We start from the raw sequence: 57,212 nt of genomic DNA, 5'->3' as shown, positions 1-57,212 counted from the left end.
CGAGGGTCACGAGCGTGAACCACGCCGAGAGAACGACGAAACGGACGAAGCGAAGCCCGGAGTCGGCAGCTTCGTTCTGGGCGAAGAACGTCGGCTGGTCCGCAGTGAGGACGGGAACGAGTAAGCCAGCGACGAACAGCGAGCCGACGACGAGGCCGACGAGGACGACCGCCCGTCCGAGGTAGACGCCACCGACGTAGGCGACGCGGTTCACGTCGAAGGTTCGGAGCATATCGAGTTCACCAGTGAGTCTGTCGTCGAGGATCGACCGGTATCCGAACGCGAACGCCAACAGCGGAATCAGCAGCTCCGAAAACGTGAGCAAGTCGAGGGTCAGCGGGACGAACCCGCCACTGCCGCCCGTTCCCGCCCACGTGACACCGACGATACTCACGAGATAGACCCCAGCGAGTGCGAGGAGTGCCGGGGTTCTGACGACCGTTCGGAGTTCGCGCGTCGCGACGACGAACAGATCGTTCACGATCCCTGTCGTGTCGTCGACGGTCTCACGGACGCTCACGAGTTGGTCACCTCCGGCGATCGCCCCGATCGAACTGTCGATTCCTGTTCGTCCCCCTGCACCGTCGCGAGGAAGGCCTCGACGAGCGTCTCGCTCCCGGTCGACGCGAGCAGGTCGGTCGGTGTCCCCGAGAGGACGAGTTCACCGCGGTCGAGCAGCACCACGACGTCCGCGTACTTCTCGACAGCTTCGAGGTTGTGTGAGGTGACGACGATGCCAGTCCCGTCGTCTGCAAGCGAGCGAAGTACACCGAACAGCCGTTCGACCATGGCAGGGTCGAGCCCGCTTCCGGGTTCGTCGAGCACGAGAACCGACGGCTGACCGAGAATCGCCTGGCCGAGTCCGAGGAGGCGCGTCATCCCACCGGACAGCGACCCCACGGTTCGCTCAGCGACGTCGGCGAGTCCGACCCGTTCGAGCGTCTTCGTGACGTCGTCGTCTGCCGTCGTGTCGTCGACGAACCGCGCGTAAAACTCGAGTGTGTCGTGGGCAGAGAACCCCCTCCGAAACGACGGCCGCTGCGGCAGGTAGCCGACGGCCCGTCGATCGGTCGCTGTGTCCGACGTGGACGCGACTGTGACCGTCCCTCGATCGGGGGCGCGAACGCCAGCGAGTGCTTCCATCAGTGTCGATTTTCCGGACCCGTTCGGCCCGATGACGACCACTAACTCACCACGGCCGACCGTGAGCGAGACGCCTTCGAGGACGGATACGTCGCCGAACGACCGAGCGAGGTCAGTCGCCTGGAGAGCGACAGCTGTCTCTCCGGTGGTGGCCGACCGACCGTTCCCCAGCGACGTCGACTCCGAAGCCGAACTGGCGCTCTCCTCGGTCATGCTGCGGTACCTACTGTCGCGTTCGCTCTCGCGTCGGTGACGCGTTGTGGATGGAACGGCTCCGTCCGTGGTGCGGTGTCGATCACGCCCGACTTCCGAAGACCGGAGACGACGTCGCGGACGCGCCGCAGCGTCGCCGCTGCAGGCGACTGGGCGAGCGTCGTCCCACCCGACGTCGTGCCGAGTCGACTGTCGACCGGTCCCGTCGGTTCGTACGCCCGGTCGTAGATGCCGTTCCCGTCACCGTCGGGTATCGGAAGCGGCCCCCAGTAGTTGCCGACGTCGCGATAGGTCCACGTGCGGAGCGGGCCGAGCTGTGAGTCGACCGGTTTCGTGTTGTTGACGACGTCGTTGCGGAGGACCCAACTCGCTGGCAGGATCTCGTTGGTTCTGATACCGAGCTCGTTACCGACGATGACGTTGTCCATGAACACGTTCTGGTCGCCCGTCACTTTGAGTCCGTTCTGATTGTCTATCATGGTGTTGTTCGCGTACAAAGAGGTACTGCCGGCCGAGACGATACCGACGGCGCTGTCGCGGACGTCGTTGTGGACGACGAGGTTGTCTATCGGCCGACCCATCACGATTATCCCTGTCTGGGTATCGCGGGCGTCGTTGTGCGCGACGAGCGTCCGCGAGGTGTACATTTCGTGGACACCGTAGCGGCCGCCTCTCATTCGGTTGTGGCGGATGACGCTACCATCCGCCCGGTGTGTGTAGACGCCGTCGCGACCGTCACGGAACGTTGAGTCTTGGACGACGCTCTGACCGTTGATGAGAATCGCCCCCATGAAGCCTTCGCTCGGCGTCGGTGCACCGTCGACAGTGACGTTGTCGATGACGCTCCGGTTGCTCTCACGGACGATGATGCCACTTGCACTGGTCTCGATGTGAACGTTCGAGACCACGGCGTTGGCCGACCCGTCGAACACGACTGCTGCATCACCGTATCCGTACGCGAGTTGCACATTCGTGTCCCAATCGGCGGATCTGTTCGTCTCCCCGGGACCGCGGCTCCCGACGTCACCGACGCCCGCAATCCGGAGATTTTGAACCGCCACGTTGTCCGCACGAGCGTGAATGACACTCCCGTCTCCGTCACCTGAGAGGACGGTCTCGTTGCCCGCCCCCGCGATCGTGAGTGGTTTCGTGACGACGAGTTCGCTCGTCTCGTACCGACCGGGCGGGAGATAGACCGTCGTGTTCGGCGGTGCAGCGGCGACTGCAGCTGACACGTTCGGGGCGTCTGCGCCGACGGTGACCGAGCGTGGTCTGTCGAGGGGCGTCCGCGAAGCGGCCACGGTCTGATTTGCCCACGTCTGCTGCGATGCGGCCATCTCGTCGAAGCGAGTCAGCCGACGTTCCAGTGGCGCGTCGGCACGAGATTTCAGCGTCTCCCAGTTGACGACGTCGCCACCGTGGGCCTCAGCGAACCGCTCGGCGTCGCCGCGGTTGGAGAACGGGAGCACTGCCGGTCCGGACGGAACTCGTGCCTCGCTCCCGACGACGAAGACGGCTCTGTCGGCAGCGACCCACCCGACCGCTCGTCCCCGCTCGGGAACGACGAACCCGTCGTCGGTGAGCGTCGGCGTCACCGTCGAGAAGTCTGACACGTACACGGCCAGCGGCGACCCGAACTGTCGCTCGGTACTCGGATCGACGAGCTCTGACGCGACCATCTCAACTCCGTAGTAGCCGACGACGTACCGGTAATTGGAGTAAAACACCTCCGCTTGCGGAATGACGAACCCCTCCTGGAGGGACCGCTGAATGTCGACACCGGTTCCACCGGCGTCTACTGTGTCCTCGAACGGCACTGGTCGCAACTCTTCCCCACCGACCGGTGTCAGAAGAAAGGAGAACGCCGACACGAGCAGGACTGCCGCGAGTATCCCGCTCACCCAGCGCGTCCCAGTCGGGGTCAGCAGTGACATCTTACCGCTTACCCAGGCCGGCGATGACTTCTGGGGTGACTTCGTCGTGCGTTACTAGATTACCGCCGTATTCGGATTGGAACGACTTGGCGTCCGACTCGTCGGTGAACCCGATGAGATCCTTCCCCATCGCCCCTTCGACTGCAGATCCGGCGACGTAGGTGACGTCTTCGACGCGGGCAAACGCCTCTTTCTGAGGGTGTGTGGAGATGAGTGTACTCCCCCGTTCTTCGGCGAGGCTGTACTCGACGCTCGAGTAGTCGGTGACGTAGAACGCCGTCTTCTCCCATCCTTGGTTCTGGCGCTCGAAGTCGTACTGATACGCTTCCCACGTACTGTCGAAACGCGCAGGGTTGTCGTGTCCTTCGGGACTCTGCTCGGCGTAGAAGATCTCCGTGGTCGGCCCTGGGTGCTGACTGATAACCATCCCACAGACGTCGCACGTGGCGTCGTCTGGAAGCGTGATCGCCGCCGGAACCTCGGCGTCGCCGTTCTCACCGTTTCCGAGACATCCTGCGACGGAAGAGAGCGCAACGGTCGCCCCCGCCAGTAACGCCTGTCGCCGACTGTAATGTCCTACAGGGCATCGATCTCGCGGAGCCATATCCTGTGTAGGGCGTTTGGTAAACAAATAGCGTCTGGTTTACGCATCGAACCGATTCGAACACCGTCGGTTCGTAGGTTTGTCTCGAGATGCCACTCATCACAGAGAGTGCCGGCACGACAGTTCGGGATGGAAGGTCGCCTCCGTGGATTGATACCAGTGGACAACAAGACTAGAGACATATGGATTTCGACGAGTTCACGGGTACGATACAGCACAGACTCGAACTTCCGGGCACGGGGGAGACGGTGCGTGCGATTCGAGCAACACTGACGACACTCGGAGCACGGATTCCGAAAGACGCAGCCGAAGATCTCGCTGGGTCGCTTCCGATGGAGATCGACTGGTATCTGACCGGCGCCGTCCACGAACACGGACAGCGATTCGACTGGCAAGAGTTTCTCGCTCGCGTCAGTGAAACCGAGAAGGCGGAGCCAGCTGACGCCGCCTATCACGCACGGGTCATCGTGGACTTCGTGAGTACGTTGGTTCCACCGTCCGATTTCCAACAGCTCCGTGATCAACTTCCGGAGGGAGAAGACAGAGAGAACTGGCGCAAACTCTTCGAGATGGTCGATACTGGTGGCTGGAGCGACGCGAATGAGGCACAGACTGGCGGCGGTCCACAACCAGAGAACGAATCGGAGCAGTGAGAAACGGCGTGGAGCGACAGCTCCAAGACGCCGGGGAATCGTCGACTCCGAGGTCGACAACCGATAGTGGTGGGATGGCGGAGTGGACAAACGTGCCTGCTTGGAAAGCAGGTGGCCTCGCGGCCTCGTGGGTTCGAATCCCACTCCCACCGTGTGGCTCGTCGGCGACGACGTCGTCTCACGAGACAACGCCGGTAGTAACCATTTTCGACACTATGGCTCTGCGAGCGGAGATTTTGCGCAAATATCGGCTTCTCAGGATTCCTCACGCCGATTAGTTCGTTCCCTCTCGCGCACCCGTTGCGTGTCAATTCTGAGTTTGGGGAACTAATTCTTTCGTATCAGACACCTAACTTCACAACGTTCGAGCATCGTGTTGGTTAATCTCGGGATGGAAACAACCAAACACGAGGACGTGCCAAACAGTCGTTTCACCACGTGTTCGATCTGTGGGGCACGAGTGTGAACACGAAGTGACCCTCCAACAGCACATCCTGATTGGACACCGGAAGAGCACCGTGACGGACGAGGTGCTTTCGGCCGTGCGAGACTCCTCCCAATAGCCAATGTCGAAAACAGCCAACGGTCGATCGGCCGGACTGGACGAAGTGAGCGGCAAAGAGAGTCCCTATCCGAAAAACGAGGATGGACACTACATCTGTCACAGGGAGTGTGTCGATGGAAGTGCCTGTCAGCAAGTCGTGAATCTCCCGGGAACCGCCTGCTACGACTACTTCGGACAACCACCACTGCAGCCGGACGACGAGGAAGACGAGCCGTCGACTCCCGAGTGACCCGTCTCTCGTGGGTGGAAGTGCTCGAATCGAGGGGTTCACCCTCACGATTTATGGGGAGTTGCGACTTTTATCGTTTGGAGCGTTGCCAGACCGCTTCGGTTGATGTACGATGTACGACACGATTCTTGTGCCGACAGACGGGAGTGCGAGGGCGGAAGCAGCAGTGCAGCATGCGCTGAACCTCGCGACGACGTTCGGGAGTCGCGTACACTTCCTGAGTGTCGTTGACGAACGGTCGTACAGTACGACCTTCGCAGACGTCGACCCCGTCGCTCGAGGGCAGCGCGAACGGTTCGAACGACACGCCACCGAAGCGGTCCGAACACTCGCGACGCAGGCAACCGAACGCGGTGTGACGTACCGTACAGCGGTCGAACACGGCGTTCCCCACGAGACGATTCTCTCGTACGTCGACGAGCACGACGTCGATCTGATCGCGATGGGAACGCACGGTCGAACTGGACTCGATCATCTACTCCTCGGCAGTGTGACCGAACGAGTGGTACGAGCGAGCGACGTCCCCGTCCTCACAGCGAGACTCGAACCGGACGACGGGTCGAGCTACGACCGGGTCCTGATTCCGACAGACGGCAGCGAGGCCGCAGCGACGGCCATCGAGCACGGAATCACCGTCGCCGAACGCTACGACGCCACGGTTTACGCACTTTTCGTCGTCGACCTGGATGCCCTTCCAGGTGGCTACGGGGATCGATCTGTTCTCCCCGATGCCCGTCGCACGCTCGAACAGCGAGCAGAGCGTGCTGTCGAAACCGTCGCCGAACGTTGCGAGCGCCACGGTCTCGAGGTCGTCACGACGATTCTGCAGGGGACTCCCCATCGCGTCATCCACGACTGCGTCGACGAGACGGAGATCGACCTCGTCGCGATGAGTACCCACGGGCGGACTGGTCTCGAGCGCTATCTCCTCGGCAGCACGACCGAACGTGTCGTCCGAACGAGCGACGCGCCGGTACTGACAGTCCCGTCAGCGGGAGCGCGTTGAGGAACGTCGACTGCGAGCACGAGAGGCTACTTGGTCTTGGCCTCCGTAGATATATCCCCCCATGTACCAGAACGTTCTCGTCCCGACTGACGGTAGTCGGGGAGCCGAAGGCGCGATCGCTCGCGCGTTCGATCTCGCACGAATCGGCGACGGGACGGTCCACGTCCTCTACGTCGTCGACACCGGTTCCGAACCGAGCGGGTTAGCGACCACAGAGCGCGAGGAACTACGACAGCGTTCGGAGAAGCGCGGGCGGAAAGCAACCGCGCGAATCCAAGAACGGGCTACGGAGCTCGGACTCGACACTGTTCGTGTCGTCCGGGAAGGAGTCCCTCATCGAGGGATTCTCGACTACGTCGCCGACAACGACATCGACTTGGTCGTGATGGGAACGCACGGTCTAGCAGGAACCGAACGCTCTCGACTGGGGAGTACCACAGAGCGGGTGATCACGCTGGCAGACGTCCCTGTGATGGCTGTGCGACTCGCCGAAGACATAGATGTTCCCGAATCGGGGTACGGCATGTACGACCACGTTGTGATTCCTACCGACGGCAGCGAGGCCGCCGAACGCGCTGCTACGCAGGCGCTCGAAATCGCCGAGCGCTACGGCGCGACCGTTCACGTGATCTACGTCGTCGATACGGCGACTTACGGGTTCGAGGATGTACCCAGGAGTATCGTCGGCCTCCTCAAAGAAGGCGGTCAGAAGGCTGTCGACGAGATCGCGACCGACGCCCGCGACCGTAATCTCCCGGTGACGACCGACATCCTGCGTGGAGTTCCGCACGAAGCGGTCCTCGAGTACGCAGAGAGGGTCGATGCCGACGTGATCACGATGGGAACTCGCGGTCGGACCGGAGATATGGATCGGCTCCTCGGAAGTACGACCGCCCGAATCGTCCGCCGGTCGGATGTCCCCGTACTGGCGATAAGCTGATGACGGTCGTGAGAGATTGGTCGCTTCGTCGCGGGCGACCCGAGGATGCTCGGCAGGACAGCTCCGAGTAGATGACGACTCTTCGATAGAGGCGGCCAGTGGACGATCCGTGTCCACGTCAGTACACTGAAACACGTCTGACTATACAATCTCGATTGTCAGGCGTGGTCGACCGGTTCTCCGCTTCGGCTGTTCTACTGATCGGGGCACTCGGGGCAATCCTGTTGTTTCTGTTTGCAGTCCCGTTGTTGGGTGCGGCTACGGACGCTGTCGCGCCGGTGTTACGGCGTGTGTTTCGTCGTATCGTCGTCGAGGGAGTGACCAGTTGCACGAGCTACTACAGTTCCGTTCGACGCCGTGTTCCACTCGCCTTCGGAGCTGTCCCGGTCGGGTGTCGTCGAACAGGGGTCCCGAGATGGCGGATGTTTAACCTCATGTGTGACAAATACAAACAATGGCGCGCACAGCGTACGGGTACATCACCCCAGAGAATCTCGCACTCTTCACCGACCTGTACGAGTTGACGATGATGCAAGGGTACTACAACCAGAGTCACAACCCGACGGCGACGTTCGATCTCTTCTTCAGAGACCTTCCACCGAACCGAGGGTACATGGTCGCCGCCGGGTTAGAGCAGGCGATTCACTACATCGAGACGCTTTCGTTCGGCGAGCGGGCGATCGACTACCTGACCGAACACGGATTCGATGAAGAGTTTCTGTCCCATCTCGCAACGCTGGAGTTCACGGGCGACGTACGAGCGTTCCCGGAAGGGACACCGGTGTTCGCGAACGAACCACTACTCGAGGTGACTGCACCCATACTGCAGGGGCAACTACTGGAAACGGTCGTCATCAACCAGATCGGCTATCAGAGTCTGATCGCGACGAAAGCTGTTCGGATGCGTGATATGGTCAGACGACATGGTGATGGCCAGTCGCTCGTCGACTTCGGGTCGCGGCGTGCCCACGGGAGCGACGCCGGAGTCAAAGCCGCGCGCGCCGCCTATATCGGCGGATTCGACGGGACTTCGAACGTCGCTTCTGGGGAACTGTTCGACATCCCGATCTACGGGACGATGGCCCACTCGTGGATTCAAAGCTTCGAGACCGAGCGCGCCGCCTTCGAGACGTTCGTCGACGAGTACGGTGACGAGTCGATTCTCCTCATCGACACCTACGATACGGTCGCTGGGGCGAAAATCGCACGCGAGGTCGCTGCGGAGAAAGATGTCGACCTGTCTGGTGTGCGACTCGACTCTGGTGATCTCACGGCGCTCTCCAAGGAGGTACACGAGATTCTTGAAGAGACAGACATCTTCATTTCGTCGGGTGTCGACGAGTTCAAAATCCGTGAGTTCCTGACGAACGGAGGTATCGGTGCAGGATTCGGGCCGGGGACGGCGCTCGTGACGAGCACAGACGCCCCGAAGGTGGAGGGTGTGTACAAACTCGTCGCCGTCGAGCGAGACGGAGCGATGCAACCCAGCATGAAGCTCTCGACCGGGAAGGTAACCTACCCGGGTGCTAAGAGCGTCCGACGCGTCGAACGAGACGACGAGTATCACCACGATATCCTCGCACTCCAGTCGGAGGACTGCAACGGTGCCGAACAGTTGGTCTCGGTCGTCGAGGACGGTACGCTCGTCTACGAGTTCCCCGACCTTCAGTCGATTCAGGAGCACGCTATGCGCACCCTCTCGAAGGTCCCACCGACGGTTCGGAAACTGGAAGACCCGGACAGCTACGACGTTCGTATCAGCCCGGACCTCGATACGCAGACGAGCGTACTCCGCCGCCAACTCGAGAGACAACTGACCTAACGACCTGCTGTAGAACCGAAGTAAGACCCAAGACCATCACCCCGACTAACAAACCCATGTACGAACGAATTCTCGTCCCGACCGACGGTAGCGACGTCGCAGACGCTGCGGCCAAAGCGGCGATCGGACTCGCACAGCGGTTCGACGCCGAACTACACGTGATTCACGTTCTCGAACTTGCCGAACTCCCACCCGGTGTCGAAGACGAAGCCGCAGGTGAACTCGCACACAGCGGTGAACAGGCGACGTTGGCAGTCGCCGAGCTGGCGAGAGACGCGGACGTCGACGTGACACCGCTGGTCGTCGAAGACGGACAGCCGACGTATCGCGCCATTCTCGGATACGCCGAGAAGCACGACGTGGACTGTATCGTGATGGGGACCCACGGTCGGAGTGGAATCGACCGATTCGTTCTCGGAAGTGTCACCGAACAGACGTTGCGCGAGTCACCAGTGCCCGTCATGACGGTTCACGAGGAGACGGTGTTCGATCCGGCGTTCGACGCAATCGTGGTGCCGACGGACGGGAGTGCGTGCGCCCAGGCCGCCGCAGACTACGCTATCGACCTGGCGCAGGTGACCGGTGCGACGCTCCACGTGATCCACGTCGTCGATACTGGTCTCGTCTGGGGGGATCTGGACCCTGGTACTGTGTTGGAGGCGCTCGAGGATGCGGGCAGACGAGCGCTCGAGCAGGTCATCGACCGGGCCGAGAAAGCAGATATCTCGACGATCGAGAGCTCGGTGCTGAGCGGGACGCCGTACCACGCTATCGTCGACTACGCCGATACGGCCGATATCGGTTGTGTCGTGATGGGGACGCACGGTCGAACCGGCTGGAACCGATATCTGCTCGGCAGCGTGACCGAACGTGTCGTTCGCCTCACCGACGTTCCGGTAGTCGCGATCAAAGCGTCCGACGAGATGAACTGATAGTGCCTATCATAGCCGACTGCAGTTCCAACTGTTTCTGAAGGACGGGTCAGGAGGTGGATGGGAGAACGAATCTGTCTCCGCTGCAATTCGAACTGATGGGTACGACCGATGGAGTTAATCCGTGTGTCGTGGTGTCTAGTGTCACAGATGGGAGTGAGAATCGCGAGCGCAGCGAGCACCAAGTACGACAAACAGCCAGCGTCCTCGTCGCGGGAACTGTTTAGTGAGGCTGCCCGCGAAGCGTTCGACGAGACGAGCATCACGCCGGCCGACCTCGATGCTGTCTACGTCGGGAACTTCATGGGTGATCTCATCGAGGACCAGGGTCACATGGGTGCGCTCTTGGCGGACTATGTGGGTGCCCGTGACGCAGCGTCGGTTCGCATGGAGAGTGCGTGTGCGTCTGGTGGGGCGACGTTCCGACAAGCAGTACTCGCGGTCGAAGCGGGGGCGGCGGACGTCGTGCTCGCAGGCGGCGTCGAACAGATGTCGACCGCCGACATCGAACACGTCACCGACGCCCTCGCCAACGCGGCAGACAACGTGTTCGAGAACGAGCAGGGTCTGACGTTCCCCGGAATCTACGCGCTCATGGCGCGACGGTACATGCACGAGTTCGACGCGACACGCGAAGAGTTAGCCGCCGTCTCGGTCAAGAACCACAACAACGCCGTCGACAACCCGCTTGCACAGTTTCAGCGAGAACTTACCGTCGAGGAGGTGGTGGAGTCGAAGTCGATCGCGACTCCTCTCGCTCTCTACGACGCGTGTCCCGTCTCGGACGGTGCCAGCGCCGTCATCGTCGTCAGCGACGAGTTCGCAGCGGACCACGGCCTCGATATGTCGGTGACAGTGCTCGGGACCGGTCAGTCGAGTGATGCCCTCGCGCTTCAGGACCGTGCGGCCATCACCCGGACACCGGCTGCCGAACGCGCAGCACGAGCGGCGTACCGGGATGCAGGTATCACGGCTGACGACGTCGACGTGGCCGAAGTTCACGACTGTTTCACTATCGCAGAGATACTGGCGCTCGAGGCACTGGGCTTCTACGAGCAGGGAGAGGGAGTACGGGGTGCAGTCGACGGTGAGACGTCACTCGAGGGGGAGATTCCGGTCAATCCGTCGGGTGGCCTCCTCGGGAAAGGCCACCCGGTCGGCGTCACTGGCATCGGCCAACTCGTCGAACTGACGAAGCAACTGCAGGGGCGACATCCGAACCAGATCCCCGACGCCGACGTCGCACTCGCACACAACGTCGGTGGGAGCGGTGCGAGTACGACGGTAACCGTCCTCGGAGGTGAGTGACCGTGCCTGCATGGTTCGAGACGTTCACGGACGAGGTCGAGTCGGGTGAACCACAGGCACTCGCGTGTGAGGCATGTGGATCCGCGACACTGCCACCCCGGCAGGTCTGTCCCGAGTGTGGTTCACCCGAGTTGACCCAAACATCGCTCTCCGACCGGGGCCGAATCGTGTCGTTCACCGAGATCTCTGTCACGATTCCGAAGTTCCATGGCGAGACGCCGTACACAGTCGTTCTCGCCGAACTGAACAAGGGAGTCGTCCTGACAGGGCAACTCCGAGAAGTGACTGCCGACGACGTCGCCATCGGCGACGAGGTCCAACTCGGTGTCGAAGCACGCGACGACGGGACGTCGCTCCTCACGTTCCGTCCGGTAAACGAGTGATATGGATATCGAACATCCGTCCAGGCGAACCATAGTTACACTGGTCGCCGTCGCACTCCTGTCGTTAGCGCTCGATCTCGTGTTCGGCGTGTTCAGAACCGTCCGTCCCGGTGATAGCGACAGTTTGCACGCAGTCGAGTCCGTTCCCTTACCTCCACCGAACGAAGCGGGTGATGTTTCGGTCGAAGCGGCGATCAGTGACCGGCGTTCCCGACGTCAGTACGAGATCGAACCCCTCGAACGCCACGAGCTCGGACAACTACTCTGGGCAGCACAGGGTGTGACGAGTCGAACCTCTGGGTACCGGGCAGCACCAAGCGCCGGAGCACTCTACCCCCTCGAGCTGTACGTCATCGTCGGTTCGTCTGGTGTCGACGGACTCGAGAGCGGTGTCTACCGGTACCGACCGGAGCGCCATGAGTTGAGCAAGAGGGAGCCTGGCGATATCCAGTCACATCTCCGTGCGGCCGCACTCGATCAGGAGTCCGTCGAGGCCGCTGCCATCGACATCGTCGTCTGTGCGGTCGACGAGCGGACGACTCGGAAGTACGGCCGGCGTGGTGAGAGACGATACGTTCCGATGGAAGCCGGACACGCGGGCGAGAACATCTATCTGCAGGCCGAGTCGCTCGGGCTGGCAACCGTCTCTATCGGCGCTTTCGACGACGACAGCGTGCGAGAGCTCGCCGGTGCACCGACGAACCAGCGACCGCTGTACATCTTTCCGGTCGGACGGCGCGACTGAGCCAGATCCCGGAGACGACTCACGGCGATGGCCGTTGTGTACGCAGCGGTAGGACTCGTCGAGAGTTTCGCCCAACTCTGCCGTGTTGGTGTCGTCTCTTCCGACTCAGGCTCTCTTCGCTACGAGACGGTCCTCGACCGCTTCGAATACTGCGACGTCACGCTCACAAGTGGTCCTGTCCGCGGCGGCCATCACATCGCGTCGAAGGTCAGGTGTGTTCAGCGGTGTCGTGGCTGCACTTGGCGCGTCGAACATCACCACAGAATGGTTATGTGACTGAGTTGTGAGTTATAAAACACGATGATAGCGGTAGAACTGCCGCTGCAACGTGCCCACTTATGTTCACACCGCAGACACCAACCGAGACCAGTAACTGTGGTGGCCAACCAAACACGTGCTCGCGACGCACGGTGCTTCGTGGCCTCGCAGCGACGGGGGCCGCAGCCGTCGCTCTCCAAGAGCTCCCCCGTCGAGGACGCGCGATTGAACCCAGCCAGCAGGGACAGGCCACCGGTCCGCTCGCCGACCCCGATCGCTTCGAGACGTTTCTCGACGGCGTGCTGAACGCCCAGCTCGAGGCCCACGACATCCCCGGTGCGACGGTCGCGGTTGTCGACGGTGAGACGACGTTCACGAAGGGCTACGGTGTCCGCGATATCCGGACCGATACACCGGTTGCAGCTGACGACACGCTGTTTCGTATCGGATCAGTGTCGAAACTCTTCGCGTGGACGGCGCTCATGCAGGGGATCGAAGCTGGCCGCCTCAACCTCGAGACCGACATCAACGAGTACCTCGATGAGATTACGATTCCCGACACGTACGACCAGCCCATCACGCTCGAGCACCTCGCGACGCATACTGCAGGATTCGAGGAGCGACTCCGTGGGACGTTCGTCCTGAGCGAAGCTGATCTGCGCCCGCTGCCCACGATGCTTCGAGACGAGCGACCGGCCCGGGTCCGGCCGCCAGGCGAATTCGCTGCTTACTCGAACTATGGCGCCGCTCTCGCAGGTCATATCGCCGCCTCGAGTGCCGGATTGCCGTTCGGTGAGTACGTCGACGAGCACATCTTCAAGCCGCTCGGCATGGACCAGAGCACGTTCGCCCAGCCCGTTCCCGAAACGATCGACGGCACGCTCTCGAAGGGCTATACGACCCCAAACGGTCAGTACCGCGAAGGCGACTTCGAATTCGTCGGGATCCCTCCTGCAGGATCGATGAGCGCCACGGCGACCGATATGGCGCAGTTCATGCGTGCCCACTTGCAGGGCGGGGCGACTGACCGGGGACGCATCCTCGCGACCGACTCAGTTGCGGCGATGCATCGCCGGCGATTCGGCCAGGACGACCGACTGAACGGGATGTGTTTCGGGTTCTACGAACTCAGCCGGAACAACACGCACATCGTAGGCCACGCTGGTGACACAGAACAGTTCCACAGCCTCTTGGTCCTGCTCTCTGACCACGATGTCGGCCTCTTCATTTCTTACAACAGCCCTGGCGGTGTCGAAGCGAGGGATACACTCCTCGACGCACTGCTCGATGAGTACTATCCAGCCGACGAGAGCGCACCCCAACCCAGTGGCGAACCGTCGCGGGCTAGTGCCATGACTGGGACCTACCGTGCCCTCAGAACGCCGTACACCACATCAGAGAAACTGGTCGGCGTGCAGTCGAACGTCTCGGTGTCGATCACTGAAAGTGGACGGCTCGTCACGACTGATCCCTCCGGCTCGACCCAGTGGTCCCAGGTGGATGAGCTGTATTTCGAGGCAGTCGATGGGTCGGACGCGATCGTCTTCGGGGAGAGTGACGGTCAGATCACGCATCTCTTTTTCGACAGTCGACCGTTCGCGACGTACGAGCGACTCGCGCCGCGTGAGCAACCGATCGCCCACGCAGTCGTCGCTGGCATTGCGCTGCTCGTCTTTCTCGGGGCTGTTCTCGGGTGGACAGCGACGGGTCTTTGGCGGTGGTACCACGGCCAGACACGAGACCACCCGACCTCTCCCCTGCGATACACGCGTGCGGTCGCTGCGCTCGCGGCAGTGAGCTATCTCGTGTTCGTGGTTGGGTTGGTTGGTCTGGTGGTGACTGATCCATTCACAACCTTCCTTGGGGACCCGCTACGGTTGCAGGTCATCTTGCTGTTGCCACTCGTAGGTGTCCTCGCGAGCGTTGCGACGCTCGTCCTCGCTGGCGTGGCCTGGCGGCAGGACGTCTGGAGTCGCCTCCTTGGAGTCCAGTACGTCGCCGTCGGCGTCGCTGGTGTCGTCTTCGCGATGGTGCTCGCTTACTGGAACCTCCAGTGGTATCAAATGTGAACCAGCCGCCGACACGGACACCCACCGAACAAGATACTTGACATCCTCCCGCCCTCAAGGGCGAGGATTCCTACGAGCAAAGGCCCGCTGGGTTGGGATGTTTACGGTTTACACACCGACAGGGTGCTGGCCGTGCCAGGCGACCGTTACTCCTCTCCTCGACACCACGCTTCCACTCGTTTCCAAGTGGTTCACGAGGTGTTTCAACGGATTCGGAGGTACTTGGTTGTTTACCGTCGGTATCCTTCCTATTTCGACGGGGAGACCGTCGAACCTTGGGAGGGGAATCCAATATTGTCCGATTATCCCGGCATGAGCGCGGATGTACCGCGTCGGGTCGCACCCAATACAACGGCGAGCAGTTTAACAGTATCGTGCGTCGATTCATCCCTACGCTAAAGCACGGGGCTTTCTCGACTAAATTCCGTAATTCTAATCGTCACGGATGTCGGATCGACGACGGTACGATGCTGGCAGCGTCCCGGCTACTTCGAAAACGCATCAGCTCCGGAGTAGCTTTTGCTCTACTCGCCAAGTACAGGGTCGGAGTCAACGAGCCGTCGCGAAGACAGGACGACACGACTGTCCGAAGTTAGTGTGATTCTGTACAATCTGGATGTCGGTTTATACACAGATGCAGAATTTAGTCACAGTCTGTCGTTTAATGAGGTTCAGAAATACACAAGTGTGCAGAAACTAATCTAGACGAAGAGGTGATGGGAATGAACGAAATGTTTGGGCTGACGGGATTCCAGCGAGACCTGCTCGTGGTGGCGAGTGGCCTCGAGAAACCATCGGGACAAGAGATCAAAGACCACATCGAGGACGCAACGGGTACGCAGGTGAAACACGGGCGACTGTACCCGAATCTCGATACGCTCGTCGAGCGTGGCCTCCTCGAGAAAGGCCAGCATGACCGCCGGACCAACTACTACCAGGTCACCGAAAAAGGGTCGTTGACCATCCAAGAGCAACTTGAGTGGATGCAATCGCAATCGCGAGAGCTTCCGGCCTAGCACTCGTCTGGTGATGTGAGTGAACAGCACAGTGCGCTACAGAGAGGGCTGTTTGCTTACGCAGCTGCTGTCGTGGTCGGCGTGACGATGGCGTTGCCCAAGGTCTCCGTTCCTGTCCAGCCTTAGGTCTCGGGTAGCGCTATTCAACAATCGTCACGTCGAATTTCTCGCGAGAGGGTAGCGCCGCCTGCCCCAGACGAATGTCCGACGGGTGAACGCGTAGAAGACGAGAGAGACGAACACGAAGAGTACGGTAGCAATATTGTTCGTTATAAGAATAATCAATAATCTTATCATTCTGTCCAACATAGATGTTGTGGGGAGAGATGGTTGGCCAACTACAGCGAACGATGAAGGTAACCTGCGGTGAGTGTACATTCACACAGGTCATACACCCCGGTGATGAGGAACTGCCATCGGAGATCGTCGTCGAGCACGGGAAACAGACGGGCCACAAACTCAAGGTAGCCGCACTCAGAGAGTAACCTATCCAGCCGCAATATTGGCTGAGGTTGGCAACACTCTCTACTTGGTGGGAGACATAAAATGGGAGGGAAGGAAGGTGCCTCTGACATACGACTCCATGCAGTGTGGATGTCGCAAACAGACGTTTCGACCACTCATACAACACTATTCCGACATATTTGTTGAATAGAGGATCTGCCTTAGACGAGTACGCATACGCGTGAAATCAACGCCTGACTAAAGGAACGCGTGTGAAATATCCCATATCGGAACCTCGGTCACACTCCCGTCGGTGGGTTTATTTTTTTGACACAGTTACGTTCGAGACGATGACGTTGGGGGAACATTGTCTACCTTGAGGAACATGGGCCGACCCTAGTCGCTGAGTTACCCCACGAGCTTACCACAACCCAACGAGCTGCGGGACTCAGTTGCTTGACGGTGTTCATGGGCCGCGGGCCGGCCGAGCGAGTGGGTGGGCGCATCTCGCCCATCGCGTATCTTGACGCCAAATACGACCCCGTGGAAGTCGTCCGCGCGCTGATCGAGGCGAACCCCAAACTCACAGAGCGAAAGTCCCGCCGTGGCCTCCGACGGATACTTGGGAATCAAGGCCAGCAATGGGGCGAGGCTGCAACCACTGTCCTCGATGAGTACTACGAACCAAGCGATCACGACCCTAACCATCGGGAGGCCACCGAGACACGCCGCTGTCCATTCTGTGGAGAGACGGTCACGAAGGGTGGTCTACCCGACCACCTGACTGACTATCCGGACACGTAGCGATTGTCGTCTCACAGTGCTCGTCGGGAACTAATCGCTCGTAATTTAGCGGGTTGGGACCCAAGCGTACCCACCCTTGCCCTCACATCAATAGTTGGGTATAGAAACCACGAGTTCCGTTAGAGATGCGTCTTATCCGCCCTCGTTAGAATCAAAAAATCGGACAAAACGATTGGCTTAACAGCCGTCTGCTTCGACGGGCGAGGCAGCAGACGACTCAGTGTCGGGATCCTTTCCATCGGATGCAGAATCTTCAGCTACCGGGTCTGAATCGGTGTCTGTTTCTGCTGACGACTCGTCAGTCGAGGAGTCGTCGGGAGCATCGGATTGCGACTCGTCTCCGGTGTCCGCTTCGGTCGTCCCCTCCTCATCCGCTGCATCGGATGACTCTGTTGGCGCGTTCTCATCGCTGTCGTCGCCTGTTGTGTCGGAAGCCGAGTCCTCGGTCGATTCGGGAAGAGTGTGACGTGATAGCGTTCGAGGACTTGACCCATATCCGCAACCGAACGGGTGCGACGTGGGGGCACAAATGGGCGTTCCGAACGTTGTACGAACAGGTAGAGTACAAAGCCGAAGCAGAAGGCATCTCGGTGAAACAGGTCGGTTCGGCGTACACGTCGAAACGGTGCGCTGAGTGTGGATTCACGGCAGAAGAGAATCGCCCGACTCGAAATGACTTCCAGTGTGTGAAGAGCGAGTCGGAAGCGAACGCAGATTACAACGCAGCGAAGAATATCGGGATGCGGTATGTCCGTCGGGGCTAACAGTCGTCTCGGCGGACGGGTAATAGTCAGCTTGCCCTAAAGTCTGGAACTGTGACGCCGAGCGGTGGATTCACCGCCCACCCGGAAGGGTTCGACGCCGAGTTCATGGACAAGCCCCATCAACAGAAGTCGCAGACTTCTGGTTAGCAGCCAGAACTCATTGAGTTCTGGCGACACCCTCCACGAGCGAACCCCTCAGGGTGAGCGAAGTAGGGTGGGGTAATTGACAGAACAACTCTACACACATGGCCTGAGTGATAGAGGTGTCAATCCGAAATCGGTACCAAGGGCAACTCGAAGCGATGGACATCCCCTGAGCAGGGGGGAATGCGTTCTGGTATATCCAGATCCGTAAGCTATCGTCGATTCAGTGGATTGCGATACTCTCCGAAAGTGAGTCCAACAAACCATCCAGAACAATTAACCCGAGGCTGAGCCACATCCAAGTATGTCTACCCGACGGCTCATCGCCATTTTTGCGGTTCTTGGGGCGGTTATCCTGGCCGGATGTACTGGTGGAATCTCCGATATTGGATCGGAACCGACCACTACTGGAGACGAGCAAGCAACGACAGCGACCGCTGCGGCAGGGGGCTCAGCGCCTGCAGGCGAACTGTCTGTTCATCTGTTGAATGTCGGGCAAGGCTCGAGTACACTGGTGATCGGACCCGAGGGCGAAACGATTCTCATTGATACCGGCGATTGGACTGATGATGGAGAGGATGTCATTGCGTATCTCGAAGCACATGGAGTGACGCGAATTGATCACCTCGTGACTTCCCATCCTGATGCGGATCATATCGGCGGGCACGCGGCCGTGATTGAGCACTTCGAGACCAATGGCGACGGCGTCGGAGCGGTGTACGATCCCGGTATCGCGTCAAGTTCTGCAACCTACGAGTCATACCTTGATGCGATCGAAGCACACAACGTGACGCTGTACCGGGCGCAGGCCGGCGACTCGATCCAGATGAGCGGAGTTGAAGCGCGAATTCTTGCCCCGCCAAAGGGGTATCTTGTGAACGAAGACCGAAATGAGAACAGTATCGTGGTGCACCTTCAGTTCGGTGCATCAAGCTTCTTGCTCCCCGGTGATGGAGAAACGGTGAGCGAAGAGTATCTCGTGGAGACCTACGGTGACAGCCTCGATTCGACAGTGCTGGCTGTCGGGCATCATGGCAGTCAATCAAGTACGAGCGACGCATTCCTTGATGCAGTATCACCGCAAGCAGCCGTGGTTTCGAGTGCGTATGATTCCCAGTACGGGCACCCACACGAAGCAGTGTTATCACGGCTTGCTGCGCGCTCGGTCCCGACGTACTGGACTGCAACACATGGGACCGTTCGGTTCACGAGTAATGGGTCGACAGTCACGGTCGCCACCCAACAAGACGCTCCCACGACTGCGACTGACCTCCGGACCGGAGAACCGATTGCTCCCGGAAGTGGTGGTTCGGTTACGGATCGGTGCGTAATCCATGCGGATGGCTCCGGGACAGCCCCAATTACGGAACCAGACGAGACACCAACTGGCCCGACACGGACCACGCCGACGGAGACGAACGAGCGCGCTGGCCTCGAGCTCGTCGAAATCAACGCTGATGCAGACGGCGATGACGCCGAGAATCTCAATGGTGAGTACGTTACCTTTGAGAAGACGGGGACGTCGTCGCTCAATCTCTCCGGATGGGAACTCGCCGATGCGGCCGGTCACTCGTATACAATCCCAGAGGGGAACGTACTCGAACCTGGCGACCGAATCACTATCTACACGGGAAGTGGCACGGATACGGAGACAGACTTATACTGGGGGCAATCAACTCCAGTCTGGAACAATAACGGCGACACCGTCATCTTTCGAGATGACACCGGCACGATTGTGATCGAGGAGACCTACTGACGATGACCACCCAACAGTTCACTGGCGTGATCGACCGTTTTGAGGACGATCTTGCAGTCATCTTGCTCGAAGCAAATGGGGAGGTGGTTGATGAGCTAGTGCTTGAACGGGAGGCAATCCCGACTGAGGCTGCACATCCGGATGCAGTCCTTGAGGTGACGCTCGTTGATGGAGAGGTAACTGACCTCTCGTATGATGCTACTGAGACGACGGATCGAAAGAACCGAGCGCAATCGCGTTTTGATCGGCTTGCAGAACGACCACCCAGTGAGGACGAGTCACAGTAGATCTTTGTGAAAGACATCCTCTCAGTTCAGCACGTTCTCACAGCGGGTGGGTAGGTTCCGACATTCCTGCCGAACAAAGGGCGCGAGTCGGTTACAACCTGAGTAGTTCGTGTGGTCAGAGAACTGAGAATAAGCGATGGTCTGTCCGGGAATTGGTGATGTCGACCCATACCATTATACGGGATTTGTCCGAATGAGCGACCACTACGCCGATGGTTGATGTTCCTGACTCACTGCAGTGTCTTGTGACTGCGTCTGTGACCGGACAAAATGGTTCGTACCGCATCGAAATCCCACGTGAAGAAGTTGAACTTGGCGAACTCGACGTCGGCGAGTTCTATCGCGTTGGCGTGCTCACGCACACCGCCGCCTCGTCCCCAAGCGAGTCCCCCGATGCCGCCCCGAGTGCGGCGCCACAGGAGCCGCAGGTTCCGCCCGTCGACGAAGGTGAGGTCCGTGAGGTCACGATCGAGACGCTCGGCGAGGAAGGTGATGGGATCGCGAAGGTCGAGCGCGGATACATTATCATCGTCGACGGCGGCCAGCCTGGCGAGACAGTGACGGTCAATGTGCATACGGTCCGCCAGAACGTCGCCTTCGCCGAGATTGTCCCCAACGACGTGTAGCGCTCTGTTGGCGGGGCTGACTCCCCGAGTCAACTCCGCCCAGTCTTCTTCGAACGGGGGTTCACTGGATGCACCCTCCTCTTTTCGATCCGAAACGCTGGTGACAACCGAGTGGGTGCCTGTCAGCTGTGCATGTCCGTACCCATCCGGAAGCTCGTGAGGTTGTCGAGGTTGTCGCAGAGCGCGTGCTAACTGACGCTAAAGGGGATCTGAGGTGGTAGTGAAAGCTAGATGTCAGCTTCACCTTCGACAGTTACGCTACTCCCACGCCCCGGAATCTTTTCGACCTTCGAAGGATCAACGTCGGTTAGCGAGCCATCCGCCGTCGCTTTCACGGCTGCAAGGAACGCCTCAGCGACGTGCTGAACGCGGTAGAGACGATTCCCGAGCGTCCCCGCGGAGACTTCGAAGAGGACACTTCCCATTCCTCGGAGACCGAAGCCGTTTCGCGCGATACCAGCGTATGTCCCGCCCGGATACCACGTTGAATCCGGATCGTGCTCGTCGCCAACTGTCAGGACATCAGTATCGCTTTCCGTCGTTATTTCGTCGTACATCGTATAGACGAGTTGCTTCGAGAGGTTTCGTGCATCCTCTGGCACATCCTCATTGATTGGCCAGAACAGCGATGACGTGACGATATTCCCAGCGCCTGGATCGTTGGGATCTGGCGGATACGTCTCTTCTTCGCCAAGCTCGCCGTCGAGGTACTGCTGACGGTCAACAAACTTCAGATCCTCGTCGACGATGTACTCTCCTTGGCGGTGGAAGTCGATAATCCACTCGGAATCGAGGTCTTCGACTCTGCTGTCGACGGCGACTGCCTCCGGAACTGGATTTTCAGGGAACTTTTCCGGGTAGCTCTGGTACAAATCACTATCCTCCCAATCGGGCCAGTGATACCGATTGATGTCCCATCCGACGAACGGGGTATCCGCAGCGAAGATCCCGATGTCGGCTCCGAAAATATCTGCTCCGGCCGCCGCTGGGGCGTCCGTATCGACATTGTATCGCTGCCGAGCAACGAACCCATCCGGATTCACTCGGGGGATGAGATGAACCGTCAGCTTGTTCCGAACCTTTCTGACCGCAGCAGTGTCAGCACACGCCAGATAGTGGAGTGCCGCAATCGTTCCCTCTGCCATGATGAATTCGTCGCCGTGCTGCTGTGCGATCACCATCACATCGGTCGATCCGCTCCCAATCGATGCCTCCCAGAGAGGCCGACCTTGGTTTGATTCACCGATCTTTGTGACCGAGACGTTCTTAATAGATTGTAGCAGTTCCTTGAGTTCGTTGTTGTCGAGGAGATCGTCGTTCCGGAGGAAATCCGGATTGTACTCGGAGTCACCATCGAGGGCATCCGGACCGCCTGTCTGCCCGTCGCTTTTGCCTTTGTTCTCGTGACCGCTAGCTTGTGAACTGAAGACACTTGCGCCCGCGAGGCCTCCGAGTGCCCCCAGAAACTTTCGTCGTTCTATTGTCATGGTATTGCATGCTAACTTATGCCACATTTGACTTATATCTAAGGATGTAGTAGAATAGTTATTATATCGAAGAGGGTATTATCTAATTCAGATCTTTTGAGAAGCGAGTAAGTCGTAGTAAGTGCTGTCTCTGAGGCTCGTAGCCCTGCTCAAAGAGCAGTTCGAGACGCGTATACTGAGAGTTGGGAGAACGAGCACACCAACACCGATTTAGCCTCCTGAACTGGTGTCCGTCTGCCAGGTGCCTGACTGCGCCGTCGCAGTCTAGAGGGGGTTGAGAGACTCGTTGCCTGTGTCGTCGTTTGTTCGCTGCCCCGTCATGCAGACACCGACTGGGCCCGTGACAAAGACCGAGCGGAAAAGTCAGGACCCCACTCGGGAAGCTACCTTGAGTTCACGTTTGGGGAGACACCGAACACGATTATTGAGACGTTTCAAGAAGATTCACAACTGACGGACGTCCATGTAGATGAACTTCGGTCGGTGGTGAGGGCCCGGCTTCAGCAGTAGCTCGTTTCTTCTAACGTCTCTGTGAGCAGTTCTAGGTTGATCAAAGCACTAAACCTACGAACTGCTCGCTTCTCAAACTGGCCTGACCAGCCAGTGCCCTCAAATTCATCTGGTCAGATCCTACGACAAGTCAAGTACTTTCGCTTCTGCCTTGTGCAGATGTTCGTGGAACGTAGAGGTCGTGATACCCAACTCTGCAGCCAGTTCTCCCGCTGTGATGGCCTTTGGGTGCTGATAGTAGCCTCGTTTGCGTGCAAGTTGGAAGACTTCGCGCTGGCGATGCGAGAGCAGGTCGAGAGGAAGTGAATCCGGAGTCTCGGCACGACTGGCACGTGCAATTGACTCGACAAAAATCTCTGCCTCTCTTTCGTCTCGAATTTCATCAAGCAATGATTGAATCATCTCCCGACTGGCGTTCGAAAGGACAGTCCAGCGTTCGGTATCTCCGAAGGCATCAGCAGGTGCCCCATACACGAATCCACGAGACGTGAACGCATCGCTGATTTGTGTCTTTCCGTCGTGTTCGACTAACAGGTCACGGGTTGTATTACCAGGTGTCGGGGAGGGACCTTGTCGATACCCTTGGGTCATTTCCGAAACCGAGTATACTGATGGATGGTCTCGAATCAATGAAAGCCCCTCCTCAATAACGTCCTGATCGTTGCCATAGACGGTGTAGTGAGTGCTTGCTCTGCCACCCTCTCGAGTGTAGATTGCGTATCCAAGGCAGCCGACATCAACCTGTGACGTCACATCCAGAACCCAACAACCGGGATGCCAAACCTCTAATGTGAGCCGAAGTGTTTCCGCAGACTCGTTCGCATTCATATTCGTATTTAGCGGTAACCGTTGAAAACGAGATGGGTTTGTACCTGCTATAGCAGGTTGCTCGCCTATACTACTGGCCTGGATATGCGGCGTATGGGTCAACAAAAGGTCGCTGTGGTAACTGCTGCCGGCAGTGGAATCGGCGCGGCATGTGCGCGAAAGCTGAGCGAAGACGGATACACACCAGTTCTCCTTTCGCGGTCGGGAAGCGCAGTGCAGCCAGGATTCACCGACAGTTGGGAGGTAGAGGAGGAGACAAAAGCGCAAATCCCAATGGGACGACCGGCACAAACAAAGGAGATAGCCGACGCAGTTGCGTATCTACTCTCTCCCGAATCAAGTTACATCACCGGACAGAACATCCGCGTCGATGGCGGTCTTACAGAGTCCCTCTAGCTAACATGAGTATTCAAGTACAATCCAGGAAACAACGGCGCGGCGTGGAGTCTACCACATGACGTGGAGTGCTGATCAGGTTATAAAATCACGGTGAGAACAGAATGTCTTCATACAGAGATGCTCGGGATTTGGGGCTTCTTTCACTGTTGTGGGGAACTATCTTTCCAGCTACCGAGATCGGGCTTTCGATGTTTCCCCCGCTTTTGTTGATGGCGTTGCGATTCGACGTGGCCAGCCTAATTATGATTGGGTACGTTGTCCTTCAGAGTGAGGTCTGGTGGCCACGTTCACGAGGTGACGTACTTACAATCGCCGCTGGGGGTGTGTTGTGGACTGTAATCGGCAACGGAGTCTGGTATATCGGCCAGGACCTGACCACGAGCGTCTTCTCGGCCATGATGAGCAGTCTCGTGCCGGTGTTAACAGCTGGGTTCTCGTGGATATTGCTTCCCAGCGAACGTCTTCGCCCCCTCTCGATTGCTGGCTTGGGGATCGGGTTCGTCGGTGTGATGGTTATGCTGGTTCCGTCCGGAGAGATTACGTTTGCCGAAAGTCTGCTTGGTAAGGCAATTCTGGTAGGGGGCGCGGGTAGCATCTCGCTGTCGAGTGTGCTGATTCGATATGTCGACACGTCATTCTCCAGTTCGGTGCAAACAGCTTGGTCTGCAGCCCTCGGTGCAGTCTTATTGCATGTGCTGAGTCCGTTACTTGGAGAGACGTGGAGTGGTGAAGTACCACTGATGGCTGGCGTGGCAGTCGCTTATCTCGGTATTCTCTCGACAGTTGTTGCGTATCTGCTCTATTTTTCACTGCTCCAGCGTCGCCCCTCGTTCGAGGTGACGCTCATGATGTATCTGGCGCCTGTGGTTGCTGCGATTTTCGGGTGGCTTCTGTTCAGTGAGCCAGTCACGCCCTCTATGGTTGGAGGGTTCCTCCTCGTAGTTGGAGGGTTCGCACTGATGAAACGTCAAGATATCCGGGCAGAACTCGCTCGATTCGGAGTCATCGGCTGACAGTGGTTGTGTATATCTGGGTGATGGAATCGGAGAAGAAGTCGAAGCTGTACAAGGAGGAGCCTGACGACCCGAAGGACAAGTGGATCGCCTTCTACACGAACATCGGCTGGATAGCCGACGACGCCGACGAGGAGAGCGACCTGGAGAGCCTCACCGAAGAACAGCGAGAGATGCCGTTGACACCGTTGGAGTTGGCCGATGACTTCCGGGCGAGATGGGGGATAGAGACCGGCTATCGCAAGCTGAAGGAGGATTTCTTGGCTAAGTCGCGCTCGGCGCGGTACTACATCCGCGTGCAGGTGTTCTACTTCGCGGTGCTCTGGTACAACATGTGGCTGGCCGCGAACGTGAAGGGCGCTGGGGAGGTGGGGACCGACCTCGGTGACGACGACGAGAATTACCTGTTCCGCGGTCCCGAGGTGATGCGCGCCATAGAGGCACCTCATCGTCACCACCCAGAGTCCGTGGTGGCGGAATCTGAGGGGTGGCCAGCCGGTGTCCATGCGGGTTCAGGGCCAGCACAGAGAAGGTACCGCAACGCCGTATCCAGGGATCTACTCGCTGGGGTTGGATTTGCGCTACTCGAAGTTGCGTATCTATCCATCCCCAACTCAATCTATCACTTTGGCCTCGACTCCTTGCGTGACACACAGTCTAAGTCGCCTGAACCATCCAATGCGATGATGTGGCTTTATCGATTTATCGGAGTATGTCTCGTCGTAATGAGTATCTTATACTATTCTAACGTGCTTCGATTACCGCATCCACTGCACGTGGCACCCCCTTTTCAGCCGATTGTATCGGCCAACCTGAGTGACCGACTTGCGCGCTCTATTCAGCACGACCGCTGAGACCTACTCAGATGCTGTCAGAAGTAGCGTGCTGAATATAGAGGGTGTATTCAGCATCAGCCTGTGGTGTGCGACACTGTCTCATTCCCGGTAGAACTCCACGGCAAACCTTCCACTTCCGATATCCAATTTGTCTCCAGAAGGTAGTAGGTGCATTCCCCACAGTGAGTTACGAACTCAGGGAGACGGGAAGTCGGTCGAAGATGGGCGCGAGTTCGCGCTCGTCGATCGCACCGGTAAGAATCGTGAGAGCGGTAAAAACCGCGAACCCTGCGGGCGGAACGACCAGCAACCGCAGATACGGCTGTGAAAGCGCGGCGTTCAGACCGAAGATTGCCGCACCGCTGACGGTCACGGTGACGAACAGCGCGACCGGTCGTATGTCGGCCAGCGCGTCGAAGCCGATGTGCCGAGCCGTTATCGCATGGAAGACGAACATCGACCCATAGCCGACGGACGTCGCGACCGCTGCACCAATCATGCGGTATCTCGGAATAAGGAGTGCGTTCAGACCGAGGTTGATGACGGCGGCGGTGCCGGTAGCAAGGAGCAGTGGTTTCATCGCCCCGTTCCCCTGGCCGATCGCGAGAATCGGTCGCGCGAGTGCGAACCCGAGCGCTCCGGGCAGGAGGATAAGAAGCGGCACCACCGCGGGTGTATAGCTTTCCCCCAGATAGAGTGGCACGACGATGTCGGCGAGCGCCCCTAAACCGAGTGCGAGTAACGCCGTCGTCAGGAAGACGAAGCGAGTCGTCCGCGTCGCCATCTGCGTGATTTCCTCGGTCGCGTCTTTCGACCACAGTTCGGACGTTGAATGTAACAACACGGACTGAATGGCCATGGGGACGAACCAGAGGAACTCCGCGATTTTCAGCGCCCCCTTGTACACGCCGAGCGTCCCACTCCCACCTATCGGTTGCAGCATGAGGATATCGACGTGGTACAACGAGGTCAGCAGAAGTATCAACGCCACGTTCAGCACATTGTATGTCATGAACTCTCGCTTCGGGAACCCGCTGGGCGTCGGAGTGAACAGAGCCCACAGCGAGATGCGGTCCCGGACAGCCACGATCCCGAGGACGGAGACGACCGTCCCGCTGAGGATAAATCCGGTAAGGAGTCCCGTAACGCCAAACCCGAAGTACACCAACGTGAGGCCGATAATCCAGAGGAGCGCTCTGTCGAGCACGCCGAGCGGTTCCGAAATTCGTTCAAGCCCGAATCCCATCAGTACGCGTCGCGAGAAGTTATTGAACTGGGCCGCGACGACGAGGATCCCGAGGACGATGAAGTACGTCTGGAAGATAGGCTTGAAGAAGCGACCACTGAGAAAATAGCCGCCGAGGACGAGCAGCGCCGCCCCGACCAGTGAGAAGAGGAGCGCCATCTGAAAGAAGAAGCCGACGACGTGTTGTTCCCAGTGATCGACGTCGGCATCTTCCGCGAGAAACTTTCGCACCCCGTCGCCGACACCCGAGCTGACGACAATCATGAGGAGACTGAACAGCGAGAAGACGAACGCGAAGTCACCGTACTGCGTCTGGGTGAACAACCGGACCAGAATCGGCGTCGAGAGGATGCCGACGAGCAAGATGACAGCCTTCGCCCCGATGACGGAAACGAACGCAGAAAGGGTACTTCTATCCATTGGGCTATATCTTCAGACTACTGACTTATTTCTGTTGGTCAAACTTCATTTTCCCCCCGACTGTGGCGACCGTGACAGTCATCCGTAACCGTCGCTGTGAATACTGACCTACTACACCGCCTCATTCGGGAAGAAAGGGCAAAAGTCTGCTAGAGAGTCAAAGAAACCGTGATGTTATCGCGTCAGGAGAAAGCGGTCCCAAATGATCCAATCGGGTCGATGGTGACCGATTCGCGCGCTGTATTCAGCACGGCCACAGAAACCTCCCCGGATGCTGTCAGAAGTGGCGTGCTGAACTTAGAGGGTGTATGCAGCAACTCGTCGCGATGCCCACGGAGTGACCTCGCACCCACATTTCTGGGCGCACGGTAATGCTCCCGTCGATAGTAACAAACACACCAAACAGCTATCTTCCAACAGTCCCAACACTAGTCTATGTCGAGCGGTACTATCGATATCGACGAGTTCGAAAACGCTGACGCCGACGAATTCGAGGAGCGGAACGACACCGAGCGAATCGTACTGTTCCTCGACAAGAATGACGACCGGGCGTGGAAGGCGGCGACGATTGCGGACCGACTCGGGCTGGAGACGGACGCTGTCAGTGCGATTCTCTCACGATTGAAGGAACGCGAGCTCGTGCGGCACAAGCGCCCGTACTGGGCGATCACGGACGACGAAGAACGGCTCCGGTCGGCCTATCGGCTCCACCGACATCACGAGACGGCGGACGACCAGTACGGTGAAGAGTGTCTTGAAGACCTCCAAACCGAGGAGATGGAAGAGGTACAGTGACTGCGTTCGAAGAACTGGAACGCGGTGACATCGTCTGGGCGACCGACCCGCTCTCGGAGAAAGGTCGTCCGATGCTCGTGCTGGGGACTCCCCGGTTCCCGAACCACGGCGTGCAACTCATCACGGTCCTGATTTCCACGAAGACCTATCACGAAGCGGCACTCACGCTCAGAGACGACGACTACGAGGGCGACCCACTCGGGGAACGAAGTCACGTTCTTCCGTGGTCGCTTGCGACTCTCAACAGTGCTGCGGACGTCGACCACTACCTGACGTCGCTCGTGGACGACCGTACTGAGGATGTGACGAGCCAGGTGATTGACTACATTTCCTCCTGAACGGACGTGCCTGCTTCCAATGGCGAAGGAGCATAGACCCCTCTCCAGTCAAATCGTCCGGACCTATCTGATTCTTGGCCGAAGTGTCGTGACCGACTCAGAGGTTCTATTCAGCAGAAGAAATTTATCCGATTGCACGCAAGTGATATCACTGAGTTGAATTTATGTCTACAACACAAGCTCGCCAAATGATGTTCTCTGGAAGGTGGTGGATGCCAATTCTGATGATTCCAGTGCTATTCCTCCTCTGGCTCTCGATAACGCTAGTCAACATCTCCTTCGCCCCCTCCCTCGGAGGGCAGTTTTCTGGGTATCTCGTTGAGGTTGCATCAGCACCAATCCTCGTGAGTTTCGTTGTCTCTCTATTTGCGCCATTTGCGCTCTATCATGATCGAAAGTACGTCAGCGAGCGGTCTGAGTGGACGCCGACCCTACTCTACTTGTTCGTGTTCATCCCGCTACTGAATGTTCTCGTATCGAGTATCTACCTCGTTCAGCGACATCGATTTATCGGCACTCCGTAACCCGCGTCTTTGACATCGAGTGAGATCGGACAAGAAGCAAATACTTCCGATTGTGGACTGACCGACTTGCGCCCTGAGTTCAGCACGCTCGCAGAAACCTCACCGAACGCTGTCAGAAACGGCCTGCTGAACTTAGAGGATGCGCTCTTCTGCCGGAGATTGTTGAGACAGTTCAGCTGTTGCCACGTCTTCCAGACTCGTCAAACGAAAGCGCTTGCCAGCCCACGAGGTCGACGGATGGATTCTTACCTTCACCGGTTCGGATTTCGGAAACGGGACTTCTGGAAGCGATTACCGTAGATTCGCTCGTAGTTTGGAGCCGACGAATACCGCGTCTCGGATGGGATTGACGCAAATCGAGTCGCGGATCCGATGTCGGGGCGGGTGCTCGGAAGCGTGGAGTACGCTGTCGGGTTCCGTGAGTTCGGTCTGTCGACGCTGCGCGAAGCGAGCTCGTTCGCACTGGTCTGTTCTCGGACCGTCTCGTGGACCTCCAGAAGGTGCTCGCGCAACTTCACGACGGCGTCGTCGATTTCCGTCTGCACGGCTACTCGCTTCCCTACGTCGCTCGCGAGCAGTTCGGACTTCGTTTCTTCGTCGAGAGGCGTCGAATCGGTGGACCCGTCCAGATCTTCGTCGGAGGTTTCGTCCGGTTCTTCAACTATCTCTGCCGGGAGATACTCCATCACGTCGTCGATTTCGACGCCGAGTTCCCGATGGTTACGTCGAAATTCCCGAACGTCGACGGCGTTGAATGCTTCTCGTAGCTCGACAATTGCGAGCAGTTTCTTGTAGGGGATCGCGTCCTGGGGACGAAGACTCGTCACCGCGCCGGGAACTTTCTCCGCGTCAATGGCGTCCGGAAGGTCTTCCAGACGAACGCTATCTAACAGAGCGGGGAAGTCGACGCTCGCCAGTACCTGATCGGCCTCCCGAACGACGTCCGAAAGTTCGTCGAGAATGTGTTTATTCTGCTCCCCTCGGCCGGAGCCGAAATATTCGTCGAGTAACTCTGGGGTACGCTCAGCGAGTCGTCGCAGCGTCTCGATTGAGGCCTCCTGTTCCTGCGTGGAGAGTTCAGGGCTCGTCACCGTCGGATTGTCACTATCCTTCGGATTCCGCTCACTTGGGGGAGGAGACTCGGTTCGCATCAGATAGAGTAGTAAGGGGGCAGTTGAGGCGATAACCATTGTGGCCACTCTCTCGCAGAGATGCGTAAGTTTCGCAGACGTTGTTGCTCCCTCGCATATACCGGTTCGCAGGCCCAATGATCGTATTCAACCAAATAGTTAAATATTATCTCGTTGATTATTCAATTGGATGGTTGAACAAACACCGGACGATCTCGATCTCGACGCGGTCTTCCAGGCGTTAGCGCACCCGATTCGTCGTGCTATTCTCGAACAGGTGGCCGACGGACCGGAGAGCGTCAGCGAACTGGCCGACCCGCACGACGTCTCACTCGCCGCCGTCTCGAAACATCTCCACGTACTCGAGGACGCTGGCCTGATCGACATCGAGAAGGACGGTCGCGTTCGCCGCTGCCATCTCAACGCAGCGCCCCTAAGCGCCGCATTCGGATGGCTCACCCGGTATCGCGTCTTCTGGGAAGACCGGTTCGACGCGCTGGCCATCCACTTGGAGGAAGAAAGCCAATGACAACCACCGGTACCGATGACGACGGACAACAGACCGACACCCGAGCCGGCGAGCGGACGATGACCGTGAGCCGCATCATTGAGGCGCCACCCAAGCGAGTCTACGAGGCGTTCCTCAACCCGGACGAGCTAATCCAGTGGCTCCCGCCGACGGGATTTTCGGCTGAGGTTCACCACCTCGAGCCCGAAGAGGGTGGCACCTTCCGCATGACGTTCACGGGAGAGACCGAGGAGTTCGCCGAGTATGGCTCGACCTTTGGTGGTACCTACCTAGAACTGGTCCCCAGCGAGCGCATCGTCCACACCGACACGTTCGAGACTGACGACCCGGCGATGGCCGGCGAGATGACGGTAACGGTCACCTTCGAAGAGGTCCCTTCGGGAACCGAAATCACAGTTCGACAAGAGGGTATACCCGAAGCTATCCCGCCCGAGGATTCCCACGCTGGGTGGACCGACTCGCTTGAGCAACTCGCGGTGCTGGTAGAGGGGCCACGGCCGGCATGAACCGTCTCGGGGTCACGCCCCAAGACAGTTGACTTAGTCAGCTGTCGAGACGACCAAGCAGGTCGCGGCCCTCGTCGAGCATTTTCGTCTCTTTCGAGGTAGTTCATGTACACGCTGTCGGCCGCGTACGGCGTGAGCGCCTCGTGGAACTCCTGTGCCCATTCGATGAGTTCGTCGTCTCGGTCCGGGTCAGTCCACTTCGGCGAGTTGGTAAACAAGAACATTTTGTCGCGGTGGGGGAAGGCTGTCGCATCAGGTTCAGCTTCGGCACACAACGGGTGTGATGAGCGTGTGAGGAGCGTGGCGTTACCCATGTGGGGAGCCTGTGGTGATACTGGAAGACGTTCTGACGGGCGTCCGTTGTGGTTTGGGCCCATATTCACGGTGATAAGGCCCACGAAGAGTGCGCCTGCCACGCATTGAGTAAAGTGTGACGCCGACGCTCGATTCATTGCGAGAAAGATGGGACGCCGTATACCGCTCTCTGTGCGTACAGGGGGTGATTACGAAGTTCAGTCGAGTTGCGTCCACTCCATCCCGGCCGGATTCGCTGGCGGTTCGAGTGGGCTCGCTCGCAGTTCAGCCCTCACGTCCGGTTCGTTGTACGACCGCGGTGCTACGTCGTTCGGGCTGTCTGGATAGAAGAGTGATGCCAGTAGCTGTATATGTCCCCGCCCGACACAGAGTTCGGACTGCCCACCGCCGTACATCTGGATATCTTCGGCCTCGCAGTATTCGATGGTCTCGAACAACGATCGAACAGTGCCGAACCGCGAGGGCTTGACGTTGCACCAGCGTGGAGCAAACGGTCGCTCACGGAGGTCGTCGACGCAGTGGACTGGCGCGTCCCACGAAATACGGTCTACGTTCGCTGGCAACAGATCCTGAACGTCGTCGGTGACAGTGGGGTCTTCGATGATGGCATCGGGGAACGTCTCGAAGATCCGTCGGTAGAGCGTGGCCAGCGACGGTCCATCGTCAGCAGTCATCTCGTCTTGTCCCCTCAAGTCGAGGACGCGGACAGCGCCGGTCTCGGCGAGTGTCGTGAACGTATCTTTCGTCCAGGCTTCGGTTGGGTCGAGTTTGAACTCGCATGCTGGGTTGACTGTGAGGATGTCTTGGACCCGAGTGGTGTCACCGTCTGGTACTGGGGTGCTGGCGACAAACCGGACCGGTGAGCGCTCGCGGTCGAGGAGCGAGGCGAGCGTCTCGTCGTTCTGCTTGAGTGCCAGATCGAGGGCAGCGCTCTCGAGCGCCCAGCGCCTGTAGTTCCGAGACTCCTCGCGTTCCGGCGGTTTCTCCGGGAACAGATCTAACTCGTCGAGCGACCGAGAGAATTCGTCGAACGTATACTCCCCAGTAAAGTCGAACACGGGCGGCTTAGGCAACGCCTCGTGATCGACGACATCGTACGTGACGTCTTCACCGGCTCCAAACGTCTCTCCGGACAGCAACGCGAAGGTCGATGTGACGCGGACTCGTCCATCTGCCATCTCTCGGCGTCGGCTCGTTCGGTCGTTCGCTGCAATTGACAACGGGAGGCCTGCAACGTGGTCGTAGAGTGTCATCGTACTTGTTGGTATTTGGGAGCGTCACCGAGTGTCGGAACGACGTTTGTCCCTTCGATAGCGGGATCGAGATGCGATACTGAGCGGTGTGTGAAGTAGTACTCACATGTGTGGTTTGTCATCTCGTTCGCCCTCGCTTCAGCGTGTGGTGACGGTAGCAATCGTGAGATACGGCCGACGGTAGGTAGGTACGACCGTTCCATGGCCAACGATCAATCACTTATGTCTCGTCTGGCAAACGCGATTACTCCGGCATCTGAGCTTCGAGTGCCGATAAAGGAGGCCCCGTTGAGTCTTGCCACCCAGTCTTCGATGTCGTCGCATTCGTCCGCGGGCCTGCCAGTTTTGATAGCCAGTAGGTCGCCATCGGCTGCGTCTCGCAGGGAATCGGCGGCGGACAAGATTGGCATCGCACAGACTTGGCCAGTCACATCTACCACACGGTCAGCATTTTCGATAGTTAGTGAGTTTTCTGTCATCTGTTTGATTAGCTCTGGTCCTCACCAGAGTATTGTGTATATTGTACAATTAGACTTTTATCACTATCGATATCGGCGCGCTCTAGTCCATCGATGGTGTGGTCGAACGCAGATCAAGTGAACCCACAGAGACAGCTATGAGTCGGCTAAATAGTTGTGTTCATCGCTTATCTCCTCTCGACTCAACATTTTGTATCGATGCCTGAACTAAATCGACTCGCCAAACCTCTTCCTCAGTATTGTATCCAAATACCAACACCATGTGGACTTCATGTTCTTATCACAAGTAGTAGTGGCCACCACTCTGAGCGGCTGGCAGCCGGCGATGATTCTGAGTGTCACGATCCGACGTCGGCGCGACTCTCGAGGTAAGTTGGTTAATCGGCTTGTTGTTCCCCAGGCGACTTACGCTCCACTAACACGCATCTCGTACACTGAGTCTGTGTCGCATTCGCTTCTATTACCGACCAGCGCACGCATTTGACGAACAACTACCAGGGATGAGGATGATGGGATGGGAGGGATAGGGAAAGTGCCTCTGACAGTTGCTGTTCATCCCGTCGTGGCGTATCGCTTTTATGTAGACGAGGATACTGGTTTATCATTGCCCCGAATGCTATTAATATGGATTACACTTCACGCTTCCACGGGACTGTTGGCGTGTTTTCTCCCACGCAAAGCGAGTTCGTACGAGGTGTTGCTTGCGAGCTAGCACGCCCACTGCAGGAGTCGGGTACTGAACGGAGAACCGTGATTGGTTAGTGCGGGATTTTCATAGGTGGGCGAGTTCAGCAAGGTATCGCCGTTCGCTTCACGCGACGAGTTACGAAACGGCCGTCAGGTAGGTCTGTGTATCGCTCGCCATCAGAACGGTTGCAACCCAGTCAGAATCAGACAATAAGTCGACCTATTTTTAAGCAGGAATGGCTGTGTCCTACACAGACATGCCCTCTGAGAAGGTCTGTCCGGATTGTGAGGAACCATTAGAGCAGATGGAACTACAAGGATCCGACGCCTTGGGTGAACTATCTATCGTCTCACGATCGACGGAAGACGGTTTCCTTAGCAGCATACGAGCGGATGAAATCCTTACGCCAGTGCCGTACGTTTGTCCTGAGTGCCGACGAACCCTTCTGTACGCCGAGTAGTATAACCACTATACTCGTGAATCACATCGTCGAGCCCTGCGGTACTTCGTCTACTCTGTCTGTCGACGGCGTCGACGAGCATGACTGAACGTACAGTCTCTCCCTGGGCTTTGACCGGACAGGACAAGTTAAACTGATCAGTTCTACTATTCAGTCATACTAAACAACAATATCGAACAATCAGACATCTGGAGCGGCCTCAAGCAACCGGCATCGACGATCACAGCGTTGTCACCGCCGGACACCAGCGAGAACATATACCCCTTCAGAACGAAGGAGGTGGACGACACTTCGATTCGAGAGAAGTGATACCGCCGCCACGGACGACTGCAATCTCCGTCCATCCGGGAGCCCATCGAGAGTGGCTTTCGAAATACACCTCGATATTGTTCTTGTCTACAATATTGTTGCCGTCACCGGTGTAGCGGTAGTGTAAACTTTATCTACCTTCGAAGCCGGATTAATTCTGTGAAGCGAGTTTTAATGCTGATAGCTGTATGAATTCTATTCTCTGCTCTCGTATTCTTGACTGATGCGAATCAAGCTGTACCACCAAGTATTTCAGTATTTGTGCACAACTATAGCAATATGGGACACCACACGTTCGATGCAACGAAGGCGTCCAAACTCGAGGACGCTGCTTCACGATACCGCTACGTTTCTCGCGACGAACTCCTCTGGGCACTCGAGTTAGCCAGTTCCGAGACAGTGGTCGATCTAGGGAGTGGAACCGGCTTCTACACCGATGCTGTCGCCCCCCACGTCGAGCACGTCTACGCAGTCGATATCCAAGAACAGATGCACGACGTCTATCGCGAGAAGGGGCTCCCCGAGAACGTCGAACTCGTCACATCCGGGGTCGAGTCGCTCCCGTTCGCCGACAACCACCTCGAGAAGGCGGTGTCGACGATGACCTATCACGAGTTCGTCAGCGATGAAGCGCTCGCCGAACTCGCACGGGTACTCGAACCCGGCGGCCGTGTCGTCGTCGCCGACTGGTCCGCAGAAGGTGCTGGTAACGCCGGGCCACCGCTTACGGAACGATTCACCGCCACGGATGCAGCAACGGCGCTTCGGGACGCCGGCTTCGACATCGAATTTCAGGCAACGCGGCCCGAAACCTTCCTCGTGATCGGAGACAACAATGAGTAAGGTCGGCCCGGCACGACTTGCCGAGCTGCAATCAGCCCGTGATGTGTTCGTCCTCGACATCCGTCCGGAAGCGGACTACCAACGAGAACAGATCGAGGGAAGCTACAACGCGCCAGTCTACCACGACCTGCAACAAGGACACAGTGACGCTCTCGAGCCACATCTGAAGGCACTCCCCGAGGACGCGGAGATCGTGACGGTGTGTAAAGCAGGCGTCGTCGCTCGAAGAGCGACCAGCTATCTCGAGTCGAAGGGATACGAAGCTACGACACTCTCCGGTGGCTACACCGGGTGGCGACACTACGAGAAGAACACGCTCCTGTATCGAATCGCCTCATTCATCGGGAAACTCAGGCCGTGACCGACTGTCCCGTCGACGTCGCACGCCCATCAGCCCGTGCCGTCGCAGTATTCGAAGCGGTCGAGGACCGTCTCGTAGCGAAGAAAGCCTGAGTCAGAAGAGACGACACCAACACGGTGGAGTTGGGCGAAACTCTCGACGAGCCCTGCCGCTGCGTACATAACGGCCATCGCCGTGAGTCGTCTCCAGGATCGAAACTAAACTACCGGGGAACTCCCGGAACCGCGCAGGCACGGCGTGGGGGACGTTCCTGCGGATGCTCGAATACAAGTGCGAACGCGAGGGGACACACTTCGTGGCCGTAGACCCGGCGGGGACGACCAAGGAGTGTGCGGCGTGTGGCGTCGAGACGGACAAGCCGCTGTGGGTTCGGGAACACAATTGTCCGTCATGCGGGTTCACCGCCGACGGGATTGGAACGCGGCATGGAACATTCTTTCTCGCGGTATCAAGCAGTTAGGAGCGGGACGCTCCGAATCAACGTCCCCAGAAATCAAAGATTTCTGGTGTGCGAACGAATTGCGTCGCGATTCGTTAACGCCTGTAGAGACTGCACTCCCTACGGGCACCACTTCGGTCCCTGCAAAGCGCGTCGTGGAAGCAGGAAGCCCCATCACCAGAAGTCAGAGACTTCTGGTTGGCAGTCAGAACTCTTCGAGTTCTGACGACACCCTCAAGCGCGAACCGCCAGGCGAGCGGTAGGGTGGGGTAGTTCACATTGCGCCGAAGCTACGGCGCAGTCATCGCAGTAGCACCGCCAGCGAAGGACTCTGTCCCCGTCGTATTCCCCGCTCGTTGTGACTCGGAGCCTTCCAGCAAGGCGCCTAGGGCAGTAATCCTCTCGCCGTACGTCTCGAAGTCACCGCGCCGCAACGCTGCTTGTGCTTCTTCGTACAACGTCCGGGCCTGCTCGAGGTCGGCCTCCGAGAGACCTTCACCGGGTGTCGATGCTGCCGGACGGGCGGGTCCCACTTGGACCGCTAATGCCTGTTCGAGTGATGGTTGCATCGCGACTCGGTTACCGTGTGTCACGATGACTCGCTTGAGTTCCGGCAGCGAGCCTTGCTCCCGAGATTCGAGAAAGAGCGGTTCGACGTAGATGACGGTGTCGTCAATTGGAATCGCGAGTAGGTTACCCCGGATGACCGACGACCCGGCCTGCGACCAGAGTGTAATCTGTTGAGAGATGTCGGCATCCTGGTCGATGCGCGACTCAATTTGCATCGGCCCGAACACGAGCCGTTGCTTCGAGAAATGGAACGCCTTGAGCGTCCCATAGTTCGGCGGGTCGGAGCGAGCAGCGAGCCACCCGATCATGTTCTGGCGCCCTTCAGGGATGTACGGTTGAATCATCACGAACTCGGGGTTCTCTTCCCCGGGGAAGGTCATGATGATGTAGTAAGGGGTCATCGGAATCTCTTCCCCACGGGCAACCTCGTTGGGAATCCGCCAGGCGTCCTCCTTGTTGTAGAAGACCTTCGGATCGGTCATATGATACAGCAGATACTGCTGGGCCTGCACTCGGAACGCATCCTCGGGATAGCGGACGTGTTGGCGGAGTTCAGCGGGCATCTCCTCGAGGTCGATGAACAACTCTGGGAACGCTTTCCGGTAGGTTTGGATGAGCGGGTCATCTGGTTCTGCAACGTAGTAGGTTGTCTCACCGGTGTGTGCATCGACCACGACCTTCACTGAGTTCCTGACGTAGTTCACCTGTTCTCCTTTGAACCGAATCCGACTCGAATACGGGTACGTATCACTGGTGGTGTACGCGTCGTAGATCCAGTAGAGCTTCCCGTTTGCAATCACCAGGTACGGATCGCGGTCGTATTCGAGGAACGGAGCGATAGTGGACGCCCGTGTTCGGATATCTCGGTTGAACTGAAGGCGGGAGTCGTCGGTCACCGAATCTGAGAGAACGATGCGAGGGTCGAGGAACTTGATCGAGTACACGAATTTCCGAAGCGTCGAATCGAGTCGAGTGCCACCCTCACCGGTGTACGAGATGTAGACGTTCTGACCGCCGCTTGGATAGTCGAGCTCCTGGGTCCGGGTGTTCACGATTACGTAGTCGGTGGTCGTCTCGCCGTAGTAGATCCGTGGTTGGGTCACCTCGATGTCGACCGACGAGTTCGGAGGAATATCCTGGATGTAGAAAGCTGGCAGGCCATCTGCCGTCACCTCACTGACCGGGGACATGGCGACGCCGAAGCCGTGAGTGTACACCAGATGGCGGTTGACCCACGTCTTCGACTCGGACGGCAGCGACTCGAAATCGAGTTCGCGTGCCGACACCATCACTTGCGTCTCTCGACCGTCGATGTCGTATCGATCGATATCGATGTCGTCGAACTGATAGTATGTTCGGAAGATCTGCAGTTCGTTGTACGTCGTCCGGAGCGGACGAGGGTCCCACAGTCGCATGTTGTCGATCGTCCCCTGATTGTCTGTCAGTTGGTCTCGACTGAGTGTCTCTGAAACGGGGAAGCTACGCTCCTCGATTCGGTCGAGTGCGTACGCCCGGTTGGTGAACGCGATTTCGCGGCTGAGATACTGCTGTTCTTTGTTGAATTCGTCCGGTTCGACGACGAAATCCTGATAGACGAACCCCGCGACGTTGCCGACGAGCAGGAAGCCCACGAGCAGGGCGACTGGAACGGACATCGAACGAGGGTACTGAAACCAGATGTTGACGAGCACGACGAGTCCGCCGATGACGGCGGTGACAGCAAGAAGCCCTAAGAGGGGTAGAAACACCGTCCGGTCGGTGGCTCCCATCCCGAACACGGTCCCGCGGGGAGAGAACAACAGTTCGAAGCGGTCAAGGACGAACGTCAGTCCGAGAAGAATCAACAGGCCGCCGATGGTGGCCAAGACGTGGATGGTAGCGTGCTCACGTAGAAACGACCGCATGGCCACAACGTCGTATCTGATGTTCACGCCGGGCGAGCGACCAGCCGCCTCGGGCATAGAGAATGCACGTGCGTAGAGGACGAACGAGAGGCCGGCCCCGGCCCCGACGATGACGAGTAGATATCCGACGGCGAGATTCAACACTGGCAGCGTGTAAATATAAAAGGCGACGTCCAGGTCGTAGACTGGGTCGGCTGTGCCGAACGCCGTCCCGTGAACGAATCGAAGCACGGTCTCCCATGTGGATGCGTAGCTGAGTCCGATGAGGAGAGCGCCACCGACGACCGCTGCGCGATAGGTCCACGGCACCGCGGCGGCATCGATGTTGCGAAGATTCTCTCTCGCAACCCGATAGTTCGCAGCGAGAACACCGAAACTGAGGACCGCGGTCAGGACAAACAGCCCGATGCGATAGCCGAGTATCGTCAGGAACACCGACTCGTAGTCCATCGCGGCGAACCAGAGATAGTCCCCATACAACGACGGGACTGCAACGAAGCCATAGAGTGCGGCCATTGCGATAATCGCCAGTAGTACGCGCCTCCACCCTCTGCTAGAAGCTGCCATACAGTACTCTACGTGATAATCCATTATAGACTCCCGCGAGCCTCGGGTTCTCTCCGTCAGTTGAGGCTGTCCTCGTGACCGATACAGAACTCTGGTTCGGTGCTCTGGCGAACACTCTCGGGTGTGGAACGATGAGAGAACAGGCTCGACCTTCGGAGAGCCGTTCAGCGGCCGAAAACGTCTGTCTCGCTGGCAATAAGAGTATGTTAACGTAGCGCATGAAATTGGGTATGAGCGTCAATCAGCCCGACGCGGTTCCGAACTACCATAGACTCTCCGAGACAGTGTTCGAAAAACGAGTGACTGACCTCTGGACGCGGTACGCCGACTGCGATCTGTGCGCCTACGAGTGCCACGTCGACCGGACGGCCGGACACGAAGGCACCTGCCAAGTCGACGACACCGCCTACGTCTCGTCGTACTTCCCACATTTTGGTGAGGAGGACTGTCTGAAAGGCCACAACGGCAGTGGGACGATCTTTCTGGCGAACTGCAATATGAAGTGTGTCTTTTGCCAAAACTTCGAGACCAGCCACGAGGCGAAGGGTGATCCGGCTACCGCCGTAGACATCGCCGAGATGGCACTCGAACTCCAAGCGCGTGGCTGTCACAACATCAACTTCGTGTCGCCGACCCACCACGCACCACACCTCGTGGAGGCGGTCAAGATTGCCAAAGCCCGCGGGTTGGACCTCCCGATCGTCTGGAACTGTGGAGGATACGAGCGAACGGCGATCCTCGAGGAACTCGATGGCGTCGTCGACATCTACATGCCCGACGTGAAGTGGGCAGACGACCAGGCGGCAGCACTGTACTCGAAGGCACCGAACTACTGGTCGAACATCAAAGCGTCACTCCAGGAGATGCATCGCCAAGTCGGGGACCTACAGATCGACGATACGGGACTGGCGACCGGGGGACTGCTCATCCGACATCTCGTGATGCCAAACCACGTCGGGAGTGCAAAACGAGTGCTAGAGTACATCGCCACCGAGGTGTCGAGTGATTCGTTCGTCGATATTATGGCCCAGTATCAGCCGTACTACAAGGCGAAAAGCGAGGACATCTACGAGGAACTCAGCCGTCCGATTACCTCCGAAGAGTATCTCGCTGTCGTCGAACACGCTCGCGATGTCGGCCTCGAACGGTTGTATCTGGATCACTCGATGCTCTCAGAGCAGCCTGGACTGTTCGATCGGTTCTGAGTTCGGCGTAGAGAGCAAGCCGACGCAGAATCAGGTCGTACACGAAGTGCTAGAATGTCTCGACCGTTCGATACGCCGTGAGGATGTCACCGACCTCCCGTCTGAGAAGTGGTGAGCGGAGGCCGGACGTTTCCCTACTCGCCGCCGTCTCTCTGTGCATGGTCTCCGCGGGAGAATCGATGGCGCTCGTGTTCAAGTGCGACTCACTCGATTACGTCGCGAACCCGAAGGCCGTGCCGAACGGTGAGCAATGCTCACCCACCCAGTCTGACAGCAGCACGACGATACGGCGGAAATGGAAGCCCCCAGACCAGTATTGATGCCGTTGTGCCCTTCGGATCGATATCGACCCGCTCGTTTCGAACGCACTGTCGTCACCGCACGGCTGGGACGACGACTCGACCTTCAGATGTTCCAGTCGCTGTCAGTCTCCTGTTCTTCCTACGGTTGAACGGTCCGAAGACGACGGTCCGACGAGTGACGGTCGCCACACGGAATGCATACGAAAACAGGAGTGCAATGGGGAAGATGGTCAGTCCGAACGCGAGACTGAAAATGGCCACCCAACTACCGTAGGAGAGCACGAGCGTCCACCTGTTGTCGAACGCCCTGATGGTGAGATTGGCGACGACGATCGCGAGAACCCCAACGTAGACTACCTGTCGTGAGAGTTGTGAGAGTTCCCGCTGGAGGTAGAGCGTCTTGAAGTACTGGCGAGCAGTATCGATCTGTCTGAGTAACTCTCGAATCGTCTCGAGGAGGTCGACTTCTTTCTGGACGAGATTGTCCTCATATCGAATCTGGAGTCGCCGTGTCGTGTAGAACTGTCACGAGTCGTCGTAGTCGAGGATTTCGAGGTGACCTTGCATCGTCTTCTCGGCTCCGTCTTCTCAAGCTCTTACGGAGTAATCCCGACGCAGTCTGTCGTTTTCAATAGAGTACAGAGCCCAAGATTTCAATAGTAGTGGGGTTCAAATCAAATAACATGGTCGAGGATATGGAGACCACGGTCGCGATCGCCTGTCAGGGCGGCGGGAGTCACACAGCCTTCACCGCAGGGGTCCTCCGAGCGATCCTCCAAGAACTTCCTGACGAGTACGAGATCGGGGCGCTGAGCGGGACCTCCGGCGGAGCGATGTGCGCGGCACTCGCGTGGGACGGCCTCCGCAGAGGCGACACTCAGGGGGCCATCGACCGGCTGGAGGCCTTCTGGAACGATATCGCCGCCGAGACTCCGTGGGACCGGTTCGTCAACAACGCGGCGCTTTTAGGAAGTCGGCTCACCGCTGAGTTCGGCTCGTTTGGTGTAAGCCCCTACCGCCACAGCGGGTCGGTGTCGGCCCAACGTGAACTACGAGAGACCGTCGAACGACACGTCCAGTTTGACGACGACGTGCCGTCGAGCCCGCCGCACCTGTTCGTCGGAGCGGTCGACGTCGAGTCGGGGTCGTTCCAGGTGTTCGCGAACGGCGAGCAGAACTCGGCGGCGTTGCTGGCCTCGGCCGCCATTCCGAACTTCTTTCGGGCGGTAGAGATCAATGGCGCCGGCCACTGGGACGGACTCTTCTCGCAGAACCCCCCGATCCGTCACTTCGTCAGCGAGGTGGATCCCGAGGAGAAGCCCGACGAGATTTGGATTGTCCGGATCAACCCCGTGGCGACGAGTGAGACGCCCCACTCGCTCGCCGACATCGCTGATCGGCGCAACGAGCTCGCGGGGAACCTCTCGCTTGAACAGGAGAAACACATGATCGAGGCGATCAACGACCTGATCGACGAGGGTGTCATTGACGACGAGCGCTACAAACCCATCGAACTCCGAGAAATCGACCTCGACATGGAACTGGACCTTGAGTCGAAGCTCGACCGCAGCCCCGACTTCCTCGAGGACTTGATGGAACGCGGCGAGGCGAAGGCGAGCGCGTTCTGGACGGCGACCGAGACGGCATCGAGAGCGAACGGGCATGGGGGGTCTTGACCTTGGTGCCTCGTCCGCACGTCGAGACTGCTTAACGCTAACCGAGACGTTGGGTGAGGTTGACCCACTCGTCCACGTGAGTTCGCGCGTCGCAGCCGCGTTTTCTGACCAAGGAAGAATACGACGCGATTTTCTCGGTTGAACAGAATGTAGGGCTTAGTCTCTTGAACTTCCTTCGGGGAGTGCAAGGAACAACTCGACTAACTCTTGCGACCATCTGCTCTCCTCGAATCGGACTCGCACTTCCGTGACTTCTGCTGTGTCTGGTCCGTCTTTGACCACGTCAGCGGTGGCAGCGTACTCGAGTCAATCGCCTCGCGCCTTGACCACAAGATAATCGACCAAAGGGTAAACGGTGAGGATACTATCCAGTGTGTGGACGCACCTGAATGCCGGTGACCGATCAGAGTTACCCCGACCGTTGCGTGTTGATGGTGACCATATGAATAGCGAGTGGGCTAAAACCACTCCGTATTAACTGATCGACATTATTTGGGAGGTGGTTGCCGCTCGAGTCTTAGTCGTCGTCGACGCTTGCCCCCGCCCGGTTCGGCGAACCAGCCCGCTCAGCGACTGCCGAATCGTGCTTGTCGGAGAGTAGCGGATCAACCTGATGGAACTCCCAGGCCATGCCACCGATGGCGATGACCGAAATGAGTGCGAAAGGGAGCCGGAGACGGCGACACCGTGCTCGGCGGCCATCTCAAGCATCGGCGCGATGTTCTGCCGCTCGAAAAAGATCGCACTGCCGCCCATCGTGAGGAACCACGGGGTAGTCTCCGTTCGGTCAACCATTATCACACTCGGTCACCAGTTGGTGTGAATCGGCTCCTTTTCACTGGGTGGAACCGCCATCAAACAGCCGCAACACAGTGTCTGTGGCGTGGCGAATGTACCTCTCGTTACTCGAATACAAGTGCGAGCGTGAGGGTGCGCACTTTGTCGCTGTTGACTCGAGAGGGACGACAAAGGAGTGTGCGGCGTGCGGTGTCGAGACTGACAAGTCACTGTGGGTGCGTGAACACTCGTGTCCGAGTTGTGGCTTTACCGCAGATCGAGACTGGAACGCGGTGTAGAATATTCTTTCTCGTGGTATCAAGCAGTTAGGAGCGGGACGTTCCGAATCAACGTCACCAGAAATCTTTGATTTCTGGGTGGCGAACGAATCGCGCCGCGATTCGTTAACGCCCGTGGAGACTGCGCTCCCTACGGGAACCACTTCGGTTCCTGCAAAGCACGTCTCGGAAGCAGGAAGCCCCATCCTCAAGTGAGCCGTTAGGCGAGCGGTAGGGAGGGTAGCTCACAACTATATAACATATGCAAGCGGCTCTGACGATCTGGGAAACCCTGCTGCTGACTCGGTACGGACGGGAGCACAGATGGCATGTACTAACATTCAAAAAAGTGGAAACCTGAACAGTAGTAAGAAAATGAATGAATGTTGTGCATGTGAGTATAGAATCGTTATCACACCCATTCCCGAGCACTCGGAGGGAACGCTGATTGGTGAGTACCTGTTAAACGAGGACTACGAGTTTCGTATGTCCACGTTGCAGTATGACCGTTCTACTGAATCGTTCTATCTCTACGCACAGATGCGCCGAACTGAAAACGATGAGCAGTCCACTGCGCTCGTTTGTGCGTCGTCGACGGATTCGACGAGGTCGTCGATCCACTAATCGATAGTACTGTGCATCTGGTCACGCCGAGTGTCGGAGTCGTCGAACGACACCACTGCGTAGTCACTCGTCGCCATGCGTTGTCTCGCGAGCACTCCAGTTTGGAATGCCCCGCACCCTTCGGGGGCAGAAAAAACTCGCCGGCGAGGAGCGGTTTCTCAGCCTTCGGCTCAGTGCCTCACTACCTGAGTTCACAACGATGCCGTAGACGTGTCCTCCGTACTGCTAATCACCAAGTTAAGGTGAGAGAGCAACAAGATTCACAGACGAGCGTTACACATGCAAATTCCAGATGACTTACTTTGCCTCTTCAGCGCCCGGGTAGATGAGCAGCGAGGCTCATACGTTCTCGAAGTGCCGAAAGAAGAAGTGACAACAGGCGATGTCCAAGTGGGTGATGTTCACCGCGTGGCTGTCTTTGCGACTGATACTAACGATACCACTCGGTCAACCCCCGAGGTGGTGCAGAACCGGGAGAGCCTCGCACCGGTTGAGAAAGGAGATCAGCGGACCGTCGACATCGAAGATATCGGGGACCAGGGCGATGGCATTGCCCGTACTGACCGTGGATACGTTCTCGTCATCCCTGATACTGAACAAGGCGAACGAGTAACTGTTGAGGTCACTGATGTGAGCGAGTCAGTTGGCTTTGCAGATGTGATTGAGCGAAAACCCTACTACGAGTAACCGAGACCGGAAAATGGTCTTGGTGCGTGAGGGTGACGCTCGGAGAAACTCGCGTTCTGAGCGAACTTGGAACCCGAGATAATACTACGCGGGCGGGATGTAGACACTGGCTTCGCCCATGATTTCCTCGAGATGGTTCCGAGTGCGGTGCGTGAAGTAACACTCGTAGCAGCAGTACCCACAAATCTCTCCAGTATCGTACTCCGCGACGAATGGGCTACGCAACCCCGCCCAGACGTCGTCTTCACACTCGGTACAAACTGATGAGTGAAGGTCGGCCGGTGTCGGGGGCTGATACTGAGTCTGACCAGCCCGATCCACTGATCTCTCCGGCCAGACGCCTTGATTCTCCCAAAACGAACGGATGTGGCCAAGCCCGTGCCGGACCGTTGCTCGGACCATCAGGTGGTCGGCGTCGCGACCGCTATCGTCCCACCCACTATCCGTCCAGAACTCGCCGAACTGCGCACCGCGATGCAGACCGTTCCAATCGAGGCCGACGATGTCGGCCGGTGGGTCACCTGTCAGCGTCGGTTGCGTCAACTGGTCGATGACGGTGAGTTGCTTGGGTGGACTACCTCCGAGGATGTGGACTCGACGGCCTCGCCACTCCACCGGATCTGAGAAGTCGTGTGCTAAGATATCCGCGTAACCACGGGAGTAGCCGACGACGATGTCGTCTGGTATCTCCTCAAGTACGTGTTACCTGGCGACGCGCGACGACGACAACGCGGTGTATGCCTATTCGCTGGATGGTACCCGACAGTGGCGAACACCCATTGACGGGGAGTGCTACACGGCGACTTGTGCGGATCGTGACGGCGTCTACGTGGGGTTAACCGACGGGCGTATTGCGGCACTTGATGCGGCCACTGGTGAGCCACGCTGGAGCGAACAGATTGCCACACCGGATGAGTGTTGTCCTGACATTCAAGGGACACCAACGGTCGCCGACGGCCGTCTGTACGTCCCGGGCATCGCCGAAGAACTCGTCGCAGCCGATACCGCCGATGGAACCGTGTTGTGGCGGACGGCCATCGTCGACGAAGACTATGGGAACGTGATTCCCTCACCAGCGGATACTGCATACGTGAATACCTATCACGGTGGGCTCGTCGCGATCGATATCTCTGATGGGTCGATTCGCTGGCAGTCGACGGAACATGGCGCCAATCAGTCACCCGTTTTTGGCGACGGTGGTGTGGTCGTTCCGTGGAGCGATTCTGTCGTTGTCTACGAGACGAGCGACAGTCCTGTATGGACGATCAACATTCCAGTCCCAGATTTCGGGATGGCGGGCTACATCATGGACACAGAAGTCGCACTGGCACACGGGATGTGTTACGTCGGGATCGCTGACGGATGGATCTACGCGATTGGTGCCCACAAGTAACAGAAAATCGAACGGATTATTTGGTGATTTCGTGCAATCGGCGGGTTCTAACTGTCGGTACTTCCTCTGAAGTCGCGAAGTTACTCACGATAGGGGTGTCGACCTCGAGTCGTACCACAGGTAAGACAGACGAGAACCGGATCGTTCTCAGCTGTGTCGCTCGCAGACTCCGAGTTATGCTGCTCACCCCTACTCCAAGATTCACGACGGTGTTCCCGCCAGATTGGGCCATCATCGGTGCCGCAGGTGTGACACTCTGCGATCCATATCTGACCCATAGGACCACATTCGTCTTTCGCCGTCGTGTAGATGGCCCCTTAACGAATGGGGTGTACGGCTACGGTGTCTTGAGACAGTAGTCCACAGCTCGGGTCAAAGTTCCTCCCAACACAGAGCTTTCAGCCCAACGAATGGCGACTGAGAGCGGAGGAGGTCAATGGATAACCCCAACAGTCTCGGTGGTCGCTGACAGAACTCGAGATAATGCAGAATTCGTCGACTCCACTGACACCATCACAAGAGGCTGCTCTTGGACTCATCATGCAGGGTGTCAATGACGATGAAACGATTACGCACGACGCAGCTGTCGATCTCCTCACTGCAGGTGGCTTCGAGCGGCCCGAGGCACAGGATCTCCTCGAGCAGTTGTTGTTGAAAGGCTATCTCTACGAAGCAACGGATGGGCTTCGGCTCACTGGTTGAATACACTCATACGAGCCTTCGAAACTGAGACGCAACGCACTCGCAATTCTGTCACCCAACAGCTCTGGAATTAGGCGACTTGCGTTGGTTACCACGCTTGCGTACCTGATACAGACACCACCGTTTCCGGTGCTCTCAACTGAGCATGGAGCGGTACAGTCGATCAAGTCCAACACGAGGTGATCTTCGCTGGAGAACCGGAATCTCCCTCGTCGTGGCGGATGCCGTTCTCAAATTGCCGTTGGGCGTCTCCCAGTGCTCTCTCGGCGGGCCTTGACAGTGAGCGCAATCGCGGCAATCAGCAAGCACAGCGTTGGGAACATGAAGTACCATCCAATGCTCATCACACCGATGATCGAGATGATTGTCCCAACGACTGCGCTTGCCCAAGTGAGGTGTCGATAGCCACCCCACGCAGCACCGCCACCGATGGCAACAAGCCCGATGAGCATCACGGCCCAGAAAAACAGAACCGGAGCATTTCCACCCGTGCTTCCGAAGAGATAGTCGATACCTGCCTCACAGCCACGAGTGACCACAGTAGTGGACGCTCCGCTGCTGGTCTCGGTGGCTGTCCGACTCGTCCAACAAGAAACGGGTCCGAATGCACCTAGCATCGCCAAGAACCCATACCCGCCGCTGAGCACCGCGAGTACACCAGCGCCGCGGGCAACATCGCGAAGCGAGGGTCTCGGGAGATTCATACTGAACAGTACAGTGGATTGAATCTTAACGACATCCCGTGGCGAAGACGACACCCCATCGTGAGACGAATCGAGTAGACTACCGCGCTAGGAATTCGTGGCACACTGATAGCGTGGCGGTACGGGACACCGACGCCGTTCGCCGGTCACTCAGAGTTGTCCGTTGTCGTGCTATTCAATTCCCCCAGAATCCACTGTGCCGTCGTACCGATTCGGACGCCGTCGACCGAACGCATATCGAGGTCCGCGGCCGCAGTTCGAAACGAGACATCCCCGACAAGGACAAGTTGGACGATCTCTCGAACGGCCGCCTCACCATAGCGGTCAACAACGGTGGCCATTGCGACGTCGAAATGCACATTTTGATGATTGGATCGCGGATTCTTCGCTCGCGACACGAGTCGCTCACAGACCTCGTTGATCGATGCGTGATCGGGATTCTGCGTACAGTCGCGAACGTTATATCGAGCATCGGTGTCGGACATGTTTCTGTTAGAGCCTCTCGGTATGTCCGTTAGTTACCTCCGATGTGTCAGATTCCAGTTGCCGCTGCCGGCGAAGATCTGCGAGTGCCTCTTCGAGCGTATCGAGCCGCCGTTCCGATTCCAGTTGCGATCGGCACTGTGCTGAGAGCAATAGCCCGAATTGTTTTTGTCTCGTTGATACGTCTCCACTAGTTAAACCGCTGTTCAGTGTGTTCTCGATACCATTGTGAGAGTGGTGCCTGCCTTCGCCAGAGCCAAAATCCCGCTCCACCAGTCATTGTCGACAACAGCGTCAGTACGACGAGGCGTTGAGTCGAGACCGAACTGGTGAATTTTCCCATATAGCTACACCTGCCCTCGAGGGAGGTATGAGTTCGGGCCGCGAACGGCCGACACCGTAAACACTGATCTTTCTGCTGGGCTCTCACCGCTACAAGTCGGCAATAATCTCGGCGAAGGCGACGTTCTCACGAACCGTATGCACGTCAACCTCTACAGTTTCGCCAGGCCGACCGCCGTCGACGATGACGACGTAGCCACGTTCGACCTTCGCGATACCGTCACCTTGCTCACCGAGCGTCTCGATCGTGACCTCACGGAGCTCACCCTCATCGACGGGCGGCCCCTGCTGTGTCTCTGGCGCCGCGTTCGGGGCGGCGTCGGAGGACTCACTCGGCGACGCCGCGGCAGTGTGCGTGAGCACGTCAACACGATAGAACTCGCCGACGTCGAGTTCGCTATGCTCAATTCGTCACGTGGGATCTCGATACGGTACGATCTTCCTTGTTCGGTCACAGACGCAGTACACAGACACTGCAGTGAGTCAGGAATCTCGACCATCGGTGTAGTGGGCGTGTTTCGAGAGATCACTGTATACTGGTCTGGGTCGTTCGCATCGTACACTGCCACTTGAGCGGGCCATTCGCAACTCATCAACCAACAAAATCGAGCGTGTTGGTTAATCGGCACCATGCCGACGCTCGAGCGCCCATCTGCAAAGAAGAGACACGAAAATCAACCGACGGCTCCCACGGGGGCGACAAAGAAAACTCTGAAATGATTTCCAGGGTGGTGTAGGCGTCCCAAACGCTGTCTCGACAGTTCGCGCAGTTACACCCAACCCCAACAATCACGGTAGCCGCGACGCAACGGACTCCTCATGCGGCATTCGTCGAACCGATTGACCCCAACACAACAAACAGCCTTCGAACAGATCGAACAGACGGTTGCAACAGACGAGCCATTCACACACGACACAGCGATCGACTGGATCAGTACCGGCGACGTCGAGCACTCCGAGGCCGAAGCGCTCCTTGAACAGCTGCTGTTGAAAGGCTATCTCTACGAGACCGACACGGGTCTGCGAATCACGAAGTGACGGCTGTGACGCCACGTGTCGTGGCCAAGATCAGACTGATGAACGTAGATTGTCCCTCACTCAGAATCAGATAGCCAAGGATATTGTGTGAGTTACTGTATCACGCAATGTCATAACGAGCGTAGTGTACCAGACGCACCACCAGCAGAGTATCGTCCCTCACGCGTCGCTGCACGATTCTCACTCAGTTAGAACCAGCTTCTATTGATATACTCTCGTGGTGCAACTATTCATTTGTTAAGGTATCTCTCATGTCCACTCAACAACCAACCCAACAGGCAAGCTGGTTCGGCAAGAGTATCGAGTTCAACTACGCTGACAGTGTTGCAGGCTACACTACCGTCCTGATTCGCCTCGTTACCGGTTACTGGTTCTTCCACGCCGGCTACACGAAGCTGCTGGCTCCCGAACCGTTCAACGCGGGTGGCTGGCTGGCCAACGGCACGACGGCGTCACCCATCCACGGGTTCTTCGCGTGGGCCGCTGGTACACCGTGGCTGCTGGAGTTCACGAACTTCATGATTCCCGTCGGTGAGACGCTCATCGGACTCGGCCTCATCGTGGGCGCGCTGGTTCGCCTCGCGGCGTTCTTCGGTGGCCTCCTGATGGTGTTCTTCTACCTTGGGAAGGCCGACTGGGCACACGGCTACGTCAACGCCGACCTGTTCGGACTGCTGATGTTCCTATTCGTCGGCGTCTTCGCGGCGGGCCGCATCTTCGGCCTCGACGCTGTCATCGAGAAGTACGACGCTGTCCGCCAGCGCCCGGTGCTTCGGTACCTCCTCGGCTGAAATCCCGCGGGATTCCCTCGCAGAAGCCGTTTTGAGAGCTTCCCGAGAGAAAAACGACCATGAACCAATACGAACTACTGACGTTCGTGGTCCTCACGAAAATGGCGTCGCTTGTCCTTGGTGGACTCATCACTGTTCTCGCATTCCGTGCGAGTCGGCGGCGGGCATCGTCTCCGATGTGGCTCTTCGCTCTTGGGGTCGGTCTTGTCACGCTTGCGATCGGTCTTGTAGGTGGAGTCGACCTCGTCGTGGACGGTGTGGTCATACAGGCGCGCTCGTCGAAAGTGTGGTGACCACGATCGGGTTTGGAGTCCTCCTCTACTCGGTGTACGCGGAAGACGCTCGCCCAACTCGGACGTAGGCTCGACTTTTTTGAGTCAGTAATTGAATTGCGCACAGCAACGCAACAATGGAGAGCGTAATCAACGAGTTCCAACGGACAGGTTGATAACGAACGGTCCATCATACCCATCTGTGCGTCCATTGACGCACGCCAGATATCCGGCCCTAACATCACGATCGGCGCTTTTCTCGTCGGTCGTGACACTCCGAACCATCGCCGGCCGCCAGTCACTCCCCTGGTGGCCAGCACTCCGCTCGACCCCACGCGCTGAAAAAGTGTCACTCAGCAAGTTGCACAGCCAGCACGGGAACCTCTGCAGTTCGAATCACCTTTTCAGCGACGCTGCCCAAGAGATGGCGGTCGATTCCAGACCGCCCGTGAGTTCCAAGGACAATCAGATCGATTCCGTGGTCTGTTGCATACGACGTGATTTTTTCGTGGGGGTGTCCATAGTCGACCACCTCTGTGGTCGTTGGAACGCCAGCTTGGGTTGCCTGTGCCGCAACGGTCTCAACGTGTGTCTGACCTTCATCATCAAGTTGTTCACGAAGCATATCCGCAGTGACCCCACCCGATGCTGGCGTTCCACTGAGATCAACTACCGATTGGTCGATGACGTGGAGTACGTGCAACTCTGCATCATACGTTTTTGCATGTTCGATCGCCTGCTCGACAGCGGTTTCTGTCCCATCGCTCCCATCCGTCGGAAGTAGGATTCGGTCGTACATTAGCGGACCTTTCACAATCATACGGGAAGTGTCCACTGGCCAAATAGCTGGCTATGAAATCGCTTTCGAGCAACTGCTACTCAGTGAATGCCCATCGCATCAATCTGTTCTTGATACCGGTTCCGTATCGTTACTTCAGTCACTTGTGCCACGTCAGCCACTTCTCGTTGTGTCCGCTTTTTATTACAGAGCAACCCCGCTGCGTAGAGTGCTGCGGCCGCGAACCCGGTTGGTGACTTTCCGGAGAGCAACCCCGCTTCAGCGGATATGTCGATAATCTCGTTTGCTTTCTGTTCGACTTCTTCAGGCACGTCCAATTCGGAAGCAAATCGCGGCACGAACCCTTTCGGGTCGACCGGCCGCATCTCCAGGCTCAATTCTTGGGCGATATAGCGGTAGGTGCGAGCAATCTCTTTATAGGGGACCCGCGAGACGTCGGCTACTTCATCGAGACTGCGTGGAATTCCTTCCTGACGGCAGGCCGCATACAGACAACCCGTCGCGACCCCCTCGATCGACCGCCCACGGATTAAGTCCTCGTTGAGGGCGCGCCGATAGATGACAGATGCGACCTCACGTGTTGACCGTGGGGCACCGAGTGCCGAAGCCATCCGACCCATCTCTGAGAGCGCAAACTGGAGGTTTCGCTCGCCAGCGTCTTTCGTCGGGACGCGCTCTTGCCACGTTCGCAACCGGCTCATCTGCTTGCGCTTTTTTGAGGAGAGTGAGTTCCCGTAGGCGTCTTTGTTCTTCCAGTCAATCGTCGTCGTCAACCCCTTGTCGTGCATCGTCTGGGTGGTTGGCGCCCCAACACGGGATTTCGAATCGAGCTCGCTGGCGTTGAACGCCCGCCACTCTGGGCCGTGATCAATCGCCTGTTCATCGAGGACGAGCCCACAGTCCTCACACAGCAGTTCGTCTCCGTCCTGAATAATTGCTTCCGATTCACACTCCGGGCAGGTCTGTGTTACTGACTGCTGTTCAGTCGCTGTCTCTTCAGATTCGGGTGTCTCAGTACATTGTGACGAATGTCTGCCATTACCGCAGATTCAGGTTCCTGAAATAAAAGGGCTGGGACGACACCAATCGAGGAGTCGGACTGCACCTCGGGGAAAGTGCCCGTCGCACGCGCTAAGCGCAAACCAGCACCGACCATCGCACACACCACCACTTCCAGTGCTCTAACCGGTCGTCATCGTGGATAGTACGGTGAGATACCTAACCTCACACCAGTTTTGCGACGTGAGATCCTGAGTACGACCCGAGACAGACACCTCTATCGATTTGTTGTGGGAACCCCCAACCACTACAGACACACCCCTATCGACTTGTTCTATAGCCATTCCATCTGCCGAACAGAGGTAGAATATGCATATAAAGCGGACGAGAACGATAGAGGTTGTGTACTCACCGTATCCAATGGTTCCTCTCGATACCAAACTGTCCTCTTCCGAATCTTTCGTGGGAGAACTAATCGATAGAGGTGTGAGGGTGGTTCCAAAACCGGTATCGTAGCAAACAGTGTCCAGTCTTTCTCAAGGCTTTCTTCGTCTTAGCCTCGATAGCCATCTCGTACCACCCAGATTTTTCTGGTGAACAAATCGATAGGGGTGAGCCTCCGTATCCATCTGTCTGGTTGGCCTGTTATGCACCCTATACAGTGAATACGAGGTGTGTAGCCCCTCTGTGGATGTCCTGTTGAGCTCAGCGGTTTCAACTACAGTAGAATCACCATCAGCTGTGAACAGAGGACGACTCCTTGTTCAAGCAAGACTCGTGAGAAAGCACTGGAAACGGCACTCTCTCTATGTCGGGGGGCCGCCGAAACGTGATCGTAGACCTACTCACGGCACTTCGCGACAGATTCTTCTCTTCAACCACTGAAATCAGTTGAAGCACTGGAAACAGTGGTGTCCGACAGAACACTGGATACCAGCTCGCTCACAAGTAGTGTTCCAACGCTATCAAGAACTCTGTGAGCTCGCAGCACTTGATAGTCGAACGAGCCGTCGCGTCCGTGATTTCCTCGTTGACCTGGCGATGCTGAGCATCATTGTCTCTTCACAACGCAACGACAGTCTCGCGGGTGGACAGTATCGTGACCACGAACTCAAGCACGCTCTCGAAACCGTGTTGAGCGTAATGAGTGACCTCCTTGAGCGCATTGGGATTCATCACAGTATCCACGACGTCGTCGCTGAATCCGACGTGGTGATGCTGTCGACGAATCTTGAACCGTCGTCAGAATAGGGAACCTGTTGTGGAGGGTTACTGAACGTACCTCGTCCGCTGAGCAACTGCTGTGTCCGTGAGCTCTTCAGTAACCAGAGCAACGGCACGCTCGATATCACCATCCATCAACGAGACGACGGCCCACGGCGAAACAAACGACTCTCGATCGAGTGTTCCAACCTCGAATGCTCCTCAAGGGCGAGACTGTCCGGATACTCGTTCGTCGTAATGCCGAGTGCAATGTACTGCTTGCCAGCAAATGGATGATTCGAGCGCTGATAATGAGATACGGACGTTGGGGAGTATGCCCGAATGGATCCGCTGCGGCGACGATTACGCCGCGCTCATACATTAGGCCTGCTCCGAATCAGCGTCTGTATCCTCATACTCGTCGAGGTCTGGGAGATTTGTGTCCCAATCTGGATTCTCATTGTAACAATCACCCTCGAATTGCTCGCTCACGGCCGCGAGGGCAATCAAACTCGTTGTGTGTGAATCGTACGCACCAAGTCTGATCGCCCAATACGCGCCCTTATCGCACACAAACCCCTGGTCGTGGAGTCGGCTCAGTGTCATGCCAACACTTCCTCGTGGGAGTTCAAGCGCTTCGGCAATCTCTCCTGCTCGATAGCCAGTCTCCGGGGTCGCTGCGAGGAATCGAAGAATCTTCCGTCTATTTGGGTATAATAGGCTTGGTGGAGCACTCTTTTCGGATACTTCGGAATACTGGTCAGCTATACGAGAACACCGACTTACTAGCCCACAGTTTCGGAGTTTGGGTTGTGATGTGTACCCCCTATAATCTAATGATCACAGCTCACACAGATTCGAGGAGAAAGCCCACGAACTTCGTCGTGTGGTGGATATTGGTCGACTGCAGATTGTCACTGCAGAGTCAGCCGATCAAGCAGCCGGCGACGACGGACACCACTGTGTCCGCATTCGGTACATGGAGATGACGACGAGTATTGAGCTCGCAAAGTAGGTCCGTTGCCCTCTCTGAGCGTCATCTGTTGTTCTCCTGCTCATCTATCCACTCGAGGAGCGGATCGAGTCGCTCGCGGAGTTCGTCGCCCATTTCAGTGAGTTCATACTCGACGCGGGGTGGGATCTCCGCGTACTGCTCTCGGGTGAGGATGCCTGCTTCGACGAGCTCATCGAGACGGGTCGACAGCGTCGAACTGCTCACCTCGCCGAACGTCTCCTCGATCTCGCCATATCTCGCCGGGCCGATTGCGCCAACCACACAGATCACCTGCATCGCGTACCGGCGACTGAGCAGGTCTATCACGCCGCCCAACGGGCAGTAGCAGGTGGTCTCTGTGTTCTGTATCTCTGGGATGTCAGGTGACGAGTCTGGTGTTTCTGCCATAGCTTTCATTCACCGAATTTGGTGCAATACTTCGGACTTGACAGTATAAGCACTTCCGTCTTCAAAGTAATGGCGTACCATGAGTCAAAACGACTTGTCACAAGAGGTTGCGTGTACGCTCACCGAAGAACAGAAGCGCGAGCGAAGTGAGGAGGTTCGTTCGCGTCTCATCACTACCTATATCGGGTTTGAGGAGTTCGAAGACGGCGTGTCGATTCGGTTTGACGGAGTTGACGAGTCGCTCATCGCAGTTGCTCAGTTCATCTCGGCAGAGCTGCAGTGCTGTGCGTTTGCCGAGTACGAACTCACAGTGTCGCCACCGTACGAGGAGACGGTGCTGACCATCATGGGCCCCGACGGGACACGACAGCTGTTCCGTGATGGTCTGGTCAACCGACTAGAAGCGGAGGCACTGTAGACGTCACTTCAATTCACGAGAAAGATTTCCTTCGAGTGCGCTTGGAACCCGAGATCATACTACTTGGGCGGGATGTAGACACTGGCCTCACCCATGACTTCCTCGAGATGGTTCTGAGTGCGGTGCGTGAAGTAACACTCGTAACAGCAGTATCCACAAACGTCCCCCGTATCGTACTCCGCGACGAATGGATCACGCGACCCCGTCCAGACGTCGTCTTCACACTCGGCACAGGCCGAGGAGTGAAGGTCAGCCGGTGTCGGGGGCTGATACTGTATCTGGCCAGCGTTCTCGGTTGGTCTCCCCGGCCAGACGCCTTGACTCTCCCAAAACGAACGGACGTGGCTAAGTCCATGACGGACCGTTGTTCGAACCGTCAGGTGGTCGGCGTCGCGACCGCTGTCGTCCCACCCATTTCCCGTCCAGAATTCGCCGAACTGCGCTCCGCGATGGAGTCCGTTCCAATCGAGGCCAGCGACTATCACCGAGCCCGGTCCTTCGGATGCTGTGGCTAGTTCCTCCGCTATCGTGTGGCCGACCGATCCGTAGCCCCCGACGATCAGCGTCCTCATGCCGAGAGATCGACCCCCTTGAGCCGGCGGGCGTTGATCGCGACGATGATCGTCGACAACGACATGAACACGGCACCGATCGCCGGCGATAGCAGAATCCCGATCGGGGCGAGAATGCCGGCGGCGAGCGGGAGTGCGACGACGTTATAGCCGGTCGCCCAGACGAGGTTCTCCTGCATCTTCCGATAGCTTGCCTTCGAGAGTCGGATGAGCCGCACCACGTCCAACGGATTATTGTCGACGAGGATGATGTCGCCCGACTCGATGGCGACGTCGGTCCCGGAGCCGATGGCGATACCCACGTCGGCTCTTGTGAGTGCCGGGGCATCGTTAACGCCGTCACCGACCATCGCGACCAACTTCCCCTCAGACTGGAGTTGTTCGACCTTCGTGTCCTTCTCCTCGGGCAGGACTTCCGCGAAGTACTGGTCAATGCCGAGTTCCTCGGCGACGGCCTTCGCGACATCTTCGGAATCCCCGGTCAGCATCGCCACCTCGATGCCCATCCCGTGCAGCGCCTCGATAGCCTGCCGACTCTCCTCCCGGATAACGTCCGCGAGGGCGAACGCCGCCACAACCTCAGCCTCGTTCAGAATGAGGTAGATGACGGTCTGAGCGTTCGTACCGGCTTCGTCGGCGAACGAGACAATGTCGTCGGATCGTTCGATTCCAAGTTTCTCGATCAGGTTAGGGCCACCGAGGTGCACCGTCTCGCTGTCGACGGTCGCCTTGACACCGAGACCGCGAAGGTTCTCAAAGTTCGAGACCTGCACCCGCTGGATGTCCCGTTCCTCGGCGGCGTTCCGGATGGCACGGGCAATCATGTGCTCGGAGTCGCCCTCGACGCCGGCGGCGATTTCGAGCGCTCGCTCTTCGTCCCAGTCGGCCGCCGTCTGGATGCCGACGACGCCCTGTTCGCCCTTCGTGAGTGTGCCCGTCTTGTCGAACATCACCGTATCGAGGTTCCGGGCTTCCTCCATAGCAATGCGGTCGCGGATGAGCATCCCATTCTGGGCAGCCGTCGAGGTGTTGATCGCGACCACGAGCGGGACGGCTAGACCGAGTGCGTGGGGACACGCGATGACCAGTACAGTCACGACGCGCTCGAGGACGGTGATGTTGAACCCGGTGGCGACGACCCACGCGACGGC

General features: G+C 57.9%; 53 protein-coding genes, 1 tRNA gene and 7 pseudogenes (1 of these 61 running past the window's edge). 40 read left to right on the top strand and 21 right to left on the bottom strand.

Annotated elements, in window-relative coordinates; genetic code table 11:
- The 4 genes in view from BSG17_RS18800 to BSG17_RS18785 are tightly spaced (at most 1 nt apart) and all read right to left on the bottom strand, a layout consistent with a single transcriptional unit that may run on beyond the window.
- Positions 1–520 carry the 5' portion of an ABC transporter permease gene (locus BSG17_RS18800; protein WP_211609212.1) on the bottom strand. It extends 371 nt beyond the left edge of the window, so the window shows 520 of its 891 coding nt (coding positions 1–520); its start codon is at positions 518–520; the stop codon falls past the left edge of the window.
- The gene (locus tag BSG17_RS18795; RefSeq protein ID WP_089826855.1) at positions 517–1,356 is read right to left on the bottom strand and encodes an ABC transporter ATP-binding protein; all 840 of its coding nucleotides are present in this window, start codon (positions 1,354–1,356) and stop codon (positions 517–519) included. The genes BSG17_RS18800 and BSG17_RS18795 overlap by 4 nt, the downstream gene beginning before the upstream one ends.
- Positions 1,353–3,290, bottom strand: coding sequence for a NosD domain-containing protein (locus BSG17_RS18790; RefSeq protein WP_089826853.1), 1,938 nt, complete (start codon positions 3,288–3,290; stop codon positions 1,353–1,355). Before BSG17_RS18790 ends, BSG17_RS18795 begins: the two co-directional genes overlap by 4 nt.
- 1 nt (position 3,291) lies before the next feature.
- Positions 3,292–3,894: a nitrous oxide reductase accessory protein NosL gene (locus BSG17_RS18785; protein ID WP_089826851.1), complete on the bottom strand. Its 603-nt coding sequence runs from the start codon at positions 3,892–3,894 to the stop codon at positions 3,292–3,294.
- 182 nt (positions 3,895–4,076) lie between these two features.
- Here BSG17_RS18785 and BSG17_RS18780 point away from each other — a divergent pair, with 182 nt between their 5' ends.
- From BSG17_RS18780 to BSG17_RS18700, 17 genes and pseudogenes are all read left to right on the top strand, one after another.
- Positions 4,077–4,547: a DUF2267 domain-containing protein gene (locus BSG17_RS18780; protein WP_089826850.1), complete on the top strand. Its 471-nt coding sequence runs from the start codon at positions 4,077–4,079 to the stop codon at positions 4,545–4,547.
- 68 nt (positions 4,548–4,615) lie between these two features.
- A tRNA-Ser gene (locus BSG17_RS18775) sits at positions 4,616–4,699 on the top strand.
- Between the two features lie 414 nt (positions 4,700–5,113).
- Positions 5,114–5,341, top strand: a complete 228-nt coding sequence (locus BSG17_RS18770; RefSeq protein WP_089826848.1) for a hypothetical protein — start codon at positions 5,114–5,116, stop codon at positions 5,339–5,341.
- 112 nt (positions 5,342–5,453) lie between these two features.
- The gene (locus BSG17_RS18765) at positions 5,454–6,347 is read left to right on the top strand and encodes a universal stress protein (protein ID WP_089826846.1); all 894 of its coding nucleotides are present in this window, start codon (positions 5,454–5,456) and stop codon (positions 6,345–6,347) included.
- Positions 6,348–6,408: 61 nt separating this feature from the next.
- Positions 6,409–7,287, top strand: a complete 879-nt coding sequence (locus BSG17_RS18760) for a universal stress protein (protein WP_089826844.1) — start codon at positions 6,409–6,411, stop codon at positions 7,285–7,287.
- 454 nt (positions 7,288–7,741) lie between these two features.
- Positions 7,742–9,109 carry a nicotinate phosphoribosyltransferase gene (locus tag BSG17_RS18755; RefSeq protein WP_089826842.1) on the top strand — a complete coding sequence of 456 codons (1,368 nt, stop codon included), beginning with the start codon at positions 7,742–7,744 and terminating at the stop codon, positions 9,107–9,109.
- 56 nt (positions 9,110–9,165) lie between these two features.
- Positions 9,166–10,041, top strand: a complete 876-nt coding sequence (locus BSG17_RS18750; RefSeq protein WP_089826841.1) for a universal stress protein — start codon at positions 9,166–9,168, stop codon at positions 10,039–10,041.
- A gap of 150 nt (positions 10,042–10,191) precedes the next feature.
- The gene (locus tag BSG17_RS18745; protein ID WP_089826839.1) at positions 10,192–11,349 is read left to right on the top strand and encodes a thiolase domain-containing protein; all 1,158 of its coding nucleotides are present in this window, start codon (positions 10,192–10,194) and stop codon (positions 11,347–11,349) included.
- Between the two features lie 2 nt (positions 11,350–11,351).
- Positions 11,352–11,732, top strand: coding sequence for a Zn-ribbon domain-containing OB-fold protein (locus BSG17_RS18740; RefSeq protein ID WP_089826942.1), 381 nt, complete (start codon positions 11,352–11,354; stop codon positions 11,730–11,732).
- Between the two features lies 1 nt (position 11,733).
- Positions 11,734–12,477 (top strand): SagB/ThcOx family dehydrogenase, encoded by a 744-nt coding sequence (locus BSG17_RS18735; RefSeq protein WP_089826837.1) that lies wholly within the window; start codon positions 11,734–11,736, stop codon positions 12,475–12,477.
- 410 nt (positions 12,478–12,887) lie between these two features.
- A complete protein-coding gene (locus BSG17_RS18730; RefSeq protein ID WP_244531601.1) occupies positions 12,888–14,804 on the top strand; it encodes a serine hydrolase domain-containing protein in 1,917 nt (638 codons plus the stop codon).
- 731 nt (positions 14,805–15,535) lie between these two features.
- Entirely contained in the window at positions 15,536–15,820 is a 285-nt protein-coding gene (locus BSG17_RS18725) for a PadR family transcriptional regulator (protein ID WP_089826940.1), read from the top strand.
- 912 nt (positions 15,821–16,732) lie between these two features.
- Positions 16,733–17,068, top strand: coding sequence for a hypothetical protein (locus tag BSG17_RS18720; RefSeq protein WP_089826833.1), 336 nt, complete (start codon positions 16,733–16,735; stop codon positions 17,066–17,068).
- 446 nt (positions 17,069–17,514) lie between these two features.
- Positions 17,515–17,979: pseudogene (locus tag BSG17_RS18715) on the top strand (zinc ribbon domain-containing protein); the annotation flags it as partial.
- A gap of 301 nt (positions 17,980–18,280) precedes the next feature.
- Positions 18,281–19,732, top strand: a complete 1,452-nt coding sequence (locus BSG17_RS18710; RefSeq protein WP_089826831.1) for a lamin tail domain-containing protein — start codon at positions 18,281–18,283, stop codon at positions 19,730–19,732.
- A gap of 2 nt (positions 19,733–19,734) precedes the next feature.
- Complete coding sequence (locus BSG17_RS18705; RefSeq protein WP_089826829.1) at positions 19,735–20,019, top strand: DUF3006 domain-containing protein; 285 nt, start codon at positions 19,735–19,737, stop codon at positions 20,017–20,019.
- Between the two features lie 212 nt (positions 20,020–20,231).
- Complete coding sequence (locus tag BSG17_RS18700; protein WP_089826827.1) at positions 20,232–20,645, top strand: TRAM domain-containing protein; 414 nt, start codon at positions 20,232–20,234, stop codon at positions 20,643–20,645.
- 227 nt (positions 20,646–20,872) lie between these two features.
- Here the strand turns inward: BSG17_RS18700 and BSG17_RS18695 are convergent, their stop codons facing one another.
- Positions 20,873–22,132, bottom strand: a complete 1,260-nt coding sequence (locus BSG17_RS18695; protein ID WP_089826938.1) for a M14 family zinc carboxypeptidase — start codon at positions 22,130–22,132, stop codon at positions 20,873–20,875.
- A 630-nt stretch (positions 22,133–22,762) separates the two neighbouring features.
- On the bottom strand, positions 22,763–23,470 hold the full coding sequence (locus BSG17_RS18690) for a helix-turn-helix domain-containing protein (protein WP_089826823.1): 708 nt from the start codon (positions 23,468–23,470) through the stop codon (positions 22,763–22,765).
- A gap of 93 nt (positions 23,471–23,563) precedes the next feature.
- On the opposite strand from BSG17_RS18690, the gene BSG17_RS28665 reads away from it, so the two are divergent.
- The 3 genes from BSG17_RS28665 (at position 23,564) to BSG17_RS18675 (ending at position 25,736) form a co-directional block, all read left to right on the top strand.
- Positions 23,564–23,866, top strand: a complete 303-nt coding sequence (locus BSG17_RS28665; protein ID WP_089826936.1) for an SDR family oxidoreductase — start codon at positions 23,564–23,566, stop codon at positions 23,864–23,866.
- Between the two features lie 104 nt (positions 23,867–23,970).
- Positions 23,971–24,882 (top strand): EamA family transporter, encoded by a 912-nt coding sequence (locus tag BSG17_RS18680; protein ID WP_089826821.1) that lies wholly within the window; start codon positions 23,971–23,973, stop codon positions 24,880–24,882.
- A gap of 23 nt (positions 24,883–24,905) precedes the next feature.
- Entirely contained in the window at positions 24,906–25,736 is an 831-nt protein-coding gene (locus BSG17_RS18675) for a transposase (RefSeq protein ID WP_139246700.1), read from the top strand.
- Positions 25,737–25,905: 169 nt separating this feature from the next.
- Here BSG17_RS18675 and BSG17_RS18670 read toward each other — a convergent pair whose 3' ends face one another.
- Entirely contained in the window at positions 25,906–27,384 is a 1,479-nt protein-coding gene (locus BSG17_RS18670) for an oligosaccharide flippase family protein (RefSeq protein ID WP_089826817.1), read from the bottom strand.
- A gap of 435 nt (positions 27,385–27,819) precedes the next feature.
- Between BSG17_RS18670 and BSG17_RS18665 the strand changes: the two genes are divergently transcribed.
- From BSG17_RS18665 to BSG17_RS18655, 3 genes are all read left to right on the top strand, one after another.
- The gene (locus tag BSG17_RS18665) at positions 27,820–28,179 is read left to right on the top strand and encodes a MarR family transcriptional regulator (RefSeq protein WP_089826815.1); all 360 of its coding nucleotides are present in this window, start codon (positions 27,820–27,822) and stop codon (positions 28,177–28,179) included.
- Entirely contained in the window at positions 28,176–28,517 is a 342-nt protein-coding gene (locus BSG17_RS18660; protein ID WP_089826813.1) for a type II toxin-antitoxin system PemK/MazF family toxin, read from the top strand. The genes BSG17_RS18665 and BSG17_RS18660 overlap by 4 nt, the downstream gene beginning before the upstream one ends.
- A 224-nt stretch (positions 28,518–28,741) precedes the next feature.
- Positions 28,742–29,041 (top strand): hypothetical protein, encoded by a 300-nt coding sequence (locus tag BSG17_RS18655; RefSeq protein WP_139246699.1) that lies wholly within the window; start codon positions 28,742–28,744, stop codon positions 29,039–29,041.
- Positions 29,042–29,292: 251 nt separating this feature from the next.
- Here BSG17_RS18655 and BSG17_RS18650 read toward each other — a convergent pair whose 3' ends face one another.
- A complete protein-coding gene (locus BSG17_RS18650; protein ID WP_139246698.1) occupies positions 29,293–30,231 on the bottom strand; it encodes a hypothetical protein in 939 nt (312 codons plus the stop codon).
- A 130-nt stretch (positions 30,232–30,361) separates the two neighbouring features.
- On the opposite strand from BSG17_RS18650, the gene BSG17_RS18645 reads away from it, so the two are divergent.
- On the top strand, positions 30,362–30,700 hold the full coding sequence (locus BSG17_RS18645; protein ID WP_089826806.1) for an ArsR/SmtB family transcription factor: 339 nt from the start codon (positions 30,362–30,364) through the stop codon (positions 30,698–30,700).
- The gene (locus BSG17_RS18640) at positions 30,697–31,206 is read left to right on the top strand and encodes an SRPBCC domain-containing protein (protein ID WP_089826803.1); all 510 of its coding nucleotides are present in this window, start codon (positions 30,697–30,699) and stop codon (positions 31,204–31,206) included. Before BSG17_RS18645 ends, BSG17_RS18640 begins: the two co-directional genes overlap by 4 nt.
- Before the next feature lie 512 nt (positions 31,207–31,718).
- Here the strand turns inward: BSG17_RS18640 and BSG17_RS18635 are convergent.
- Positions 31,719–32,774 carry an enolase-like domain-containing protein gene (locus BSG17_RS18635; RefSeq protein WP_089826801.1) on the bottom strand — a complete coding sequence of 352 codons (1,056 nt, stop codon included), beginning with the start codon at positions 32,772–32,774 and terminating at the stop codon, positions 31,719–31,721.
- A 212-nt stretch (positions 32,775–32,986) separates the two neighbouring features.
- On the bottom strand, positions 32,987–33,253 hold the full coding sequence (locus BSG17_RS28660) for a sulfurtransferase TusA family protein (protein WP_139246697.1): 267 nt from the start codon (positions 33,251–33,253) through the stop codon (positions 32,987–32,989).
- A gap of 1,736 nt (positions 33,254–34,989) precedes the next feature.
- Between BSG17_RS28660 and BSG17_RS18620 the strand changes: the two genes are divergently transcribed.
- The 3 genes and pseudogenes from BSG17_RS18620 to BSG17_RS18610 form a co-directional block, all read left to right on the top strand.
- Positions 34,990–35,553: a class I SAM-dependent methyltransferase gene (locus BSG17_RS18620; protein ID WP_089826795.1), complete on the top strand. Its 564-nt coding sequence runs from the start codon at positions 34,990–34,992 to the stop codon at positions 35,551–35,553.
- Positions 35,546–35,914, top strand: coding sequence for a rhodanese-like domain-containing protein (locus BSG17_RS18615; RefSeq protein ID WP_089826794.1), 369 nt, complete (start codon positions 35,546–35,548; stop codon positions 35,912–35,914). The genes BSG17_RS18620 and BSG17_RS18615 overlap by 8 nt, the downstream gene beginning before the upstream one ends.
- Before the next feature lie 199 nt (positions 35,915–36,113).
- Positions 36,114–36,616, top strand: a pseudogene (locus tag BSG17_RS18610) (RNA-guided endonuclease InsQ/TnpB family protein); the annotation flags it as partial.
- Positions 36,617–36,643: 27 nt separating this feature from the next.
- On the opposite strand, the gene BSG17_RS18605 reads toward BSG17_RS18610, so the two are convergent.
- Positions 36,644–39,394 (bottom strand): UPF0182 family protein, encoded by a 2,751-nt coding sequence (locus BSG17_RS18605; RefSeq protein WP_089826791.1) that lies wholly within the window; start codon positions 39,392–39,394, stop codon positions 36,644–36,646.
- Between the two features lie 230 nt (positions 39,395–39,624).
- Between BSG17_RS18605 and BSG17_RS18600 the strand changes: the two genes are divergently transcribed.
- The 5 genes and pseudogenes from BSG17_RS18600 to BSG17_RS27935 all read left to right on the top strand — a co-directional run bounded on the left by BSG17_RS18600 (position 39,625) and on the right by BSG17_RS27935 (position 44,943).
- Positions 39,625–40,599 carry a radical SAM protein gene (locus BSG17_RS18600; protein WP_089826789.1) on the top strand — a complete coding sequence of 325 codons (975 nt, stop codon included), beginning with the start codon at positions 39,625–39,627 and terminating at the stop codon, positions 40,597–40,599.
- Between the two features lie 985 nt (positions 40,600–41,584).
- The gene (locus BSG17_RS18595; RefSeq protein WP_089826787.1) at positions 41,585–42,577 is read left to right on the top strand and encodes a patatin-like phospholipase family protein; all 993 of its coding nucleotides are present in this window, start codon (positions 41,585–41,587) and stop codon (positions 42,575–42,577) included.
- An 842-nt stretch (positions 42,578–43,419) separates the two neighbouring features.
- Positions 43,420–43,848: pseudogene (locus BSG17_RS18585) on the top strand (RNA-guided endonuclease InsQ/TnpB family protein); the annotation flags it as partial.
- 147 nt (positions 43,849–43,995) lie between these two features.
- Positions 43,996–44,208 (top strand): annotated as a pseudogene (locus BSG17_RS27940) (RNA-guided endonuclease InsQ/TnpB family protein); the annotation flags it as partial.
- Positions 44,209–44,535: 327 nt separating this feature from the next.
- Positions 44,536–44,943: a TRAM domain-containing protein gene (locus BSG17_RS27935; RefSeq protein ID WP_089826781.1), complete on the top strand. Its 408-nt coding sequence runs from the start codon at positions 44,536–44,538 to the stop codon at positions 44,941–44,943.
- Between the two features lie 84 nt (positions 44,944–45,027).
- Here the strand turns inward: BSG17_RS27935 and BSG17_RS18570 are convergent.
- Positions 45,028–45,642, bottom strand: a pseudogene (locus tag BSG17_RS18570) (DUF6610 family protein); the annotation flags it as partial.
- On the opposite strand from BSG17_RS18570, the gene BSG17_RS18565 reads away from it, so the two are divergent.
- Positions 45,617–46,336: an outer membrane protein assembly factor BamB family protein gene (locus BSG17_RS18565; protein WP_089826778.1), complete on the top strand. Its 720-nt coding sequence runs from the start codon at positions 45,617–45,619 to the stop codon at positions 46,334–46,336. The pseudogene BSG17_RS18570 and the gene BSG17_RS18565 overlap by 26 nt on opposite strands.
- 540 nt (positions 46,337–46,876) lie before the next feature.
- Positions 46,877–47,038: a hypothetical protein gene (locus BSG17_RS18560; RefSeq protein ID WP_244531598.1), complete on the top strand. Its 162-nt coding sequence runs from the start codon at positions 46,877–46,879 to the stop codon at positions 47,036–47,038.
- Positions 47,039–47,268: 230 nt separating this feature from the next.
- On the opposite strand, the gene BSG17_RS18555 is transcribed toward BSG17_RS18560, so the two are convergent.
- The 3 genes and pseudogenes from BSG17_RS18555 to BSG17_RS18545 form a co-directional block, all read right to left on the bottom strand.
- A complete protein-coding gene (locus BSG17_RS18555; protein ID WP_139246696.1) occupies positions 47,269–47,742 on the bottom strand; it encodes a hypothetical protein in 474 nt (157 codons plus the stop codon).
- Positions 47,743–47,888: 146 nt separating this feature from the next.
- Positions 47,889–48,227 carry a DUF8158 family protein gene (locus BSG17_RS18550; protein WP_089826772.1) on the bottom strand — a complete coding sequence of 113 codons (339 nt, stop codon included), beginning with the start codon at positions 48,225–48,227 and terminating at the stop codon, positions 47,889–47,891.
- A gap of 430 nt (positions 48,228–48,657) precedes the next feature.
- Positions 48,658–49,067, bottom strand: a pseudogene (locus BSG17_RS18545) (TRAM domain-containing protein).
- Positions 49,068–49,407: 340 nt separating this feature from the next.
- On the opposite strand from BSG17_RS18545, the gene BSG17_RS18540 reads away from it, so the two are divergent.
- The 3 genes from BSG17_RS18540 to BSG17_RS18530 all read left to right on the top strand — a co-directional run bounded on the left by BSG17_RS18540 (position 49,408) and on the right by BSG17_RS18530 (position 50,689).
- A complete protein-coding gene (locus BSG17_RS18540; protein ID WP_244531597.1) occupies positions 49,408–49,605 on the top strand; it encodes a hypothetical protein in 198 nt (65 codons plus the stop codon).
- 251 nt (positions 49,606–49,856) lie between these two features.
- Positions 49,857–50,396, top strand: a complete 540-nt coding sequence (locus BSG17_RS18535; RefSeq protein WP_089826769.1) for a DoxX family protein — start codon at positions 49,857–49,859, stop codon at positions 50,394–50,396.
- Between the two features lie 59 nt (positions 50,397–50,455).
- A complete protein-coding gene (locus BSG17_RS18530; RefSeq protein WP_089826767.1) occupies positions 50,456–50,689 on the top strand; it encodes a DUF7521 family protein in 234 nt (77 codons plus the stop codon).
- A 328-nt stretch (positions 50,690–51,017) separates the two neighbouring features.
- On the opposite strand, the gene BSG17_RS18525 is transcribed toward BSG17_RS18530, so the two are convergent.
- Both BSG17_RS18525 and BSG17_RS18520 read right to left on the bottom strand, forming a co-directional pair.
- Positions 51,018–51,467 carry a universal stress protein gene (locus tag BSG17_RS18525; protein ID WP_089826935.1) on the bottom strand — a complete coding sequence of 150 codons (450 nt, stop codon included), beginning with the start codon at positions 51,465–51,467 and terminating at the stop codon, positions 51,018–51,020.
- An 80-nt stretch (positions 51,468–51,547) separates the two neighbouring features.
- The gene (locus BSG17_RS18520; RefSeq protein ID WP_089826765.1) at positions 51,548–52,516 is read right to left on the bottom strand and encodes a transcription initiation factor IIB; all 969 of its coding nucleotides are present in this window, start codon (positions 52,514–52,516) and stop codon (positions 51,548–51,550) included.
- Between the two features lie 841 nt (positions 52,517–53,357).
- On the opposite strand from BSG17_RS18520, the pseudogene BSG17_RS28335 reads away from it, so the two are divergent.
- Positions 53,358–53,591, top strand: a pseudogene (locus BSG17_RS28335) (hypothetical protein); the annotation flags it as partial.
- A 459-nt stretch (positions 53,592–54,050) separates the two neighbouring features.
- Here BSG17_RS28335 and BSG17_RS18505 read toward each other — a convergent pair.
- Positions 54,051–54,437 carry an ArsR family transcriptional regulator gene (locus BSG17_RS18505; protein WP_089826763.1) on the bottom strand — a complete coding sequence of 129 codons (387 nt, stop codon included), beginning with the start codon at positions 54,435–54,437 and terminating at the stop codon, positions 54,051–54,053.
- A 268-nt stretch (positions 54,438–54,705) separates the two neighbouring features.
- Positions 54,706–55,071 (bottom strand): winged helix-turn-helix transcriptional regulator, encoded by a 366-nt coding sequence (locus tag BSG17_RS18500; protein ID WP_244531596.1) that lies wholly within the window; start codon positions 55,069–55,071, stop codon positions 54,706–54,708.
- A 79-nt stretch (positions 55,072–55,150) separates the two neighbouring features.
- Between BSG17_RS18500 and BSG17_RS18495 the strand changes: the two genes are divergently transcribed.
- On the top strand, positions 55,151–55,489 hold the full coding sequence (locus BSG17_RS18495; RefSeq protein WP_089826761.1) for a Zn-dependent oxidoreductase: 339 nt from the start codon (positions 55,151–55,153) through the stop codon (positions 55,487–55,489).
- 59 nt (positions 55,490–55,548) lie between these two features.
- Here BSG17_RS18495 and BSG17_RS27925 read toward each other — a convergent pair whose 3' ends face one another.
- A complete protein-coding gene (locus BSG17_RS27925) occupies positions 55,549–56,061 on the bottom strand; it encodes a DUF6610 family protein (protein WP_342028348.1) in 513 nt (170 codons plus the stop codon).
- Positions 56,058–57,212, bottom strand: a 1,155-nt coding sequence (locus tag BSG17_RS18485) for a heavy metal translocating P-type ATPase (RefSeq protein ID WP_139246695.1), incomplete at its 5' end; no start/stop codon positions are given. The genes BSG17_RS18485 and BSG17_RS27925, both read right to left, overlap by 4 nt.

The sequence above is a fragment of the Halogranum amylolyticum genome (genome assembly GCF_900110465.1).
Taxonomy (GTDB): Archaea; Halobacteriota; Halobacteria; order Halobacteriales; family Haloferacaceae; genus Halogranum; species Halogranum amylolyticum.
This window is presented reverse-complemented; position numbering and strand designations above follow the sequence as displayed.

Excerpts from the sequence above, each read along its gene's own strand:
- BSG17_RS18495 (WP_089826761.1), top strand. The coding sequence starts at position 55,151 with ATGAGTCAAAACGACTTGTCACAAGAGGTTGCGTGTACGCTCACCGAA.
- BSG17_RS28665 (WP_089826936.1), top strand. The coding sequence starts at position 23,564 with ATGGGTCAACAAAAGGTCGCTGTGGTAACTGCTGCCGGCAGTGGAATC.
- BSG17_RS18675 (WP_139246700.1), top strand. The coding sequence starts at position 24,906 with ATGGAATCGGAGAAGAAGTCGAAGCTGTACAAGGAGGAGCCTGACGAC.
- BSG17_RS18760 (WP_089826844.1), top strand. The coding sequence starts at position 6,409 with ATGTACCAGAACGTTCTCGTCCCGACTGACGGTAGTCGGGGAGCCGAA.
- BSG17_RS18680 (WP_089826821.1), top strand. The coding sequence starts at position 23,971 with ATGTCTTCATACAGAGATGCTCGGGATTTGGGGCTTCTTTCACTGTTG.
- BSG17_RS18785 (WP_089826851.1), bottom strand. The coding sequence starts at position 3,894 with ATGGCTCCGCGAGATCGATGCCCTGTAGGACATTACAGTCGGCGACAG.
- BSG17_RS18700 (WP_089826827.1), top strand. The coding sequence starts at position 20,232 with ATGGTTGATGTTCCTGACTCACTGCAGTGTCTTGTGACTGCGTCTGTG.
- BSG17_RS18690 (WP_089826823.1), bottom strand. The coding sequence starts at position 23,470 with ATGAATGCGAACGAGTCTGCGGAAACACTTCGGCTCACATTAGAGGTT.
- BSG17_RS18560 (WP_244531598.1), top strand. The coding sequence starts at position 46,877 with ATGCAGGGTGTCAATGACGATGAAACGATTACGCACGACGCAGCTGTC.
- BSG17_RS18735 (WP_089826837.1), top strand. The coding sequence starts at position 11,734 with ATGGATATCGAACATCCGTCCAGGCGAACCATAGTTACACTGGTCGCC.
- BSG17_RS27935 (WP_089826781.1), top strand. The coding sequence starts at position 44,536 with ATGCAAATTCCAGATGACTTACTTTGCCTCTTCAGCGCCCGGGTAGAT.
- BSG17_RS18695 (WP_089826938.1), bottom strand. The coding sequence starts at position 22,132 with ATGACAATAGAACGACGAAAGTTTCTGGGGGCACTCGGAGGCCTCGCG.
- BSG17_RS18745 (WP_089826839.1), top strand. The coding sequence starts at position 10,192 with ATGGGAGTGAGAATCGCGAGCGCAGCGAGCACCAAGTACGACAAACAG.
- BSG17_RS18500 (WP_244531596.1), bottom strand. The coding sequence starts at position 55,071 with ATGGCAGAAACACCAGACTCGTCACCTGACATCCCAGAGATACAGAAC.
- BSG17_RS18710 (WP_089826831.1), top strand. The coding sequence starts at position 18,281 with ATGTCTACCCGACGGCTCATCGCCATTTTTGCGGTTCTTGGGGCGGTT.
- BSG17_RS18530 (WP_089826767.1), top strand. The coding sequence starts at position 50,456 with ATGAACCAATACGAACTACTGACGTTCGTGGTCCTCACGAAAATGGCG.
- BSG17_RS27925 (WP_342028348.1), bottom strand. The coding sequence starts at position 56,061 with ATGAGGACGCTGATCGTCGGGGGCTACGGATCGGTCGGCCACACGATA.
- BSG17_RS18750 (WP_089826841.1), top strand. The coding sequence starts at position 9,166 with ATGTACGAACGAATTCTCGTCCCGACCGACGGTAGCGACGTCGCAGAC.
- BSG17_RS18640 (WP_089826803.1), top strand. The coding sequence starts at position 30,697 with ATGACAACCACCGGTACCGATGACGACGGACAACAGACCGACACCCGA.
- BSG17_RS18780 (WP_089826850.1), top strand. The coding sequence starts at position 4,077 with ATGGATTTCGACGAGTTCACGGGTACGATACAGCACAGACTCGAACTT.
- BSG17_RS18600 (WP_089826789.1), top strand. The coding sequence starts at position 39,625 with ATGAGCGTCAATCAGCCCGACGCGGTTCCGAACTACCATAGACTCTCC.
- BSG17_RS18650 (WP_139246698.1), bottom strand. The coding sequence starts at position 30,231 with ATGGTTATCGCCTCAACTGCCCCCTTACTACTCTATCTGATGCGAACC.
- BSG17_RS18665 (WP_089826815.1), top strand. The coding sequence starts at position 27,820 with ATGTCGAGCGGTACTATCGATATCGACGAGTTCGAAAACGCTGACGCC.
- BSG17_RS18790 (WP_089826853.1), bottom strand. The coding sequence starts at position 3,290 with ATGTCACTGCTGACCCCGACTGGGACGCGCTGGGTGAGCGGGATACTC.
- BSG17_RS18550 (WP_089826772.1), bottom strand. The coding sequence starts at position 48,227 with ATGTCCGACACCGATGCTCGATATAACGTTCGCGACTGTACGCAGAAT.
- BSG17_RS18620 (WP_089826795.1), top strand. The coding sequence starts at position 34,990 with ATGGGACACCACACGTTCGATGCAACGAAGGCGTCCAAACTCGAGGAC.
- BSG17_RS18525 (WP_089826935.1), bottom strand. The coding sequence starts at position 51,467 with ATGTACGACCGAATCCTACTTCCGACGGATGGGAGCGATGGGACAGAA.
- BSG17_RS18615 (WP_089826794.1), top strand. The coding sequence starts at position 35,546 with ATGAGTAAGGTCGGCCCGGCACGACTTGCCGAGCTGCAATCAGCCCGT.
- BSG17_RS28660 (WP_139246697.1), bottom strand. The coding sequence starts at position 33,253 with ATGACAGAAAACTCACTAACTATCGAAAATGCTGACCGTGTGGTAGAT.
- BSG17_RS18605 (WP_089826791.1), bottom strand. The coding sequence starts at position 39,394 with ATGGCAGCTTCTAGCAGAGGGTGGAGGCGCGTACTACTGGCGATTATC.
- BSG17_RS18635 (WP_089826801.1), bottom strand. The coding sequence starts at position 32,774 with ATGACACTCTACGACCACGTTGCAGGCCTCCCGTTGTCAATTGCAGCG.
- BSG17_RS18565 (WP_089826778.1), top strand. The coding sequence starts at position 45,617 with ATGTCGTCTGGTATCTCCTCAAGTACGTGTTACCTGGCGACGCGCGAC.
- BSG17_RS18765 (WP_089826846.1), top strand. The coding sequence starts at position 5,454 with ATGTACGACACGATTCTTGTGCCGACAGACGGGAGTGCGAGGGCGGAA.
- BSG17_RS18770 (WP_089826848.1), top strand. The coding sequence starts at position 5,114 with ATGTCGAAAACAGCCAACGGTCGATCGGCCGGACTGGACGAAGTGAGC.
- BSG17_RS18705 (WP_089826829.1), top strand. The coding sequence starts at position 19,735 with ATGACCACCCAACAGTTCACTGGCGTGATCGACCGTTTTGAGGACGAT.
- BSG17_RS18795 (WP_089826855.1), bottom strand. The coding sequence starts at position 1,356 with ATGACCGAGGAGAGCGCCAGTTCGGCTTCGGAGTCGACGTCGCTGGGG.
- BSG17_RS18670 (WP_089826817.1), bottom strand. The coding sequence starts at position 27,384 with ATGGATAGAAGTACCCTTTCTGCGTTCGTTTCCGTCATCGGGGCGAAG.
- BSG17_RS18555 (WP_139246696.1), bottom strand. The coding sequence starts at position 47,742 with ATGAATCTCCCGAGACCCTCGCTTCGCGATGTTGCCCGCGGCGCTGGT.
- BSG17_RS18655 (WP_139246699.1), top strand. The coding sequence starts at position 28,742 with ATGATTCCAGTGCTATTCCTCCTCTGGCTCTCGATAACGCTAGTCAAC.
- BSG17_RS18535 (WP_089826769.1), top strand. The coding sequence starts at position 49,857 with ATGTCCACTCAACAACCAACCCAACAGGCAAGCTGGTTCGGCAAGAGT.
- BSG17_RS18725 (WP_089826940.1), top strand. The coding sequence starts at position 15,536 with ATGTTTGGGCTGACGGGATTCCAGCGAGACCTGCTCGTGGTGGCGAGT.
- BSG17_RS18720 (WP_089826833.1), top strand. The coding sequence starts at position 16,733 with ATGGGCCGCGGGCCGGCCGAGCGAGTGGGTGGGCGCATCTCGCCCATC.
- BSG17_RS18755 (WP_089826842.1), top strand. The coding sequence starts at position 7,742 with ATGGCGCGCACAGCGTACGGGTACATCACCCCAGAGAATCTCGCACTC.
- BSG17_RS18645 (WP_089826806.1), top strand. The coding sequence starts at position 30,362 with ATGGTTGAACAAACACCGGACGATCTCGATCTCGACGCGGTCTTCCAG.
- BSG17_RS18595 (WP_089826787.1), top strand. The coding sequence starts at position 41,585 with ATGGTCGAGGATATGGAGACCACGGTCGCGATCGCCTGTCAGGGCGGC.